We start from the raw sequence: 57671 nt of genomic DNA on the forward strand, positions 1-57671 counted from the left end.
ATTTTTCTATCCGTATTTTATCCGAATACGAAGAAGCACATTACGGGTACCTCGCAGTCGTTAACTCAACCCCATTTACTAGTGGCGTCACCGTGGATATTGGTGGGGGGAGTACGGAAATCACTTATTTTAAAGACCGTCAGCTTATTTATTTTTATAGTTTTCCATTTGGTGTGTTGTCTTTAAAAGAGCAGTTTATCCAAGAAGACACCCCCAAAAAAGGAGAAATGCGGGAGTTGCGGAGCTTTTTAAAAGAACAGTTTAATCAGTTAGACTGGTTAGCGGATAAACGCTTACCATTGATTGGTATTGGGGGAAGTGCAAGGAACATGGCACAAGTTCATCAAGAGCATATTGACTACCCTTTTTCCGGGGTACATCAATATATGATGTACAAAGACGATGTGGAGGAAGTTTATGACTTATTAAATTCTCAAGATTTTTCAGAGCTTCAAGGTTTAGAAGGGTTATCAAAAGACCGCGCGGACATTATTATTCCCGCCGTTGAAGTTTTTCGCTATTTGATGGAGTTGATTGATACAAAACAATTTGCGCTCAGTAGAAAAGGCTTACGAGATGGTGTTTTTTATGAAGAGATGACGAAAAACTTTGATTTGGCTGTCCTCCCCAATGTCATAGAAGAAAGCTTTCATGAGTTAGCGATCGATTACGATATTAATTTAACTCACGCCTTCCATGTTACAAATAGCTCCTTGCTCATTTCAAAAGCTTTAGAAGCAATAGATTTATTGTCATTGGAAGAACAAGATTATAAGCGTTTAAAACTGAGTAGTGCTCTTTATAATTTAGGTAGTTATATCGATTCTGAATCTAGTCATCAACATACGTTTTATTTATTAAGCAATCGTACGATAGATGGCTTACTGCACAAAGAACGGGTCATTATTGCATTGATGGCTTCGTTTAAAAATAGGGGGACTTTTAAACGCAATGTAGCACTTTATGAAAAGTGGTTTTCGAAAGATGAATTAGCAAAATATACATTGCTCGGAGCAATTATTAAAATGGCGTATAGTTTAAATGCCACTAAACGAGACATTGTTGAAGACATCAAGCTCGATCAACAAGAGGGTGTATTGGTCTTTACGGTGCAATGTCGCGAAGACTGGAAGCCTGAGCAATACCAAATAGAAAAGCAGAAAAAACATTTAGAAAAACAGCTGAAACAAACGGTGGAGTTTCGGTTTTATAAATAATCGATTGCTGAAAACAGCGTAAAAGGTGGTGTGGGCAGTGGATTCAGGGAAAAAGAAGAACGTTGAGCTAAGAAATCCGGCTTATTACAATAACCGTGAATTGAGCTGGCTCGCTTTTAATGAACGTGTACTACAAGAAGCACTTGATAAAAAAAATCCTTTATTGGAACGACTAAAGTTTTTAGCGATCTTCAGTTCGAATTTAGATGAGTTTTTTATGGTTCGTGTAGCTGGGTTGCAAGATCAAGTGAAAGTGGGATTTACAAAACCTGAAAACAAAGCAGGAATGACACCAAAGCAACAGTTAAATGAAATTGCTATAAAAACCCATCAACTTGTAGACTTACAGTATGAAACCTTGCGAAATACATTGTTACCTAAGCTTCAAAAAGAACATGTTGAGTTTGTGAAGATGAAGGATTTAGATGCTGAACAAGTAAAAGCAATGGAAGTGTATTTTGAAGACTATATTTTCCCAGTACTAACGCCTATGGCGATTGATGCGTATCGAACGTTTCCAATGCTGCTCAATAAAAGTATTAACTTAGCGGTAAAATTGGACGCGGAAAAAAAGCAAGACGAAGAAGGGCAGAAAATCGCTATTGTTCAAGTGCCTGCCGTATTAGAACGTTTTGTCCAAATTGAGCCGGAGAAAAATAGTCATAAATTAGTGTTACTAGAAGACGTAATTAGTTTCTTCATTCATAAGTTGTTTCATGGTTTTCAAGTTACTTCCGTATCGGTGTTCCGTATTACCCGTAACGCCGACATGACTATTCACGAAGAAGGCGCACGCGACTTACTGAAAGAAATTGAAGAAGAACTTCGTAAACGAAAGTGGGGAGCAGCAGTTCGTTTAGAAATTCAACAACCAGGATTTGATTTGGATATTTTGGATTATTTGACGGACGAATTAGAAGTCCATAAAAAAGATGTTTACGCAATTGAAGGGTTTTTAGATGTAACAGCTTTTTTTAATTTTTATAAAAAAATGGCCCCTGTTTGGGAGCATTTGGTCTTTGAAGGAAAAGTGTCTCAATTGCCCGCAAGTATGGAAACCGGCAAGCAAATTTTTCAAAAAGTTAGTGAACAAGATGTCTTTTTGCATCATCCATATGAATCGTTTGAGCCTGTTGTTCAATTTATAACAGAAGCTGCAGATGATCGGGATGTACTCGCGATCAAGCAAACCTTATACCGTGTTAGTGGAGATTCGCCGGTTATTAAAGCATTAAAAAGAGCGGCAGAAAACGGCAAGCAAGTCACCGTACTTGTTGAATTAAAAGCTCGTTTTGATGAAGAAAACAATGTCCACTGGGCGAAAGAATTAGAAAAAGCCGGGTGTCATGTTATTTACGGAATGACACATTTGAAAACACATAGTAAGATTACGCTCGTTGTCCGTAAAAAAGAAGATAAAATCGAGCGATTTGTTCACTTAGGGACCGGTAATTACAACGATCAAACCGCGAAAATTTATACCGATATGAGCTTGTTTACATCAAAAAGGCAATTCGGAATCGATGCCACTAATTTTTTTAATTATTTAAGCGGCTACACGGAAAAACCGGAATTCCATTACTTATCAGTAGCGCCTTTTACCATTCGGACCGATATTATTGAGTTAATCGATACGGAAATCCGATTTCAGAAAAAGAATGGCAACGGTCGGATTGTCGCAAAAATGAATTCCTTAACCGATAAAGTTATTATTATGAAGCTATACGAAGCATCAAATGCTGGAGTGAAAGTGGAGTTAATCGTTAGGGGAATTTGTTGTTTACGACCAGGCATCCCGGGAGTAAGTGAAAATATTCAAGTACGAAGTATTGTTGGGAGCCTCTTAGAACATAGCCGTGTCTATTTTTTCAATCAAAATGGCAAAGAAAAAATCTTTTTATCATCAGCAGACATGATGACGAGGAATTTGAATAATCGCATCGAAATTTTGTTTCCGATTATTGACGAAAAAATTAAAGACCAAGTCGAAACCATTTTAGAGTTAGGTCTTATGGATAATGTGAAAGCTCGTGAGCAAGATGCAAATGGTGTTTATAGCTATGTCCCACGTAAAGAAAATGAACCTGCTTTGGACAGTCAAATGGAGTTGTTTCGTCGCGCTTACCGAGTAGCGGAAGACGAAGAGTAGTGGCAACTAGACAGTTTTAAAGGTCACTGTAAAAAGAGCACCTTTTCGTGTATAGTATAAAGAGTTTGAAGCAGTAGATTATGATTAATTTCATGGAATAAGGTGATTAGCAAAATGAGTTATTTAATCAATCTCGAAGGCGGAGAAGGATCGGGAAAATCAACGGTTCTGAAAATGCTAGCAGATGCATTAATAGAAAAAGGATTCTCGGTTGTATGTACAAGAGAACCGGGTGGCATCGATATTGCCGAACAAATTCGTGAAGTCATTTTAAACCGGGAAAATACAGCAATGGATGCGCGAACAGAAGCATTGTTATATGCTGCGGCAAGAAGACAGCATTTGGTAGAGAAAATCATTCCTGCGCTCCAAGAAGGCAGCATTGTATTATGCGACCGCTATATTGATTCGAGTCTTGCTTATCAAGGGTATGCACGAGGACTTGGGATGGAAGAGATTTTTGCTATTAACAAATTCGCCATCGATGAGTACATGCCAGACTTGACGCTGTATTTTGATGTTAATCCTAAAGTCGGATTGGCACGGATTGAGAAGGACGCAAATCGTGAAGTAAACCGCTTAGATGTAGAATCGATGAAGTTTCATTATAAAGTAAGAGAGGGTTACCTTCTGTTATTAAGTCAAAGCCCAGAACGTATTCGCTTAGTAAATGCAGAAAATGAGCTTCCAATCGTTTTTGCAGATGCGTTGGAAACAGCCGTGCGTTTTATAGAGGAACGTCAAACAACAGTAGATCCTACATAAGTCTTTTCTCAGCATCTATTTTTTGATTAAATGACTGGAAAGATATGCAGTGCTTACCTTTGTTCATGTTATACTTATATAGAAGAAAGATAAAAAGGAGTGGGTGCTGATGAAACTCGTAGTAGCAGTTGTACAGGACCAAGACAGTAACCGATTATCCAATGCGTTAACAAAAAATGATTTCCGGGCTACAAAGCTTGCCAGTACAGGAGGGTTTTTACGGTCAGGGAACACCACCTTTTTAATCGGTGTTGAGGATGATCTCATCCCGAAATTAATGGATTTGATCCGTGAGAATTGTCGTTCACGTGAACAAATGGTCGCGCCAGTTTCACCAATGGGTGGTAACGCAGATTCATATATTCCTTATCCAGTGGAAGTTGAAGTAGGCGGAGCAACGATTTTTGTCTTGCCAATTGAACAATTCCATCATTTTTAATCAATAGGGACAAGTGAGTTTCCCGTGATAAGTACCGCGGGTATCGTCCAGTTAGTACTATAAACAATACCCGTGATCCAATCGGAACACGGGATTTTTTACAAAGTCTGAAGGTGAAGTTGATGCAAAAAACAACGGATGAATTTTTGGAGATGCAACCGGTAGTGATGAAGCGACTGCAAGGGGCTTATGGAAAAGAGCGTCTCGCGCATGCTTATCTATTTGAAGGTCCCGCAGGTTCAGGGAAAAAGGAGATTACTCATTTTTTCGTTAAGCTTTTACTATGCGAATCACCTATTGAAAATGTTCCATGTGAAACATGTCGGAGCTGTCAACTGTATAATTCCGGCAATCATACGAATGTTATTTTCATTGAACCGGATGGTCAAAACATTAAAATCGATCAAATTCGCGAATTAATTTTCAAGTTGAATAAAACCGGCTTGAATACAGGCCGTAAAATATACGTGATTGAACAAGCAGACCGAATGAATAATTCTTCTGCTAATGCGCTATTAAAGTTTTTAGAAGAACCGGAATTTAATGTTACGGCTATCTTGTTAACAGAACGCTTGAATGCGATAATGAGCACAATCCGTTCTCGTTGCCAATTGGTATCATTTCGTCCTTTATCTCGTCCAAAGTTAATGGAGAGGTTAATTGCGAACGGCATGACCGAATCCATGGCAGCAACAGTGAGTATGCTGACACAAAGTGAAGATGAAGCTGTTTCATTAAGTCAGGACGAACAATTTTCACAAGCAAGAAAAACAGTTTTGAAAATGGTAGAAGTGGCTAATGGCAATGTTCATGAAGCACTTTTAATGCTTCAAGCCGAATGGCTGCCATTATTTAAAGAAAAAGAAGATGCCGAAAGAGGTCTAGACATGTTATTATTTGCATATCGGGACATCGCTTCGGTAAAAGCAGGTCTAGAGACTGCACGAACATATCCAGACATGGAAGAAACTTGGAAGCAGATGGCTCTCCAACGCTCCTTTACGGTATTGTCCAAGCAGTTGCAGGCTATATTACAAGCCAAACAACAATTGCCGCGCAATATGAACCGGACGCTGTTGATGGAGCAGTTAATGCTGAATCTGCAGGAGGGGTAGCAATTGTATAATGTGATAGGTGTTCGCTTCAAGAAAGCGGGTAAAATATATTATTTCGATCCGGCTGAATTAGGAATCGAAAAAGACGATTACGTCATTGTGGAAACAGCAAGAGGCGTAGAATATGGGAAAGTAGTCGTGCCAACGAAAACAGTTGGAGAAAACGATGTCGTTTTACCTTTAAAACAAGTGGTGAGAATAGCAACTGAACGCGATCGCCAACAAGTAGAGGAAAATCGACTAGAAGCAAGTCGAGCTTTTGAAATGGGTACTGAAAAAATTGAAGAACATCAATTGGACATGAAGCTAGTTGATGTCGAATACACGTTTGATCGCAACAAAGTTATTTTTTACTTTACAGCAGAAGGTCGTGTGGATTTCCGGAACTTGGTCAAAGACTTGGCTTCCATTTTCCGTACCCGCATCGAACTTCGTCAAATTGGTGTTCGTGATGAAGCAAAAATGCTCGGTGGCATAGGGCCTTGTGGTCGTATGTTATGCTGTTCTACGTTTTTAGGTGATTTTGAACCGGTATCCATCAAAATGGCAAAAGATCAAAATTTATCGTTAAATCCTTCGAAAATCTCAGGCTTATGCGGACGATTAATGTGCTGCTTAAAATATGAGAACGATGAATATGAAACAGCAAAAAAAGAAATGCCAGATGTTGGAACAAGAGTGACGACGCCAGACGGAGATGGTCGTGTAGTTGGCATGAACATTTTAGAGCGAGTATTAAAAATTCGCTTATCTGAGCAAGAACAAACACTTGAATATACATTAGATGAGATAATGGGCCAAGGAACGAGAGCGTGAGGTGGTTTAAGTGAAGGAAAAAAACTTTTTAGATACAGTCATGGAATTTGAACAGCAACTCCAATCGATGCAAGAGCAATTCAGCGAGTTAAAAGCCGTGGTGGCTCGGACGATGGAGGAACATCATGCATTGCAGCTGGAAAATCATCATTTACGTTCACGATTGGATGAATTTCATAAAGCGGTTCCAGAAGTGGCAGCAGTAGATCCAGTAAAATTGAAAAAAGCTGTTATGGATATCGGTGAAGGCTACGATAATTTAGCGCGCTTATATCATGAAGGTTATCATGTCTGCAACGTCCATTTCGGCAGTTCTCGAAAAGGCGATGATTGTCTGTTTTGTTTGTCATTCCTGAATAAACAAAACTAAAAAGTAGAAATTAAGATCAATAAAGAGAAAGGCTTCCGACACTCCGTGTGGCGGCAGCCTTTTGTTATGCTAGGAGTTGAAAGAATGTTAGTGGGCGACGAAAGATTAGATTATTTATTAGCGGAAGATCTACGGATTATTCAAAGTCCATCGGTGTTTTCGTTTTCTTTAGACGCGGTGTTATTGGCGCGTTTTGTATATGTGCCGTTCAAACGAGGAACAATTGTGGATTTGTGCACGGGCAATGGAGCGATTCCCTTGTTTCTCAGTGCACGGACAGAATCTCGTATTATCGGAGTAGAGTTGCAAGAAAGGCTCGCTCATATGGCACGGCGTAGTATAGCTTTTAATGAGCTCGAAAAGCAAATAGAAATTATCGAAGGCGATGTTAAAAACATGCCGAAACAATTAGGGTTTGAAAAATATGATGTCGTAACGTGTAATCCGCCATACTTTCCAGCACATGAGATGAGCGACAAGAACATTAGTGAGCATATGGCGATTGCCCGTCACGAATTGCATTTAACATTGGACGAAGCCGTACAAGCAGCGAGTCAATTGCTCAAACAAGGAGGCAAAGCAGCATTTGTCCATCGTGCAGGTCGATTGATTGATTTGATGTCGGCGATGCGTGCAAACCGCTTAGAACCTAAACGGATTCGTCTCGTTTACCCGAAAGCTGGAAAAGAAGCGAATACCTTATTGATCGAAGGTATTAAAGACGGCAAGCCGGATCTGAAAATATTGCCCCCGCTGATTGTATACGGAGAAGATGGGGAATATACAGAAGAAGTGCGTGAGTTATTATATGGAGATAACTAATCATTATTTTTATGTTTTAGAATGTGCGGATCAGTCTTATTATGCCGGGTATACCAATGACCTCGTAAAGAGGTTATCCGCCCACAATGCAGGAAAAGGCGCAAAATATACACGTGCTAAAGGCCCGTCAAAACTAATTTACCATGAATGTTTTGAGACAAAGCAAGAAGCCATGAAAGCGGAATACGCCTTTAAACAATTAACTAAGCCACAAAAAATTCGTTACATTGCTGAAGAAAAGGAGAGCGACAAATGAAATCTCAAAAAAGTTTTCAGCACAAAGAAGCAACTTTGTATTTAGTAGCAACACCCATTGGCAATTTAGAAGACATGACCATACGTGCGTTGCGCATTTTAAAAGAAGTCGATATGATTGCAGCCGAAGATACACGTAACACCAAAAACCTTTGCAATTATTTTGAAATACAAACAAAGTTAGTTAGCTATCATGAGCATAATCAAGAAAGCGGCGGTTTTAAAATTTTATCGTATCTGGAACAAGGCAAGTCGGTTGCATTAGTTAGTGATGCCGGCATGCCATGCATCTCGGATCCTGGTGAAGATATTGTCAAACGAGCGGTAGCGGAAGGTTTTCCTGTCGTACCCATTCCAGGAGCTAACGCAGCACTGAGTGCGCTAATTGCTTCTGGAATCTCCCCACAACCTTTTATGTTTTATGGATTTTTATCGCGCAATAAAAAAGAACGACTAGCTGAGCTTGAACTATTAGGACAGAAAGAAGAAACACTCATTTTTTATGAAGCACCTCATCGATTAAAAGAAAGCTTAAAAAGCATTCAAAAAGCAGTGGGCGATGACCGGAAAATTGTGTTAGCACGTGAAGTAACTAAGAAATTTGAAGAATTTATAAGAGGGTCAGTAGGGGAAGCTGTCGAATGGGCTGACGAAAATGAAATTCGTGGAGAATTTTGCTTAGTGTTAGAAGGCAATGCAGACCCTGAACCGATAGATAACGTGAAGTGGTGGGAAACGTTATCTATTGAAGAGCATGTCGATCAATTGATAGAAACCAAAAAATTAACGTCGAAAGAAGCAATTAAAGAAGCAGCAATCGAACGTCAATTGTCGAAAAGAGAAGTATATCAAGCTTATCATACGTAAGAAAAGCGAAAGCACCCGTGTAGCTCTGTCGGGCGTAAGACAGGCTGGCGAAGTGGCGTGTTTTCAGCCACACAGCCAGAGTGGCTTACGATCCAAAGAGCTGGGTGCTGGAGTCTAGACAAAGAAAAGCGAAAGCACTCGTGTCGTTCTGTCGGACGTAAAATATTCATAAAAAAACCGGATGCACGGGCATCCGGTTTTTTATATTATCTTTTTAAGTTGTTTTGAATTTCTTTTACTAACATTTCTGCGCCTTCAGAGCTTAAGATCAGTTTACCGCCAACTAATTGCATGTTTTCGTCTGATACTTCACCTGTAACTGCACATGTCATGTTTGGTAAGTATTTCTTCAAAATGATCTTATCGTCGTCCACATAAATTTCCAATGCGTCTTTCTCAGCGATTCCTAAAGTACGGCGCAATTCGATTGGAATTACCACACGTCCTAACTCATCTACTTTACGAACAATTCCTGTTGATTTCATAATTATAGTCCTCCTTTAAGTTTATCGGATGTATTCGTCAAAATTCGACATTTTCCACTTCCTGTAATAAATCATACCAAGTACTGTCAATTAGGTCAATAAAAAACTATCGAAAATATAATAAAATTTAAGATTTAGTGTTAATTTCGCCAGATTTACTGTACAAGATGTCATAAATTCGACAAAATGTCGAATGGAATTGTAACGGGATAGCTATAAGTAGCAAGCTATAATACCTATTTAAGTGATTGGTTGGAATTGAAAGATTGTACAAAATTGGGGACTTGGTTAAAATAAGGACTATACAAAAAAACTGGAGGAATTTTTCGTGACTGCTAACAACAAGACATTTTATATAACTACACCAATTTATTACCCAAGCGGAAAATTCCATATTGGAACGGCATATACAACAGTCGCTTCTGATGCAATGGCCCGCTATAAGCGCCTACGTGGATTTGATGTCCGGTTTTTAACTGGAATGGACGAGCATGGCCAGAAAATAGAGGAAAAAGCAAACGAGGCAGGCAAAGCGCCGCAAGAGTTTGTGGATGAAATGGCTGCAGCTGCCAAACAAGTATGGTCGGTTATGGACATTACGTATGATGATTTTATCCGGACTACAGAAGAACGTCATAAAGAAGGAGTCGAGCGGATTTTTAAAACTTTCCTCGACAATGGTGATATTTATAAAGGGGAGTACGAAGGTTGGTACTGTACTCCTTGTGAATCATTTTTCACCGAAAACCAATTAGAAAATGGCAATTGTCCAGACTGTGGGCGCCCGGTTCAAAAAGTCAAAGAAGAGTCGTATTTCTTCAATATGAAAAAATACGCATCACGTCTTTTGGAATACTATGAAAATAATGTCGAATTTATTGAACCAGAATCACGTAAAAACGAAATGATTAATAATTTCATTAAACCTGGATTAGAAGATTTGTCGGTTTCACGAACTTCTTTTGACTGGGGAATTCCAGTTCCTGGAGATCCGAAGCACGTTATTTATGTGTGGGTGGATGCTTTGTCGAATTACATCACGTCTCTAGGTTACGGCTCAGAAGACGATAGTTTGTTTAATAAGTACTGGCCAGCGGATGTTCATGTAGTTGGTAAAGACATCGTCCGCTTCCATACAATCTATTGGCCGATTTTCTTGATGGCTTTGGATTTACCATTACCGAAAAAAGTCTTCGCTCATGGTTTTATTATGATGAAAGACGGCAAAATGTCGAAATCGAAAGGCAATGTCGTTTATCCAGAAATGCTGGTTGAGCGTTACGGTCTAGATGCAACTCGTTATTTCTTATTACGTGAATTACCATTTGGTTCAGACGGTGTTTTTTCACCCGAATCATTTATCGAGCGAACAAATTTTGATTTAGCAAACGATCTTGGGAATTTATTAAACCGTACAGTGTCTATGATCAATAAATACTGTGATGGTGTTGTGCCACAAATTAACGGCTTACAAACAGATTTTGATGCACCATTGCAGCAAGTAGCTGCACAAACGGTAAAAGCTCATGAACAGTACATGGAAAAAATGCAATTTAGTATTGTATTAAGTGAAGTTTGGACATTGATCTCTCGAACCAATAAATACATTGATGAAACACAGCCCTGGGTATTAGCAAAAGACGAAAATGCAAAAGAGCAATTGGATTCTGTTATGGCTCATTTAGCGGAAAGCTTACGAATGACAGCAGTAATGTTGCAGCCGTTCTTGCCGAATGCACCAAAACAAATTATTGAGCAACTTGGTTTAACAGAAGAATTTTTAGCGTGGGATACATTACAAGACTTCGCTAAAATTCCAGCTGGTACACAAGTTGTGTCGAAAGGTACGCCAATTTTCCCTCGCCTCGAAGTAGAGCCGGAAGTGGCATATATTCGTGATCAAATGCGTGGAACTGTAGCGCCAGTCGCAGAAGAACCAGAAGTGATGGAAGTTCCAGATGTACCGGAAATTGAAATTGAAGATTTTGCGAAAGTAGATTTGCGCGTAGCAACAGTTACAGATTGTGAAGCTGTTCCAAAGACTTCGAAGCTTTTAAAACTTCAGCTAGATATGGGGTATGAAAAGCGCCAAGTTGTTTCAGGGATTGCTGAACATTATAAACCTGCTGATTTAGTAGGTAAAAAAGTGGTCGTTGTTGCAAATTTAAAACCAGTGAAATTGCGTGGAGAGTTATCTGAAGGAATGATTTTAGCTGGTGAAAAAGATGGCTATTTAACATTAGCATCGGTCGCTGAGCAGCTACCAAATGGTTCGAAAATAAAATAAAAAATACTGGAAAAGAACTGTTTTGACCCACTTTCATTAGTGGGTCTTTTTTTGATTTTCTAGTGTAAATTGCCCAATATTACAAAGAAATAGGACGAAATGACGCGGAATTAACATGTTTTGTTACCTAATTGTAATGTTGCTGTGAAGAAAGATACAGGTAGAACCATTAGAATAAAGCTTAATGTGAGGAGAATGATTGATGTTTATCGATACCCATGTACATTTAAATGCAGATCAATACGATGAGGACTTAGTAGAAGTCATTGAGCGCGCACGAGAAAACCATGTGGAGAAAATGGTAGTCATCGGCTTCGACCGAAAAACGATCGAACGAGCCATAGAGTTGGCCGAAACCTACGAATTTATCTTCGCAGTAGTTGGTTGGCATCCAGTAGATGCCATCGACTGTACTGAAGAAGACTTAGCGTGGATTGAAGAGCTAGCTGCTCATCCTAAAGTAGTTGGAATCGGAGAAACCGGTTTGGATTACCATTGGGACAAATCGCCAAAAGAGGTACAACAAGAAATCTTCCGTAAGCAAATTCGGTTGGCTAAAAAAGTGAAACTGCCAATTATCATTCATAATCGGGAAGCAACGGCAGACGTATTAGAAATTCTTAAAGAAGAAAACGCACAAGAAGTAGGCGGCGTGATGCATTGCTTTAGTGGCAGTGTAGAGACAGCCCACCAAAGTATCGCAATGAACTTCTTGATTTCACTTGGTGGACCAGTAACATTTAAAAATGCAAAAAAGCCAAAAGAAGTGGCCGAAGCGATCTCACTCGATCATTTAATGATTGAAACAGATGCTCCATATTTAGCGCCGCATCCATATCGGGGTAAACGAAACGAACCGTCGTATGTTCCACTAGTAGCGAAAGAAATTGCACGACTAAAAGATATTTCCATCGAAATGGTTGCAAAAGCGACAACGGAGAACGCTGAGAGGTTTTATAAATTTTCTCAAAAAAAGTAAAATTAAGAAATTCATATTCGTTGACATGAAAAACACAGGCCCATATAATCACTCAAGTGAAAGAGGAGGAATTATTTTTGACAAATCAAACAAATAGTACCAATTCGACAAAGTCATTTAAAGGTAAATCGTTGGCGGTAACAATCGCAACTATCTTGTTGTTCGCAGCGGTTTTAACATTCGCTATATATGAAGGAACAAAAAATACAGTAACTGTAACAGCTAATGGAGAACAAGAGCAGGTAAGAACGCATGCAGAAACAGTCGGTGCTTTTTTAGAAGAACAAGACATCAAACCTGGAGAGCATGATTTTGTCAGCCACTCGTCAGAAACACCGATTAACGAAGATATGACATTGGAATGGGATGCTGCAGAACAATACGCAGTAACTGTTGATGGGGAAGCAACTTCAGCTTGGACCACAAAAAACACAGTGTCAGACATTTTAGCAACTGCGAATATCGAACTAACAAAACACGATAAAGTAACACCAGCATTAGACACACAAGTAGATGAAGATACAAAAATCTCAGTTGAAAAAGCATACGAAGTTACGATTCAAGACGGTCTGGAAGAAAAGAAAGTATGGTCTACTTCAACGACAGTCGCTGAGTTCTTAAAAGAAAACAAAATCACTTTAGGTAAACTAGATCGCGTTGAAAGTGACTTGGATGAATTGGTTTTACCGAATTCTGCAGTCAAAGTAGTTCGCGTTGAAAAAGTTACCGATGTAGTTGAGGATTCTGTGAAGTATGCAGTCGAAACCAAAAAAGATGACACGCTTCTTAAAGGCAGCGAAAAAATTGTTCAAAAAGGTCAAAATGGCTTAGTAGAAAAAACATATGAAATTGTAAAAGAAAATGGTAAAGAAGTAAAACGAGACCTTAAGAATGAAAAAGTAGTAAAAGAACCAACGAAACAAGTAACTGCAGTTGGTACAAAAACAGTTGTAGCTAGTGTTTCACGTGGTGCTAAAACAGCAACTGCTAAAACAGTTTCATCTGAAAAAGCAACACCAACTACAGCTACAGCTAAAGCAACACCAAAAGCAACGCCTGTTAAAGCAACACCAGCAGCCGCAGAACCAACTGGCGGAAAAGAATTTTATGTATCGGCAACAGCTTATACAGCAAGTTGCACAGGCTGTTCAGGAATTACTGCTACAGGCATTAACTTGAAAACGAACCCTGGTCTTAAAGTAATTGCAGTAGATCCTCGTGTGATTCCATTAGGCTCTAAAGTTTGGGTTGAAGGATATGGCAATGCGATTGCAGGCGATACTGGTGGAGCAATCAAAGGAAATAAAATTGATTTATTCATGGCAAACAGGTCAGATGCGTTATCATTTGGACGGAAACAAGTGAAAGTTAGAATTTTAAACTAATCTATTTTAATCCAACTCTGTAGGCTTTCCTGGGATATTTCCCGGGAAAGCTTTTTACATGTTTATCGGGAAACATGTAAAATAAACAAGAAGCTTGAAAAGAGGAATCTAATAAATGAAAATAACTGAAATTATTGTAGTTGAAGGAAAAGATGATACAGTGGCCATTAAACGCGCTGTCCATGCGGATACCATTGAAACAAATGGTTCAGCTATTACAGCAGAAACGCTCGCGCGAATCGCTCACGCCCAAGAAAAGCGAGGCGTCATAGTTTTTACTGATCCGGATTATCCTGGGCGCCGTATCCGTGCTATTATTGAAGAACATGTGCCCCAGGCAAAACATGCATTTTTGGCGAAGGAAAAAACAATCGCTAAAAACGGCAAAGGCTTAGGAATTGAACATGCCCGTGATGAAGACATTCGTGAAGCGTTATCCGCTGTTTATACACCGTTACAGCAAGACCGGGCGATTGAGATTACAATGGAAGATTTAATCGATGCTGGCCTTGTTGCTCATCCACAAGCGAAACAGCGCCGTATTGCAATCGGCAACGACTTGCAAATCGGTTACACAAATGGCAAACAACTTCAGAAGCGCCTTCATATGTTTGGGATTTCTAAAGACCAGTTTATCAAAGCAGTACAAGCGTTAACTCAGGAGGAAAATTAATGACTAAAGATATTGCAACACCTATTCGTACGCAACAAATCATGACGAAATACAATTTGAAAGTGAAGAAAAGCTTAGGACAAAACTTCTTAATTGATCCTAATATTTTACGCAAAATTGTCGGCCAAGCCAACTTAACCAAAAAATCTGCGGCGATTGAAATTGGGCCTGGAATTGGTGCGTTAACCGAGCATTTGGCAAGAGAAGCTGGAAAGGTGTTAGCCTTTGAAATCGATCAACGTTTATTGCCAGTATTAGCCGACACATTGTCACCATATGACAATATTTCCATTGTCCATTCTGATATTTTAAAAGCGGATGTCCAAGCAGCCATTGATAGCGAATTAGCAGGATACGATGATATTGTAGTTGTGGCCAACTTACCTTATTACGTAACAACCCCAATTATTTTAAAGTTGTTACTAGAAAAGTTACCGATTCGTGGCATGGTCGTTATGTTGCAAAAAGAGGTGGCTGAGCGCATTACAGCAAAACCAGGAACAAAAGCTTACGGATCGCTATCAATCGCTATACAGTACTATACACAAGCTGAAATGGCATTAACTGTTCCGAAGTCTGTATTCTTACCTCAACCGAATGTCGACTCTGCTGTTATCCGTATGACCAAACGAGAGGTACCGGAAGTCGAAGTAATCGACGAGGACTTTTTCTTTAGCGTTACGAGAGGATCGTTTGTTCAACGAAGAAAAACTATATTAAACAACCTTCAAGTAGCAATGCCTTCAGGAAAAGAGAAAAAAGAGTTGATCTTAAAAGCGCTAGAAGAAGCAGAAATTGATCCGACAAGACGTGGTGAAACTTTAACGATTAAAGAATTTGGTTTGTTATCGGATAAATTATACGCTTATTTCCAGTAATGCCGGCATTCTGTTACAAAATCGGCACAACTTGTTTCGAGTTAAAGAAATTTCGAATAAATAAATATTGACAGCAACAGAGTGTCGCTGATAAAATTATAAATTTGCTTGACTATTCCATCAAATTATGGTAGAATTTTATCCATAGTGAGGTGTAGACAAAATGCCCAAAACTTTGGCGGATATTAAAAAGTCGTTAGACCTACATTTAGGAAAGCGATTGCTTTTGAAGGCAAACGGAGGTCGCAAGAAAACGGTCGAACGTGCCGGAATCCTGCGCGAAACATATCACTCCGTGTTCGTGATTGAGTTAGATCAAGAAGAGCATGCATTTGAACGCGTGTCTTACAGCTACGCAGACATCTTAACTGAAGCAGTAGAAATTACTGTGTACGAAGGAACCGAAGACGCACTTGTTGTGAAATAATCGAACTACATTTATAAGATACTCCAAAACTTGCTCCTGCTCATCTAAGCGGAATGCGAGTTTTTTTGTTTCTGTCACCACTTTGCTTTCCATTAGCCCGCGGTATGTTAAAATAGTCTTCATCAGAATATAAAAGGAGGCAGTGGGATGCTCTACGTGAAAGCGCCTGCCAAGATTAATTTAACATTAGATGTTTTGCATAAACGTCCAGATAACTATCATGAAATCGAAATGATTATGACCACGGTGGATTTGTCGGATCGCATAGGATTGATGGGGACAGCAAAAGGCATACATATTCAGTCTGCAGATCGCTTTGTGCCAAATGATTCCCGCAACCTTGCTTATCAGGCCGCACAATTGATTAAAGACACTTTTAACATTAAGACTGGCGTTATCATCTCGCTAGATAAAAAAATTCCGGTTGCCGCAGGTTTGGCCGGAGGGAGTAGCGATGCTGCTGCTACATTAAAAGGGTTAAATAAACTTTGGCAATTAAACTTGTCGCTTGATGAACTAGCTGAACTAGGTGCTAAAATCGGCTCGGATGTTTCTTTTTGCGTTTACGGGGGCACAGCTCTTGCAAAAGGACGCGGAGAAATTATTCAACAATTGCCGACACCTCCAAACTGTTGGGTCATTCTAGCAAAACCAACGATTGGTGTTTCTACAGCTGATGTCTACGGGGCATTCGATGTAGCAACCGCAGAGCACCCAAATACACAAGCCATGATGCAAGCACTCGAAGACGGCGATTACGATGCGATGTGCGCTAACCTTGGCAACGCACTTGAAAGCGTTACGTTAAAATTGTATCCAGAAGTTGCGCATATTAAAGATCAAATGAAGAAATTTGGTGCGGATGCTGTATTGATGAGCGGCAGTGGACCGACAGTGTTTGGGTTGGTTTACCAAGAAGCGCGTATTCCGCGAATATATAATGGATTGCGTGGCTTTTGTTCGGAAGTCTACGCAGTACGGTTGATTGGTGAACGAGAGCCTCTTGCTTAAATACGGACATTTATGGTAAGTTTTCTATAAATCATTCGTGTTTAGGAGAGGGTAGTTTTGAAGTGGAAGCGCAGTGAACGGCTTGTCGATATGACGCATTTTTTGTTAGACCATCCACATAAATTGATTCCGCTGACTTATTTCTCGGAGTTGTATCAATCAGCCAAGTCATCCATCAGTGAAGATTTAGGGATTGTAAAAGAAACGTTTGAAGAAAAAGGAATCGGTTTATTGATGACGGTGCCAGGAGCAGCTGGCGGCGTTAAATATGTTCCGAAGCTTCAAGCTAGTGAGATTAAAACCGTAATAGCGGATTTAATGGAAGAATTGAGTCATTCGGATCGACTGTTGCCAGGTGGCTATTTGTATATGACCGACGTGCTTGGTAACCCAGAAATGATGAACCGGGTCGGTAAAGTATTCGCGACAGCATTTGCCAATGAGAAAATTGACGTCATCATGACAGTAGCGACAAAAGGTATTCCAATTGCCCATGCTATTGCCCGTCATTTAAATGTACCGGTCGTTATCGTTCGTCGCGACAGCAAAGTCACCGAAGGCTCTACCGTCAGCATAAATTATGTATCGGGGTCATCTAGACGGATCCAGACCATGGTATTATCAAAACGCAGTATGAAAAGTGGCCAGCGTGTCCTGATCACTGATGACTTTATGAAAGTCGGTGGAACGATGAATGGCATGAAAAACCTACTTGAAGAGTTTGAATGTACATTAGCGGGTGTCGCTGTTCTCGTTGAAGCTGAGCATTCAGATGAACGTCTTGTCGAGAAGTATTTGTCTCTCGTCAAATTACACGAAGTCAGTGAAAAAGAACGAACTATCGCTTTAGAAGAAGGAAATTACTTTGAAAACGGGGGAGTTTAAATGAATTACGTAGCGACAGACAAAGCGGCAGCTGCAATTGGCCCATATTCACAAGGTGTAGTGTCAGGAGGGCTTTTGTATAGCTCGGGTCAAATTCCATTAACAGCAACCGGTGAATTGGTCGATGGTTCGATTGGCGATCAAACGCATCAAGTATTTTCAAACCTAAAAGCAGTACTTGCAGAAGCGGGCTCATCTCTGAATGATGTCATCAAAACGACTGTTTTTATTAAGGACATGAATGACTTTGCTGCTTTAAACGAGATTTATGCTAGTTACTTTGGCGATCATAAACCAGCACGTTCGACAGTTGAAGTGGCGCGTTTGCCAAAAGACGTAAAAGTAGAAATTGAAGTTATTGCAAAAGTGAACAAGTAAAAATTAGCTAAGCTAAGTGAAAAAAGCAGGCCAACTCATGAAATGATGAGCTGGCCTGCTTTTTTCATTTAATATTTCATTTATTTTCTTTATTAAGTAAATTTTCTAATAAGTTTTATTATTTATGAAGGAGAATAGTTCTTTATAGCGAATACCCATAATTAGGGTTTAAAACAGCAGCTGAGAGGAGGGGGAACAAGAGAATGGAAGTAACAGATGTGAGACTAAGACGTGTACAAACCGATGGTCGAATGAGAGCAATCGCCTCCATCACGCTGGATGACGAATTTGTGATTCATGATATTCGGGTGATTGATGGAAACGATGGCTTGTTTGTAGCGATGCCGAGCAAAAGAACACCAGATGGAGAATTTAGAGATATTGCCCATCCGATTAATTCGAGCGCACGCATGAAGCTACAAGAAGCGGTCTTAACAGCATATGAGCAAAGTGAAAGCGAATCGGTCCTGGAAAATGCCGGGGTTTAATGGAGCTGAAGCAAGGAGCCTTCTATTGTAAAATAGGCTCTTTTTTTATTTGCCTTTTTTGTCATGGGATTGTCATGCCTTGGAACCTTGAAAAATCAAGGTTTTTCCGCTATAGTCAATAAGGAAAAGCTAATTTTTGGTTGACATGGCGAGGTTAACACTGAACCAATCAATTAATAGAATAAATATAAGGGTAGAACTGGTAAAAGAGTTTTGATCAAAAGAGGAGTGGAGGGATAACAGATGGCAAATACATATGCAGTAATTTTAGCGGCCGGCCAAGGGACGCGCATGAAGTCAAAATTGTACAAAGTACTTCACCCAGTCTGTGGCATGCCAATGGTTGAACATGTAACAAGCAACGTGGAGCAACTTGGTGTTGAAAAAATCGTAACCGTTGTCGGCCATGGAGCTGAAAAAGTTCAGCAACAGTTGGGTGAGAAAAGTGAGTACGCGTTACAAGCTGAGCAGCTCGGAACAGCTCATGCGGTACAGCAAACAGCTTCTTTGATTGAAGGTTTAGCAGGTACGACATTAGTGGTTTGTGGCGATACGCCATTAATTCGTCCAGAAACCATGCAAGCCTTGCTTGACCAACATACCGAAACAGGAGCCAAAGCAACCATTTTAACAGCAATTGCGGACAACCCAACAGGTTACGGCCGAATTCTTCGCAATAGCGAAGGCATTGTTGAAAAAATCGTTGAGCAAAAAGATGCTTCGTCAGAAGAACAACAAGTAAAAGAAATTAATACAGGAACTTATTGCTTTGACAACGAAGCGTTGTTTGAAGCGTTAAAATTAGTTTCCAATGATAACGTTCAAGGCGAATATTACTTGCCAGATGTTATTGAAATTCTACAAAAGCAAGGTGAGATCGTAGCCGCTTATGCAACAGATAGCTTTGATGAAACATTAGGAGTTAATGACCGTGTAGCATTAAGCCAAGCTGAGAACATTATGCGTAAGCGAATTGCCGAAAAACATATGAGAGCGGGCGTATCAATTATTGATCCTGCAACAGCTTATATTAGTGCACAAGCTGAAATCGGAGCGGATACCATCATTCATCCGAACGTAACGATTGCAGGCGATACAAAAATTGGGGAAGATTGTATTATTTCGTCAAACAGCCAAATTGTTAATAGTGTGATTGGTGACCGTACAACGATTCGCAGTTCAGAAGTTTACGATAGCAGCATTGGTACGGACACAGCTGTCGGACCATTTGCGCACGTTCGTCCACAATCAGCTTTAGGCAACGATGTGAAAATCGGTAACTTTGTTGAAGTGAAAAAAGCTGAAATCGGAAACGATAGCAAAATTTCTCATTTAAGCTATATTGGCGATGCAACAGTTGGCACAGGTGTTAATATTGGATGCGGGACCATTACTGTAAATTATGATGGCAAAAATAAATTCCAAACCGTTATTGAAGATGATACGTTCATCGGCTGTAATTCAAATCTAATTGCACCGGTTACTGTAGGCAAAGGATCATATGTTGCTGCAGGATCTACGATTTCCAAAAATGTACCTGAGGATTCATTGGCGATTGCTCGTTCGCGCCAAGAAAATAAAGAAGGCTATGCAAGTAAATTAAACAGGAAAAAATAGGAGGGTTCACACCTAATGGGCTATCAAAATGCAAACTCGAAATTGAAAATCTTTTCATTGAATTCGAACCAGGAGCTAGCGGAAGAAATTTCTGAACATGCAGGTATTCCACTTGGAAAAAGTTCAGTAACACATTTCAGCGATGGTGAAATCCAAATTAATATTGAAGAAAGTATTCGTGGCTACGATGTATTTATCGTGCAATCGACTTCTCAGCCGGTTAACGAAAACTTGATGGAACTATTAATTATGATTGACGCTGTTAAACGTGCTTCTGCTCGTACAGTCAACGTCGTAATGCCTTACTATGGTTATGCACGACAAGATCGTAAAGCCCGTTCACGTGAACCGATTACAGCGAAATTAGTAGCGAACTTATTGGAAACTGCAGGAGCGACTCGTGTCATCGTACTTGATTTGCATGCTCCTCAAATTCAAGGGTTCTTTGATATTTTGATTGACCACTTGGTAGCTGTACCATTGCTTTCTGATTATTTCCTGAATGAAAGTGGCGTTGACCTTGAAAATGTAATCATCGTTTCACCAGACCACGGCGGAGTTACACGCGCACGTAAGATGGCGGATCGTTTGAAAGCACCAATCGCCATTATTGATAAACGTCGTCCAAAACCAAACGTTGCTGAAGTCATGAATATTGTTGGTAACGTAGAAGGCAAAACGGCGATTATTATTGATGACATCATTGATACAGCAGGAACAATTTCGATTGCTGCGAGTGCATTAATCGAAAGCGGTGCGAAAGAAGTCTTTGCATGCTGTACACATCCAGTCCTATCGGGTCCAGCTGTACAACGTATTAATGATTCGGTTATCAAGGAATTGATCATCACCAATTCAATTGCATTGCCTGACGAAAAGAAATCTCCTAAGATTAAGCAGTTATCTGTAGCTCGTTTATTGGCAGAGACAATTGTTCGTGTTCACGAGCAAAAATCTGTCAGCACTCTGTTTGATTGATCATTTGTAACACCTTTCGATGCTCTATGTTTCATTAAGACGCGACACGGGTATGTATTATGTATGTACTTATCGTGAACATGTACTTTAATATAACTGGAGGCTGAAATCAATGGTAAAAATGACCGCGCAAAAAAGAGAAAGCAGCAATAAGAATTCTGCATTAACGGAACTTCGTTCACAAGGCAATGTGCCAGGCGTAGTTTATGGTTTTAAAACAGAAACAACACCAGTAACGGTAACTGAGATCGATTTGATCAAAACGTTACGTGAATCTGGACGTAATGGCGTCATCAAATTAGAAATTGACGGTACGACTAAAAACGTCGTATTGAGCGATTATCAAATGGATGCGTTAAAAGGCAGCTTTAAGCACGTCGACTTTTTAGCAATCAACATGTCTGATGAGCTAGAAGTATCTGCAGCTGTTCACTTAACTGGTGAATCAGCAGGCGAAAAAGAGGGTGGCTTTATCACTCAGCCAAACCGCGAAGTAAATATCCGCGTGAAGCCATCTGATATTCCGGATGCACTAGAAGTAGACATCACGGACCTAGCGATTGGCGAAACGATTACGGTTGGCGATATTCGTGGAACGGTTTCTTATGAAATTCTTGACGAAGACGACTTTATCCTTGTTTCTGCAACTGCTCCTCGTACACAAGATGAAATGGACGAACTTGATGCAGGCACAGATGAAAATGCAGAACCAGAAGTGGTTGGCAGCGAAGATTCTGAAGAAGACAAAGAAGCATAAATACAAATGGAAAATAGGGACTGTCGAGAGACAGTCCCTATTTTTACGTTCTACGAAGAGCCGCATATGCTTTTTTTATAAACTAATTATGATAAAATAAAACACAGCGATAAAGCAAAGGAAGATGGATATGAAACTGATTATCGGTCTGGGAAATCCGGGCAAAACATATGAAGATACACGTCATAATATCGGCTTTAAAGTAATCGATTACTTGGCGAGTCAATGGAATGCACCGCTAACACAGTCCAAATTTAAAGGTATGTATTCTGTGAGTCACCGACCAGAAGGCAAAGTGATGCTGTTAAAACCATTAACGTACATGAATTTGTCTGGCGAAAGTGTTGGGGCCTTAATGGATTACTATAATATTGAGTTAAAAGACATCATTGTCATTTACGATGATTTGGATTTGCCAACAGGGCAATTAAGATTACGCCAAAAAGGCAGTGCCGGTGGCCATAATGGCATTAAGTCGTTAATTCAACATCTAGGAAATCAGGAATTTAACCGTTTGCGCATTGGGATTAGTCGTCCGCCAGCTGGTATGAAAGTACCGGATTACGTATTACAGCGATTTTCGACAGAAGAAATTCCAGAAATGACCGCAGCGATTAAAAAAAGTGCGGCTGCTTGTGAAACTTGGCTGTCTAAACCCTATATAGAAGTTATGAATGAATTTAATGGCAGTTAACCGCTTTGACGCATTTGGCGTTCAGAGCTTTTTTCTGTTTTGTGTATTTTGTTGAGAGGAGGAAGTTGGATGAACCACATTTTACAGATATTTTCGGAGGATACACAGACACAACGATTTATAGAGGACTTAAAACAAGGAAATGATCACCAATTGATCTCTGGTTTATCTGGCAGCGCACGCCCAATTTTTTATCAAACCATCTGGTCGGAACTAGAAGAGCCTTTATTAATTGTGACACCTAACTTATTGCACGCTCAACGTATATATGATGACTTGGTGCGTTTGATGGGAGAAAAACAAGTCCATCTTTATCCCGCAGAAGAATTAATCGCAGCCGAAGTGTCTTTTTCTGGTCCTGAATTGAGGGCTCACCGCATTGATACGTTAGATCATATGAAAAGTGTTGGGAAAGGCATCTACATCACACCTGTTGCAGGAATGCGTAAGTTATTGCCGACAAAAGAACAATGGGATTATGCTACTTTACGAATTGCGGAAGGTGAAGAACTCGATACAGACGAATGGCTATTAAAATTGGTGGCAATGGGGTACTCTCGTACACCAATGGTAACTACGCCGGGAGAATTTGCGCTTCGTGGGGGCATTTTGGATATTTATCCACTGAATTTTGAACACCCAGTACGCATTGAGTTGTTCGATACAGAAGTAGATTCCCTGCGTCTATTTTCAGCAGAAGATCAACGTTCGCTTGAAAAAGTCCAGTCGCTTTGTATTTTACCAGCCAATGAATTGGTATTATCAGCCGATCAACGCATTCTGCTAGCAGAAAAGCTGGAAGCACAACTTGCTTCTAGTTTGAAAAAAATAAAAGCTGACGATACGAAAGCGTTAATGATGCAACACATCCAACATGACATTGACTTATTAAAACAAGGAGAAACTCCAGAGCAATTGGCGAAATATGCTTCTTTAATCGATACGCAATCCGCATTTTTAGGTGATTATTTCCCGGGGAATGGATTGGTCTTTTTTGATGAGCTCGGACGGATTCAAGAAATGACAGATACGTTGGAACGTGAGGAAGGCGATTGGATTGTTTCGCTACTTGAAGAAGGAAAGTTTGTTCACGATGTTTCGTTAACGTATACGTTCCGGGAAATGATGTCGAAACTAGAACAAAAAGTAACCTTTTTATCTTTATTTGTTCGGACGTTCCCGATGGTATCCATTAAAAAATCATTGGCTTTTTCATGCAAGCCAATGCAGTCGTTCCATGGACAAATGCACTTGCTAAAAGCAGAGATGGAGCGATGGACATTAGGAAAGTCGCAAATCTTTATCGTCGCAGGGGGAGAAGAACGCTTAGAAAAAGTACGTTCCGTATTAGCGGACTACGATATGGAAGCTGTAATTGCTACCTCTTCTACTGAGATTCAAGGTGGTCAAATTTATTTAGTGGATGGGGAATTATCGACGGGCTTTGAAATGCCTTTGCAACGATTGGCTGTTATAACAGACTCGGAATTGTTTAAGCAGCAGCCGAAGAAAAAAACACGTGCACAAAAACTAACGAATGCAGAGCGCATCAAGAGCTACTCGGAGATCAAGCCAGGTGATTATATTGTTCACATCCACCACGGAATTGGTCGCTTTGTAGGGATTGAAACGCTCGAAAGTGGAGGCGTGCATAAAGATTACTTGCACATCGTTTACAAAGCTGATGATAAATTATTTGTACCAGTCGATAAAATCGATTTGATTCAAAAATACATCGCTTCTGAAGAAAAAGAACCAAAACTGCATAAAATGGGCGGCGCAGAATGGAAGAAAACCCGCACAAAAGTTTCGGCTGCCGTTCAAGACATTGCTGATGACTTGATCAAGCTGTATGCAGAACGTGAAGCATTGAGAGGCTTTGCTTTTTCCGAAGAACAAGACATGCAACGCCAATTTGAAGCTGAGTTTCCATACGAAGAAACAACTGATCAATTGCGTTCCATTAATGAAGTGAAACGTGACATGGAAAATGAACGACCGATGGATCGTCTCATCTGTGGGGATGTCGGCTATGGGAAAACTGAAGTGGCCATTCGTGCAGCATTTAAAGCAGTGCTCGACGGCAAGCAAGTTGCGTTTCTTGTGCCAACCACAATTTTAGCGCAGCAACATTTTGAAACAATGAGTGAGCGATTTAAAGATTATCCGATTACGGTTGGGTTGATGAGTCGTTTCCGGTCGAAAAAACAGCAAACAGAAACGGTTAAAGGCTTAAAAAATGGATCAGTGGATATTGTTGTTGGTACACACCGGATTTTATCAAAAGACATGCATTATAAAGACTTAGGCTTATTAATCATTGATGAAGAACAACGTTTTGGTGTGACGCATAAAGAAAAGATCAAGCAAATGAAAACCAATGTAGATGTTTTAACCTTAACAGCAACGCCAATTCCGCGAACGCTCCATATGTCGATGATTGGTGTACGCGATTTGTCAGTGATTGAAACGCCACCAGCCAATCGCTTTCCTGTACAAAGTTATGTGATGGAACATAATGGTGCGCTTGTGCGCGAAGCAATCGAACGCGAAATGGCACGTGGTGGTCAAGTGTTTTATTTGTATAACCGTGTGGATGATATGACACGGAAAGTAGAAGAAATTCAACAATTGGTACCGGAAGCTCGCGTTGGGTATGCGCATGGGCAAATGAGTGAAACAGAACTCGAATCGGTCATTTTGAGTTTCCTAGATGGTGATTACGATGTTTTAGTAACAACGACGATTATCGAAACCGGCATTGATATTCCAAACGTTAATACATTGATTGTTTACAATGCCGATCGAATGGGCCTATCGCAGCTGTATCAATTGCGTGGGCGCGTTGGACGTTCGAGTCGAGTGGCGTATGCGTATTTTATGTATCAGCGGGATAAAGTGTTAACTGATGTAGCAGAAAAACGGTTGATGGCCATTAAAGAATTTACAGAGCTTGGTTCAGGGTTTAAAATCGCTATGCGCGACTTAACAATACGCGGGGCGGGGAATTTGCTCGGTTCCCAACAACACGGCTTTATTGATTCGGTTGGTTTTGATTTGTATTCGCAAATGCTGCAAGAAGCAATTGATGAACGTCAAACAGGCGTTAAAAAAGAAGTAGTGCCGGAAATTGAGATTTCACTCGATGTAGATGCTTATATTCCAGATGCTTATATAAGTGATGGCTACCAAAAGATTCAAATGTACAAACGGGTCAAAGGCATTGAAACAGAAGAAGAAATGCGTGAGTTGCAAGACGAATTGATCGATCGATTTGGGGATATGCCAACTGAAACGGATAGCTTATTGCGCATTGCACGCATAAAAGTGTGGGCGCGCGAAGTCGGGGTAGAATCGATCAAGCAAAATGGCAAAATTGTTGCGGTTCGTTTAAGTGAAGCAGGTACCTCGAGTATCAATGGAGGAAAAGTCGTCGAAGAATCTGCCGCATATGGTCGCGCAGTTGGATTTAGTATGTCGGGTCAGCAATTGGTTATGACCATTGATGAAACTAAAACCAAAAAACAGCACCCATTTGATGTTCTCGAAGGCATGATGAAACTCTTGCCACAATCGCTACGTGAAGAAAAAGCAATTTTGTAAATTAGTACAGTAAATTTTGGTAGAGTTATTCTGCAAAAAAGCTACGCTTTTCTAACTGAATAATATAGTAAAGAAATTACTCAGCGCCGGCGCGTACAAGGGCTAGGCGAAGCGATAAGACGGGTGCTTTTCCCGGCTTATTGCGAGAGCCATGCCCAAAGCGATTTATAGAAAAGCAACATAACGTTAATGTCAGAAAGAGAAGAGTGAAACCTTTGAACAATGAAGGCACAATGAAATCATTTATGAAAGGGGCGGTCTTGCTTACCATTGCAGGGTTTATCGTGAAGTTGCTCAGTGCCATTTACCGAGTGCCTTTTCAAAACCTTGTCGGAGACCAAGGCTTTTATATTTACCAGCAAGTGTATCCGTTTGTCGCCATTTTCGGCATATGGACTTCTTACGGCTTTGCCGTGGCAATCTCTAAACTATTAGCAGATAACCATCAATCGGCGCATCGAGCCATTTTACGCATTGCATTTAGTTATGTAGCCGCTATTTCCAGTGCCGTATTTACCCTATTGTTTTTTGGTGCAGAACTGCTCGCCGGCTGGATGGGCGATGCGAAACTAGATAGTTTGCTCAAAGTAGGTGCATTTGCCGTTGTGTTAATGGCACCGCTTGCCGTGTTAAAAGGCTATTTTCAATCGAGCAATAATATGGCACCTGTTGCCTATGCCCAAGTTGTTGAACAAGGTTTACGCGTAGCGGTTATATTAATTGGTACGTGGATTGTGATTTCACAGGAATTTTCTTTGTATGTGGCAGGTCAAATGGCGATGCTTGGTGCTGTTGCAGGTGGTTTTGGAGCCGTTTTTTTATTATTGCTGTATTTCCGTCGTCATTTTGGTTTTTTAAACCAGCACGCTACAGTCCGAACTTGGCCTGTGCTTAAAGAAATGACCGCTATCAGTTTAAGTGTCAGCATGAGTTCATTAATTTTGGTGCTTTTTCAATTAGTAGATTCGTTTACGGTATTTCGATTGTTAGAAGAAAGTGGCTTTGCTCGATTGACAGCGATGGAGCAAAAAGGAGTATACGATCGCGGTCAGCCATTGGTACAGTTCGGTATTTTAATCGCCACTTCACTTACCTTGGCAATTGTGCCGTTAGTCGCGCGAACTTCTCGGAACACGAGCGGGCGATCAGCCGACATGTATGCTCGTTTAGCTTTTCGAGTATCTTTTTTGTTTGCGTTCGCTGCAGCAGTTGGGCTCACTTTCGTTATGCCTTATGTCAATGAAACCTTATTTCAAACGCGCGAACAGTCATGGACCTTACTCATTTTTAGTTGGCAAATTGTTTGGATGTCTTTATTGCTCATCATGACAGCGATGCTTCATGGACTTGGTAAGGTGAGAGTACCGGCTGTTTTATTAATAGCAGGATTAATGGTGAAAGTCATTTGCAACTTACTGCTAATACCTGCTTGGGGAATAGCGGGAGCGGCTGTAGCTGGAAATATCGGCTTAGCGTTAATTGTTTTTGGTTTACTTTTGTATTTTAAAAAAGTATGGCCATTGCAATTTGCGTCTAGATCCTATTACAGCTGGCTGTTCGGAGCTGGGGTGGCCATGTCTGCCGTAGTGTTAGGGTGGTCACTTTTGGCGGATGGCTATGTATTTGCAAGTTTATCAAGCCGCTTTAGCGCAGCACTTACGACAATGACGGCCATTCCACTGGGTGCTTTCGTCTTTATGGCCATTATTGGTAAAAGTCGAATCATTACGGAAAAAGAATGGTACATCATTCCACTTGGTCGTAAGTTGGCTAAGTTACAATTAGCAATAAACTCAAAGAAAAAAGGTGAAAAGCAATGAATACGATTCACATAATCGGTCTTGGAGCCGGAGATTTAGATCAGTTGCCACTTGGTGTATATAAAAAACTAAAAGCCACAGCAAATTTATATGTGCGGACTGAGGACCATCCGGTATTAACAGAATTAGCAGAAGAAGGCGTAGTGTTTACAAGTTTTGACGAGGTGTACGAAAAGCACGATAGCTTTAGCCCAGTATATGCAGAAATTGCCGAAACGTTAATTGGGCTATCCGGTGACCAGTCGGTTATTTACGCCGTTCCGGGTCACCCGTTAGTAGCAGAACAAACGGTGCAAAACTTGATCGAAGCCGAAAAACAAGGACGCTGCCAGTTATCGATCGAAGGCGGGCATAGCTTTTTGGATTCTTTGTTTGGCGCACTTCGCATCGATCCGATTGAAGGCTTTCAATTAATGGACGGCACGGAAATGACCAGTGATCAAGTAAACATGACGCAGCATTTATTAATTGCGCAAGTATACGATAGCTTTAGCGCGTCTGAAGTCAAGTTAACGCTTATGGAAAAATATCCAGACGACTATCCGGTGACCATCGTGACAGCGGCGGGCTCAGCAGACGAAGTATTACGTACCGTACCTCTTCATGAATTAGATCGTTCGACAGAAGTGAATAACTTAACAACGGTTTACGTACCACCAGCAGCAGAACAAACCAAGCGTTTAAAAGAATGGCAAACGTTCCGTAGCATTATTGCGAAGCTAAGAAGCCCTGAAGGTTGCCCGTGGGACCGCGAGCAGACCCATGAATCGTTAAGTCCGCATTTGATCGAAGAAGTACATGAGTTGCTGCAAGCGATTCAAGAAGAAGACGATAAAGCAATTGTCGATGAACTCGGCGATGTGTTGTTGCAAGTGTTTTTGCATGCTCAAATTGGACAAGACAATGGCTATTTCCAAATAGAAGATGTACTTGAAGCCATCAGTGCGAAAATGATTCGTCGTCATCCTCACGTTTTTGGTGACGTGTCGGCTGAAGATTCCGAGCAAGTAATCGCCAATTGGCAGGAAATTAAAGCGAAGGAAAAACCGGCACAAGATTCGTTATTAGAAGGACAAGAGCGTTTTAGTTCTTCATTGACGACATCGTTTAATTATCAAAAAAAAGCAGCAAAAGTAGGCTTTACATGGCCGGATGCTGCATCTGCTTGGGATAAATTCCATGAAGAATTGCAGGAGTTTCAACAAGAAATAGCGAATGGTTCCAAAGCTCGCCAATTAGACGAATTGGGCGATTTGCTGTTTACGTTAGTGAACCTTGCCCGATTCTTTGATTTGTCGCCTGAAGAAGCGATGATGCAAGCGAACCGTAAATTTCAAAGTCGTTTCCGTTATGTCGAACAGCAAGTGAAAAAAGGAACCGGTGATTTTGGTGATTATTCACTAGAGCAGCTCGATGCATTTTGGAACCAAGCCAAATCATTGGCAAGAAAGGAAGACTAACATGAGATTAGATAAATTTCTAAAAGTATCTCGCTTGATCAAGCGTCGTACATTAGCGAAGCAAGTAGCAGATCAAGGGCGTATTACGGTAAATGGCAACAAAGCGAAAGCAAGCTCGGTTATTAAAGAAAATGATGAGCTGCAAATTCGTTTTGGGCAAAAAGTCGTTACGGTTCGGGTTGATATGTTAAAAGAAGTCGCGAAAAAAGAAGATACCGTGAACATGTACACGATTTTGAATGAAGAAAAGCTAGAAAAAGTAGAACCTGAATTTATTGATGACGAAGCGTAAAAACCTGCCTTATGTAAGTTTTTTCAGTGTGTAAAATAAATTGATACTCTTCTATGTTTCGTGAAAGTCTGATACTTTTACGATTAAAAAAAGTAAATCATCTACGCATTTGGAGAAGCTTATCGCTCGACTCCTGTGGGAATAGTGGATTTGAGAGACCCCGCAGAGAGCGTCAGCGAGCGAGGAGGCTCGATGCCCACCCCACGGAAAGCGAGCGATAAGCTTCGGAAAATGTGGTTATAAAATACTTTTTCTAGAATATGAAAAACCTGCCGTGTGCAGGTTTTTTTAGATTATAATGACAATAAGTAAAATCTGATAAAGGGGTTTACTGAGAGGAATTGATGAGATTGCCAAAAAAATCATTAAACAAGAAGATTGGATTAGCATTTGCCACATTATTATTGACGTTAACGCTAGTGCCTGAGTCAAGTAATGCTGCAAATTCTTTTAAAGACGTAACTAGCTTTAAAGAAGAAGTCGATTTTCTATCAGGATTAGGCATTATCAAAGGGTTTCCAGATGGTAGTTTTAAGCCAGCAGCTGCGATTACCCGATTAGACGCTGTGCGTATGATTTTGCGTGAATTAAATGATAAAGATACGGTCGGCACAGATCCTGGATTTACAGACTTAACCCCTGATACACCGGGATATGATGAGGTAGCCAAAGCGGTGAAACTTGGTTTTATTGCAGGAAAAGAAACAAAAGAAGGCGTAAAATATTTTGATCCTAAAGGTCAACTAACACGTGCAGAAATGGCTAAGATCTTAACATTAGCTTATCAATTAAAAGCTGATCAAAATATCGCTTTTACCGATGTTAGTTCTTCTTTTTGGGCTAATGCTTATATTAGTCGTTTGGCAACAGCAGGTGTGACAAATGGATATCCTGGTGGAACATTTAAACCAAATGAATCTTTGCAACGTCAGCATTTCGCAGCATTTATGGCGCGTCTTTTAGCTCCTGAAAAATTCCCGCTTGCGGCAAAAAAAGCGAAGTCGCCTGTGACTTACGTAACGACTGATCAATTAAACATGCGTTTAAAACCAAATGCGAGTAGTTCTCTTGTGGGCTCTATCCCTAAAGGTGAAAAAGTTGAATACATTAGCAAAGAAGGTACTTGGTATAAAGTGAAATATGGCAACAAGACGGGGTGGGTCAATTCAGCTTACTTAAGCGATCAAGCAGCTAACCCCCAAATTGCTTATCCAGCACCGTCTACAAAGACGCCAGGAACTTATGCATCGGGCGTGTTAATCGTCAACAAAAAATACGGTCTGCCATCTAGCTACAACCCAGGTGTTAACAAACTGGCGCAAAAAGCAGTAGATGCTATGGTCGTTGCGGCGAAAAAGCAAGGCGTTCAGTTGACGGCTTTTAGTACGTTTCGGTCGTATAATCGTCAAAAAGAACTTTATAATAATTACGTCCGCAAGCATGGCACAGCAGAAGCCAATCGCTTTAGCGCGAAACCGGGTTATAGTGAGCATCAAACGGGCTTAGCGTTCGACTTGGGTGGTAGCAATCAATCACAGTGGCTGAAAGAATCGTTTGCTGCAACAAAAGAAGGGAAATGGCTTGCAGCGAATGCTCATCAGTACGGATTTATTCTGCGGTACCCTAAAGGCAAAGAAAAAATTACCGGTTATATGTATGAACCTTGGCATTACCGTTATATAGGATCTGAATTGGCGTCTAAAGTGAAAAGTAGTGGCAAGACTTTAGAAGAATATGTGAATGTTACTGGGAAATAAACAGCAAAAGCCTTAGGAATCAAAAATTCCTAAGGCTTTTTTCTGTTTTATTTATCACCCATCAATGCAACAAGCACTGCTTTTTGAGCATGTAAACGATTTTCCGATTGCTGGAAAATAACCGATTGTGGTCCTTCTAAAATAGCGGTAGTCACTTCTTCCTCGCGATGAGCAGGCAGACAATGCATAAAGATAAAGTCAGGATTGGCATGCTTAACGAGTTCTTCGTTTACTTGAAACCCTTGGAAATGTTCTAGGCGTTCAATGGTTTCTTGTTCTTGCCCCATGCTCGCCCAAACGTCCGTATAAACAGCATCACTACCAGTAACCGCTTTTTCTGGGCTATCTGTAATTTCGATTGTTGAGCCGGTATAATGTGCGATTTCTTTTGCTAAAGCAACCATTTCTGGTGTAGGTGCATAAGCAGCAGGGGAAGCAATGCTAATATCCATTCCAACTTTTGCGGCGCCAATCATTAACGAGTTGGCCATATTATTGCCGTCTCCGATATAGGCCATTTTCTTACCTTTTAAGGTGCCAAAGTGCTCAAGCATCGTCATTAAATCAGCCATGACTTGGCATGGATGATAATCGTCGGTTAAGCCATTGATTACCGGAATGGAACTAAAATCCGCTAGTTCTTGAACGGTCGATTGGTGATATGTACGAATCATCAACCCGTCCAAATAACCGGATAAAACGCGTCCTGTATCAGCAATGGTTTCACCGCGCCCAAGTTGTGTATCTTGCGAGCTTAAGAACATGGCGTGGCCTCCAAGTTGAAGCATCCCAGCTTCAAATGAAACGCGCGTACGGGTAGAGGATTTTTCGAAAATCATGCCGAGTACTTTTCCTTTTAACAGTGGTAAATGCTTGTTTTCTGGTTTTTTTAATTCAATAGCCAAATTCAGCAAATCCATCAGTTCTGTCGTGCTGTAATCTTTTAGCGATAAAAAATCTTCTTGAACAATTGATGGGGCAAATGGGATCGCCATTGTCATTTTGCAAGCACTCCTTTCGGGAATAGGGTAGATGTTAAGCTGCCGTTAAACGCAGCCATTGTTTCAGGGCGTGTCCACACATGAAGACGGTGGATAGCGGCCTGTTTAGCATGGGTACTGTCCGGGTCAGGAGAAAAATCGATATACGCTTTTTTATTGTCAGTTTGTAACCAATCATCAAAAGACAAAGAGCTTTCTGTAACGACCTCTTGTCCAAGTGTTTTCCATAACGCGCTGTCGACTTGATCGATCGAGGACGTTGCGACAAATAACGTGCCGTCTTCAGCCAAGTTAGCCAATTGAACAGAAGCACCGCTGAGCGCTTTCGCTAACGCTATATCGAAATCTGAACTAGATCCAATCACTTCACCTGTAGACATCATTTCGGGTGATAGAACAGGAGACAAGCCAGGCAGTTTAATATGTGAGAAAACAGGTGCTTTCACCGTATATTCAGGTTGTCCGTTGAAACTCTCTTCAATACCCAGTTCTTCGAACGGTATGCCTAACAACAAAGCAGTGGCATGTTGAACTAGTGGCACATCCGTTATTTTTGAGCTGATAGGAGCAGTACGTGATGCTCGTGGGTTAATCTCCATCACGAATAATTGGTTGTTTTCATATACAAACTGGATATTAAATAAGCCGGTATAGTCCATGTTTGTGGCGATGTGTTTCGCGGTTTCCGTCAGTTCTTGCAAAGCGTATGCTGACAATGAAACCGGTGGTGTAACGGAGATGCTGTCCCCAGAATGAACACCGGTTCCTTCGACGTGTTCAAAAATCGCTGATACCCAAACATTGTCGCCGTCGGTTAAAATATCCGCTTCAACTTCTTTTCCGGTAACAAAATGATCGACCAATACAGGGAATGTCATAGTTGTTTGTTGCAACCAGTCCGTTAATTCTTGCTCATTTGCTAACACAATCATGCCGCGCCCGCCAATAACGTAAGAGGGGCGTAATAACACCGGGAATCCGAGTGAGCGAGCTGCCGGTATAACTTCAGCAGCATTCTGCGCTGTTTTACCCGGTATGGTCGGTAAGCCGATTGATTCCAAAAATGCATAAAAACGATCGCGGTCTTCCATTTGATCTAGTAAATCCACTGTCGAGCCGAGAACGGTAATCCCTGCGCTTTCTAAAGCTGCCGCTACATTCAGTGAAGTTTGTCCGCCAAACTGGAGAATCACTTGATTGATGCCTTCAAAGTCCAACACATTTAAAATATCTTCTGGTGTAATTGGCTCAAAATACAATGCATCTGCTACTTCGTAATCTGTGCTCACAGTTTCTGGATTGTTATTGATCATAATCGCTTCGTACCCAAGTTTTTGAGCAGCCATCACACTGTGAACGCAGCAATAGTCAAACTCGATGCCTTGGCCAATGCGAATTGGACCTGATCCAATCACTGCTACTTTCTTCTTATGATAAGGACGGCTAACATCTGAAGCGCCATGCCAACTCGAATAAAAATAATTGGTATTTGACGAAAACTCAGCAGCGCACGTATCGATCATGCGATAAGCAGGAGTTACTTGCCAAAGTCTGCGTTGTCCCCAAACTTCAGAACACGAAACGTTCCATAAATCAGCTAGTTGTTGATCGCTAAAACCTAAAGTCTTGGCTTGTAGCAAGCGAGCGTGTGTCATATCGTTCCAATTGGTTTGCTGAAGCTTCTGCCATTCGTCAACGATGTTGTTCATCACCCATAAGAAGTAAGGGGTAATGCCGGTGAGGCCATGTAAAAAATCAATCGTTTTGCCACGAACTAATAATTCAAAAAGGACAAACAGGCGACGATCATCAGCTTCGATAGCCAACTCGCATAAGTATTCTGTTGAAAACTTGCTAAGAGCAGGTGAGAGAAAGCCGTCAATTGGTAACTCCAATGAACGAATCGCTTTTTGCAATGCCGCTTCCATGCTGCGTTCAATGGCCATCACTTCACCAGTAGCTTTCATTTGTGTGCCGAGCTTTCGTTCGATTTGTGGGAATTGATCAAACGGCCATCGCGGAATTTTCACCGCTACATAATCGAGAGCCGGTTCAAAACTAGCAAATGTTGTCCCTGTCACTGGGTTTTTTAATTCAGCTAATTGGTAACCCAGTGCCAACTTCGCTGCAATTTTAGCAATCGGATATCCGGTCGCTTTTGAAGCCAGAGCGGATGAACGACTGACACGCGGGTTAACTTCGATTAAATAATAAGCGGAAGTTTCAGGATGCAGCGCAAACTGCACATTGCATGCGCCAATAATGCCAAGCGCTTTAATAATATGAATCGAAGAACTACGCAACATATGGAAATCTTGATCGTTTAATGTTTGACTAGGGGCTACGACAATCGAGTCGCCTGTATGCACTCCGACGGGATCGAAGTTTTCCATATTGCAAATTGTGATACACGTTCCGTCTGCGTCACGCATAACTTCATATTCGATTTCTTTATAGCCAGCAATACTAATTTCGACTAAACATTGCTTGATAGGACTGGCACTCAATCCTTGTTTTACTAAGTCGATATAAGTCTTTTCATCTTGAGCAATCCCGCCCCCAAAGCCACCAAGCGTATAAGCTGGGCGCACGATGAGTGGATAGCCCGCAGAATCTGCAAATTCCAAAGCTCCTTCAATCGAATAAATAATGTCACTATCCGGAACCGGCTCGCCTAGTTGGTTCATCAAAGAGCGGAATTGTTCGCGGTCTTCCGCTTGTTTAATGGCTTTCATGTCGGTCCCCAGTAACGTAACACCATATTTCGTTAAAATACTCGAATCAGATAAAGCCATTGCTAAGTTTAAGGCAGTTTGTCCGCCAACTGTTGCGAGCAAGCCATCCGGTCGTTCTTTTTCGATAATGGCAGTGACACTATCTAACGTTAGCGGCTCGAAGTAGACTTTATCGGAAATAGACTGATCGGTCATAATCGTTGCAGGATTATTGTTGATTAAGATGACTTCCACGCCTTCTTCTTTTAATGCGACACAAGCTTGAGTGCCCGAATAATCGAATTCAGCGGCTTGACCAATGACGATGGCACCAGAGCCAATGACCAATACTTTTTTTATGTGTTCGTGCTTAGGCATGGACTTTCACTCCTTCTGGTTGCTTGGCGACATTTAGAAATTGTTCGAATAAGTCAAGGTGGTCAGTTGGACCCGGTGCTGCTTCGGGGTGGAATTGGACCGTAGTCACGGGTAAAGAATCGTGAACAAGGCCTTCAATACTGCCGTCGTTGACATTTTTATAAAGAACCGAAAAAGGTGTAGGTATAAGGCTGTCGCTTTCAACAACATAGCTATGATTTTGCGAACTCATGCTGACGCGCTTTGTTTGTACGTTCATCACAGGGTGATTGGCTCCACGGTGACCATAGGCAAGCTTCGTTGTTTTCGCACCAAATGCGGAAGCCAGTACTTGGTGGCCAAGGCAAATGCCGAAACTCGGATAGCGCTCTGCCCAGTCCCGGTATGTCGGAAATAGCTGTTGAAGAGCGGCAGGGTCTCCGGGACCATTTGAAAATAACAGACCATCAAGCCCGAGATGATCCAGCTGTTCTGTTGGCGTCGCATAAGGAATAATCGTTACTTTGCAATCGAGTTGCAGCAACTGTTTTAAAATAGAGGATTTATAATGAAAATCAATTAACCCAATATGTGTCGTACCGTTTCCAATTGTTTGAAGCTCTTGTGTTGTTTGAGTAGCAGGGAAAAAATGCGTTTGCACCGGCTCCCAAGCGAGTTCGGGAAAGGAAGTGTGGATTAGTTGTGATTGCATTGTGCCGGAATCACGAATGTTTTGGATCACAGAACGCGTATCAACACCGCTTAAAATCGGAATGCTATGATTGGCAGCAAACTCAGCGAATGAAATTGCCCCATTGCCAAGCGGTCCTTCATATAAGTTTGTGACAATAATACCAGCCGCTTGAATCAGATCAGACTGTGCATAAAGCGACTGGATGCCGTATTGACCAATAAGGGGATAAGAAAACACAATGATTTGTCCTTTATATGACGGATCTGTTAAAACTTCTTCATAACCGGTCATTCCTGTAAAAAAGACGATTTCTCCTTGAATCGCAGTAGCTTTACCGTGCCATTGCCCGTTAAATGCTTTGCCGTTTGCTAATGTTACTGTACCTGACATGTCTTCACCCCTATTTTATTCATTGAAAGTGTATATTTATAAAATTAATCTAATGTTCTTTGTTAAGATTCCCTTTAATGTTAAGTGAAAAGATAATGATAAGTATTATATGTCTGTATAAAAATTAAGTCAACTGTATTTTTATAATAAAACAAAAACCAGTCGTAAGTCCTTATCGAAGAAAGAAGTGAAAAAAGGGAAAATTATTGAAAACGCTTATGTTTTTAAAGCTTTTCATGTATAATAATGACAAAGTTAGTATGAAGGGAGAGCGGGTCATGAGTTTGAAGAGAGATAACAAAGCTGAAAAGCGCGAAGTCACCTCAATTCGCAATGACTATGTCCGTTCGGTTGAAATCGAAGAAAAGCGTAAATCTGCTCATAAAGTTCGATTAATGAGAAGATTGGCAGTATTTGGGTTTGTGGTTTTAATGGCGACTATTTGGATTGGGTCGACTATTTATGCACAAACACAAACCATTTCTGAAAAAGCGCAGCTTCGTGAAGAAGCGTTGCTAGAGCTTGAACAAGTTGAAAAGCAACAAAATCAGCTAGAAGAACAAATCTTGCTATTGAATGACGAAGAATATTTGGCTAAATTAGCGCGTAAAGATTACTTTCTCTCAGAAGAAGGAGAAATTATTTTTACTACCCCACATGACGAAAAAAAAGATGAAGAAAAGGCATCAGAAAAAGAGTAGTCAGTTGACACTCTTTTTTTGATGGTTATAATAAAAAGTGGGACAAGTCCCGCAAAATGACAGCGTGACCCGATATTACTTTGGAGTCATCTTAAATTTTAAGGAGGAGCATTTTTTTTATGTCGATTGAAGTAGGCAGCAAGTTAGAAGGTAAAGTCACAGGTATTACAAACTTTGGAGCATTTGTTCAGCTTCCAACTGGTGCAACAGGCCTCGTGCATATAAGTGAAGTAGCCGACAACTATGTAAAAGATATTAACGATCATCTTAAAGTTGGCGAAATGGTAGAAGTGAAAGTCATGAATGTAGAAGCAGACGGGAAGATTGGGCTTTCGATTCGTAAAGCGAAGCCACAACCAGCTGGCGGCACAGAACGACCACAACGACCACGCCCGAGCAACAATCGTTCATTTGACCGCGCTCCAAAAGAGAACTTTGAAACAAAAATGGCGAAGTTCTTGAAAGACAGCGAAGAAAATATGACGACCTTAAAGCGCGCGACTGAATCAAAACGTGGCGGCAGAGGGGCAAAAAGAGGCTAACTTGCTAGCTGTTTTAATAGTATAGGGAAATGCTTCAATACAGCTTGAAATTTATGCGGAAACGCTTCTCAGTTTGAGAAGCGTTTTTTTTGATATTATTTTTGAAATAAAAAAAGCAGCGTCCTAGAAGGACACTGCTTTTTTGGAACTATGATGGCGGCAGAGGGGATCGAACCCCCGACCTCACGGGTATGAACCGTACGCTCTAGCCAGCTGAGCTACGCCGCCTTGTTTAAACGAACATTTAATAGCATACTATTGATAGATGCGCCTGTCAATTACAATTTTAAAATATTTTTTAGATAAATTTCAAAGGCAGAGATAAGCAGGTGAGGTGAAGATAGTGAAGGATTTTCAAGCGTTACTCATGCAACACATGAACAAGCATCAATTACTACAAACTGGAGATAAAGTACTCATCGGGTGTTCAGGTGGAATTGACTCGATGGTCTTACTTTATTTTTTGAATTCAATAAAGGCAGACCTAGGCATTTCGGTTGCTGCTGTTCATGTAGATCATATGTTAAGAGGAGAAGAATCCGATAAAGATCGCTTGTTTACTGAAAAAATAGCGAAACAATGGGGGATTGAATGCTTTAGTCGAGCAATTCCTATTCCAGCGATTTTAGAAAAAAAAGGTGGCAACAAGCAACAAGTATGCCGTACTGAACGCTATAGTTACTTTCTCGAAGTTATGAAACAAACTGGTGCTACTAAGTTTGCGACCGCCCACCACGCGGACGATCAACTTGAAACCATCTTGATGTCAGGAGTCAGAGGCAGTTTACAGGATGGCTCATTTGGCATGTTAGCAAGCCGTCCGTTTGGAAACGGTCGGTTGATCCGTCCGCTGTTGGCAGTGGTAAAAGAGCAAATTAGCGCATATGCAAAATCGCTAAACATTCCATATCGAGAAGATTCGAGCAACGCTGAAGCGACCTATACACGAAATCGCTTGCGACAAAACGTTTTGCCGCTTTTAAAAGAAGAAAATAGCAAGGTTTCTCAACATTTTGTAGAACTTGCTGAAGACATGCAACAAGATCAACAGTTTTTACAAGAATTAGCCCAACAGAAATTGCAGCAACTGATTCGAATAGAAAATGACCAAATTGTTTTATCTGCCAAAAGTTTCAGAGTTGAAGCGCATGCTTTACAAAAAAGAATGGTTCTACTACTATTAAACTATCTATATAATCCGAAGCAAGTTCCGTTAACGAGACAGCTGGTCGAACAAATGCGGGAAATGATGCAAAGTTCATCGGGCACTGTTTTTTTACATTTGCCGCAACATTATATAGCGATCCGACAATATGACACGGTTTTGCTCGGTCGTCAATCGCGAGAACCAGTGACTGACCCTGAGCCCATCAACATTACTGCTGACTGGACGCCTGTTTATGGTGGTCGCCGGTACAAAGTGGTGCCAACTGTTCAACAGGAACAAAGTGAAAATCTCGCGACTTGGTATTTTCAAGCACCGAAAAACGCTAATTTCTTTTTGCGAAGCAGAAAACCGGGAGACCGGATTCTACTTACGGGGATGAATCATCCGAAAAAGCTATCGCGTTTAATGATTGATGAAAAAATTCCTGTGCCTATGAGAGAAAGTTGGCCTGTCATCACAACTGACAAAAACGAACTTTTATTAGTGCCAGGCTTACGCTCATCGGCTCTCGTTAGCCGTCAAAAGCGTGATGGAGACAATTGGGTACTAATTGAACAACTTTTATACAATGAAAACAAGGAATACTAGGAGGTCCACCATGTTACAGAATGACATTAAAGAAATATTGATTAGCGAAGAACAATTGCAAGACAAAGCACGTGAACTAGGAGCAACGTTGACAGAGGATTATAAAGGCAAATATCCACTAGCAATCGGTGTACTAAAGGGTGCAATGCCGTTCATGGGAGATTTGATGAAACGCATTGATGGTTTTATCGAAATGGATTTCATGGATGTATCGAGTTACGGCAACGCCACTGTTTCTTCTGGAGAAGTTAAAATTGTAAAAGATTTAAATGCGAGTGTTGAAGGGCGCGATCTACTAATCATTGAAGATATCATTGATAGTGGGATGACACTTAGCTATTTAGTGGACCTATTCAAATATCGCAAAGCAAATTCAATTAAAATTGTTACATTGCTGGATAAACCATCGGGACGTAAAGTAGACTTGAAAGCTGATTATGTTGGTTTTGAAGTACCTGATGCATTTGTTGTTGGGTACGGCTTGGATTACGCAGAAAAATACCGGAACTTACCGTATATCGGAATTCTGAAGCCTGCAATTTATAGCGAAGAAGCAGAATAGACAACGATCGTTCACAGTCTATCGATTAAACAGCGAGAATAAGGCCTTTTCGTTGTATGCTGAAATGTTCCTATGGTAGTATTTAGTATAGTTTTAGGGAAACTTTATGAGGGGGCGCGGGATGAATCGGATATTTCGATACACCATATTTTATTTACTGATTTTCCTAGTTATTATCGGGATTCTGGGTACCTTTAACAATAGTAACCAGCCGACTGAAAATATAGGATATAACGAATTTTTAGCAGCATTGGAAAATGGAGAGATTGAGGAAGTTACAATCCAACCAGATGCAATGGTTTATGAAGTGACAGGGAAAATGACTGGATATGACGAAGGTCAATCTTTTGTGACGAATATTCCATTAGAGAACGAAGCATTAACTGCAGAAATTGATGCAGTTGCAAAAGCACAAGATGGTGTCGAGATTGAATATTTGAAAGCTCCACAAACAAGTGGTTGGGTTTCATTTTTCACAGGTATCATTCCATTTATCATCATTTTCATTCTTTTCTTCTTCTTACTTAATCAATCGCAAGGCGGCGGAGGCGGTCGTGTGATGAACTTCGGTAAGAGTAAAGCGAAGTTATATGATGATCAAAAACAAAAAGTTCGCTTTAACGATGTAGCTGGAGCAGATGAAGAAAAACAAGAACTTGTTGAAGTTGTTGATTTCTTGAAAGATCCGCGCAGATTTGCAGACATTGGCGCTCGTATTCCAAAAGGGATTTTGCTTGTTGGACCTCCGGGTACTGGTAAAACTTTACTAGCTCGTGCTGTTGCTGGAGAAGCAGGTGTTCCTTTCTTCTCTATTAGTGGTTCGGATTTTGTAGAGATGTTTGTTGGTGTCGGGGCTTCTCGAGTTCGTGATTTGTTTGAAAACGCGAAGAAAAATGCACCTTGTATCATTTTTATCGATGAAATCGACGCAGTCGGACGCCAACGTGGCGCTGGTCTCGGTGGTGGACACGATGAGCGTGAGCAAACACTAAACCAACTATTGGTTGAAATGGATGGCTTTGGTGCAAACGAAGGTGTTATTATTATTGCCGCAACTAACCGTCCAGATATTCTGGATCCGGCTTTACTTCGTCCAGGGCGTTTTGACCGTCAGATTACTGTAGGTCGTCCGGATGTTAAAGGCCGCGAAGAAGTTCTTAAAGTTCATGCGCGCAATAAACCGCTTGACGAAAATGTTGATTTAAAAGCAATCGCTCAGCGTACACCTGGATTCTCAGGTGCTGATTTAGAGAACTTATTGAACGAAGCAGCACTTGTTGCGGCTCGTCGCAATAAACTTAAAATCGATATGTCTGATCTTGATGAAGCATCTGACCGCGTTATTGCAGGTCCTGCTAAGAAAAACCGCGTCATCTCGAAAAAAGAGCGCAATATCGTGGCTTTCCACGAAGCTGGCCATACGGTTATCGGGTTAACGCTTGATGATGCTGAAACAGTTCACAAAGTAACGATCGTTCCTCGCGGACAAGCTGGCGGCTATGCAGTCATGCTACCAAAAGAAGACCGTTACTTTATGACAAAACCTGAATTGCTTGATAAGATTTCTGGTTTGCTAGGTGGACGTGTAGCAGAAGATATCATGTTCGGCGAAGTATCAACTGGCGCTCATAACGATTTCCAACGTGCTACGGCAATTGCCCGTAGCATGGTAACGGAATACGGCATGAGTGACAAAATCGGACCGGTTCAATTTGGGACAGCCCAAGGCGGTAACGTATTCTTAGGACGTGACTTTAATTCTGAACAAAATTATTCAGATGCTATTGCCTTTGAAATTGATCAGGAAATGCAACGTATTATTAAAGAGCAATATATTCGCACGAAAGAAATTCTGACTGAGAAGAAAGAACTTCTTGAATTGATCGCGACGACATTGCTTGAAGTGGAAACATTAGATGCAGCACAAATTCTGCATTTGAAAGACCATGGTACGCTTCCTGAACGCGATTACGAAACATTAAACGGTGATTTCGGAGACGAAAGTAAACCGGATTTGAAAAAAGATAGCGATACTTCAGAAGCGATAGGTGCACCAGCTGACCCTTCAGCGGGAGACTTGCCTTCAGAAGACGGACAAACGGGCTCTGTAGGAGAGTCGATTGACGAAAAACGTAAATAATAAAAGTGACGAGCTGGTTGCCCATTCCCTTTCTATAGGGAAGGCAATCAGCTTTTTGCTTTCTTAAAATTGTGGTATGATGTGTTGGAAATTCGTCGATAAGTGAGGCTAAATCATGATTTTAGTAATGGATGCTGGAAATACAAGCATTGTCCTAGGGGTATACGATCAAGACCAATTGATGCACCATTGGCGGATGGAAACCCTTCGCCGCAAAACGGAAGATGAATATGGCATGCAGATTAAAGCATTTCTCCAAGATGTGGGTTTAAGTTTTTCTTCAGTTACGGGTATTATTATGTCGTCCGTTGTCCCGCCAATCGTCTCTACTTTAGAGCGGATGTGCCAAAAGTATTTTCAAGTAAAACCGTTAATTGTCGGACCTGGTGTTAAGACAGGATTGAACATTAAGTATGATAATCCACGTGAAGTTGGAACTGACCGAATCGTAAATGCAGTCGCGGCAATCCATGAATATGGGGGTCCGTTGATTATTGTTGATTTTGGAACTGCCAATACTTTCTGTTATATTAATGAAAAGCAACAGTACATGGGAGGCGCTATTGCTCCTGGTATTAATATTTCGACAGAAGCACTGTATGCGCGTGCTGCTAAACTCCCGCGGATTGAAATCACTACACCCGAGCACGTAGTGGGCAAAAATACCATTTCTGCGATGCAAGCGGGTATTGTGTATGGTTATGTTGGTCAGGTAGAAGGAATTGTCTCGCGCATAAAAAAAGACGGCAAAGAAAAACCGGTCGTAATTGCGACTGGCGGTATGGCTTCTTTGATTGCTGGTGAAACAACGATTATTGATTACGTAGATCCTTATTTAACATTAAAAGGACTTTATTTAATTTACAAACGCAACCAAGCGTAAAGAAAGGAACGATAGATGTGTCAGATTATTTAGTTCGCGGCCTCGGTTTTAATGGGAGTGTCCGTGCATTTGCAGTAGACAGCACGAAAACAGTAGGAGAAGCACAACGTCGCCATATGATGTGGCCAACAGCTTCCGCCGCATTAGGGCGAGCAATGACAGGTGGCGTGATGCTCGGCGCAATGCTAAAAGGCGATGATAAAGTAACGATCAAGTTTGAAGGAGGCGGACCTATTGGCGCATTGCTAGTAGATAGCAACGCTAAAGGTGGAGTTCGTGGCTATGTTTCGAATCCGCAAACTCATTTTGATTTAAACGCGCAAGGTAAATTAGATGTTAGCCGGGCGGTGGGTACTGATGGCATGATGTCCGTTGTGAAAGATTTGGGCATGCGTGATAATTTCACAGGTCAAACACCGATTGTTTCAGGTGAAATTGCTGAAGACTTTACTTATTATTTTGCTACTTCAGAACAAGTGCCTTCATCAGTTGGGTTAGGTGTTTTGGTAGATACAGACAACTCGATTTTGGCAGCAGGTGGATTTATCATTCAATTGATGCCAAATACAGACGACGAAACCATTACGGAAATTGAAGAGCATCTCTCTGGAATTGAACCTGTTTCTCATATGATTCAGCGTGGATTATCGCCAGAAGAAATACTCGAAGCAGTACTTGGAAAAGAGAATGTCCAAATTCTTGATAAAATGCCGGTGAATTTTGAATGCAATTGTTCCAAAGATCGTTTTGCGACAGCTATTCTTGGACTTGGAGAAAAAGAAATTCAAGACATGATCGATGAAGATGGAATGGCGGAAGCGCAATGCCATTTCTGCTTGGAAACGTATCATTATTCTAAAGAGGAACTCGAGACGTTTATCAATGAGCTCCAGTTATAATAATCGGCGACCTGCGCCACCGGCAGGTGCAGTCAAGCCTAAACGACATTTAAAAACCAAACCGGTGTTAATGATCATCGGTGTATTATTGTTATTTAATATTTTGTGGTTTATTGCTTGGTTAATTCCGAATGAAACAGGCAAAGCGGAAAAAGTCGCTTCTGTCAGTGGGGAAGCAATCACACGAGAAGAGTGGTTAGCTTCTATGGAAGAGCAGCATGGTCGTGAAGCGTTACTCGAATTAGTCAATGAAAAAGTAATGGCCACTGCGGCTCAAGATTATGGCATTGAAGTTAGTGACAAAGAAATTGATTTGGAGTTAGCGCTAGTACGTTCTTCGCGAGATGGTACGGAAGCCGCGCTATATACAGTGGACGATGCACGTCAACGTGAGAAAATAAAAGCCCAATTAATTTTAGAAAAAGTGCTAACGAAAGACGTTGTTATTGAAAAAGAAGAGATTAAAGCGTTTTATGACGATAACGAGTCGCTTTATGATGTGAAAGATTCGTATCGTACGCGCATTATCGTATTAAATTCATCAGCCGAAGCAGAAGAGACGATCAAAGAACTTGAAAAAGGCTCTTCATTCGAAGCGACTGCTCGGGAACGATCAATTGACAGCGCAACAGGTAACCTTGGTGGAGATATTGGCTATATTTCCAATGGCGAACCTGGCGTAGATGCTAATATTGCGAAAGCTGTTTCAAAAGTAGAAGTGGGCGGATGGTCTTCGCCACTCCCATTGGAAAACGGCAAAACGGCTATTATTTCTGTTACAGAAAAAGTGAATGGTCAAACATTTTCTTATGAAGATGTAGAAGGGCATATCAACCGTGAGCTAGCACTAGAACAATTGCCACAAGCCGTAACCCCTGAAGCATTTTGGCAGGAATTTGATGCTGAATGGTTTTATGGAGAATAACTATTTTTAGACGTTTCATTACGAAACGTCTATTTTTTATGAATTCATGCAATTTGACAAAAGCCTTACCGTATTGATAACATTAGCTTCATTAAAGTCGACAAAATTACTAGGGATTAGGAGTGTTGAAAAATGGCGCGTGTAGGAAATTCAATTACTGATTTGATTGGACAAACACCTATTGTAAAGTTGAATCGGTTAACAGGTCCTGAAGATGCAGACGTTTATTTGAAATTAGAATACTTCAACCCAGGCAGCAGCGTAAAAGATAGAATTGCACTTGCAATGATTGAAGCGGCTGAACAGTCCGGAGATCTAAAAGAAGGCGACACAATTATCGAACCAACAAGCGGAAACACAGGAATCGGTTTAGCGATGATCGCAGCTGCAAAAGGCTATAAATCTGTTTTGGTTATGCCGGAGACGATGAGCATGGAGCGTCGCAACTTGTTGCGTGCTTATGGCGCTGAATTGATTTTAACGCCAGGTCCAGACGGTATGAATGGACCAAACGGTGCGATTAAAACGGCTGAGAAAAATGCAGCTGAAAACGGTTGGTTTATGCCTCAACAATTTAATAACGAAGCAAACCCTGAAGTTCATCGGTTAACGACGGGCCCAGAAATCGTTGAAACAATGGGCGAACAACTAGATGCATTTGTTTCAGGAATTGGTACTGGCGGAACGATCACAGGTGCTGGTCAAGTATTAAAAGAAAAGTATCCAGAAATTCGCATCGTTGCAGTAGAACCTGCTGATTCAGCTGTGTTATCAGGTTGCAAGCCAGGACCTCACAAAATCCAAGGAATCGGAGCTGGATTTGTTCCGGCAGTACTCGATACCAAAGTATACGATGAAATTATTCAAGTAACGAACGATCAATCATACGATACGGCGCGTCAAGCAGCTCGCGAAGAAGGCATTCTTGGAGGGGTATCTTCAGGAGCGGCCATTTACGCTGCACTTCAAGTTGCGAAACGTTTAGGTAAAGGCAAAAAAGTGCTAGCGATTATTCCGTCCAACGGAGAACGCTACTTAAGCACACCGCTCTACCAATTTGATGAATCGAACTAAACGGTTGAAAAGAGCGGACATAGCGTCCGCTCTTTTTCTATGGAAACAAACCGTTTAAATAAGGTAAGATGAAGGCGCGCCTAATGATACATATTCGAATGTTGGACGGTGAATTCTGTGGAAATCAATGTTAAAGATAAAACGCTCGTTATGGGTATATTAAATGTTACGCCCGATTCTTTTTCTGACGGTGGAAAGTATAGTGGGGTACAACAAGCGCTAACGCATGCTAAGCAAATGATCGCGGATGGTGTGGACATAATCGACGTAGGTGGTGAGTCGACGCGACCAGGTCATGTGCAAATTTCAGACGAAGAAGAAATTGGACGGATTATTCCTGTAATCCAAGAGTTGCGTCAAAAGTTCGACGTAATAATTTCTGTCGATACCTATAAATCACGTGTAGCAGAAGCGGCAATTGCTGCAGGTGCCCATATTATTAATGATATTTGGGGAGCTAAATACGATCCCGAAATTGTAAAAGTGGCGGCAAAGTGGAATGTGCCAATCGTCTTGATGCATAATCGTAACGATACAGCTTATTCGAATTTTCATGAAAATCTAGTAGAAGATCTTAAAGAAAGTATTGAAATCGCTCTTTCTGCTGGTGTTCCAAAAGAAAATATTTGGCTCGATCCAGGTGTGGGATTTGTTAAATCGGTTGAGCAAAACTTGCAAGCAATCCAGTCAATTGGGCGAATAGCAGAATTGGGATACCCGGTGCTTCTTGGTACTTCTAGAAAATCATTCATTGGTAAGATTTTAAATACTACTGTAGAAGAGCGGTTGGAAGGTTCACTCGCAACTGTTTGCTATGGCATTAACCAAGGTTGCAGCATTGTCCGGGTTCATGATGTAAAAGAAACAGTGCGCACAGTGCGGATGATGGATGCGCTAACAGGCAAATGCTCATATAAGGAGGAGAAATAATGGATTTTATTCATGTAAATGATATGGAGTTTTATGGTTATCATGGGGTGTTTCCGGAAGAAACGAAATTGGGTCAACGATTTCGTTTAACGGTTTCGTTAGCTGTGGATTTGCAGCAAGCTGGAGAAACTGACGCGCTAGAGCATACAGTACATTACGGAGAAGTTTATGAAGCGTGTCGTTCAATTGTCGAGGGAGAGCCAAAGAAATTGGTGGAAGCCGTAGCGGAAAGTGTCGCCAATCGAATTCTAGCCGACTTTCCTTTAGTGAAAGGCATCCGTGTCCAGCTAATCAAACCAGATCCTCCGATTCCTGGTCATTATAAATCGGTAGCGATTGAATTGACGCGAGGGAAGTTTGCATGAACCAAAGTTATTTATCACTCGGTTCTAATATGGGAGATCGCTTTGAGATGTTGCGACAAGCAGTATCGCAACTTTCGAAATCTCCTTCTATTACCGTTACGCGCATTTCTTCTCTCTACGAAACAGATCCTGTAGGATTTACAGAGCAAGAACCTTTTCTAAATATGGTTGTTCAGCTCGAAACGGAATTGGATGCATTCAAGTTGTTGGATGTGTGTCAGGAGATTGAACATAATTTAAATCGCAAGCGCCTTGTTAGATGGGGACCGAGAACGATAGACCTTGATATTTTATTGTATAACCGAGATAACATAGAAAGTGAAAGGCTTATTGTTCCGCACCCGCGCATGGAGGAACGCGCATTCGTTATGGTGCCGTTACTTGAACTTGCACCAGAATTTAAAATAGTGCACAGCTTTAAAGCAGACGGCGTTCGTTTATGGAAATCATATAAGGACGTTGAAGCATTTTTACTAGAAGAGTAACTAGGGCATAAGAGAAATTCGATCTTTATTAATGAGTGGAACTTGAAGCTGTCACAAATTCGTGGCAGCTTTTTTATGTAGTATGGTAAGAAATTGTGTACAATAGAGAAATACATGAATGAGATTTAATGTGAAACAGATAAAGGAGTGTAGGGCATGTCAGAAGAATTAAACGATCAATTAGTAGTAAGGCGTCAAAAAATGCAGAATTTCCGAGATAACGGAATGGATCCATTTGGTGGCCGTTTCGAGCGGACTCACTTATCTGAAGAAATAATTGAGCAATATGGCAAGTTTTCTAAAGAAGAACTTGAAGAAGCATCACATGAAGTAGTAATTGCTGGACGGGTTATGACTAAGCGCGGAAAAGGAAAAGCCGGCTTTGCGCATATTCAAGATTTAAAAGGTCAAATCCAAATTTACGTACGTAAAGATGCAATTGGTGATGAAGCTTACGAGTTTTATAACACAGTTGACTTAGGGGATATTCTTGGGATTAAAGGTGTCGTATTTAAAACAAACGTAGGCGAACTTTCCATTAAAGTAAAAGAAGTGGAGTTCCTTACAAAAGCGTTACGCCCATTACCGGAAAAATTCCATGGCTTAAAAGATGTAGAGCAACGTTACCGTCAGCGTTATTTAGATTTACTGACAAGTGAAGAAAGCAAAGAGACCTTTATTCTGCGTAGTCGTATTATCCAATCAATGCGTCGTTACTTAGATAATGAAGGATTCTTGGAAGTTGAAACTCCGATGCTTCATTCAATTGCTGGGGGAGCGGCTGCAAAACCGTTTATTACACACCACAACGCATTAGATATGGAATTGTATATCCGCATTGCGATTGAGCTTCACTTGAAACGCTTAATTGTAGGTGGATTAGAAAAGGTTTATGAAATTGGACGCGTCTTCCGCAACGAAGGAATCTCAACTCGTCATAACCCTGAGTTCACGATGTTAGAATTATATGAAGCTTACGCAGATTATAACGACATCATGGCCCTTACAGAAAACTTAGTGGCTCATATTGCACAAGAAGTTCTCGGGACTACCACAGTTCAATATGGAGAAGATCAAATTAACTTGGCTGTAGGCTGGAAGCGACTGCACATGGCTGATGCTGTTAAAGAATATACAGGCGTAGACTTCTGGAAGCATATGACTAAAGAAGAAGCTCAAGCTTTAGCGAAAGAACACAATATTGAAATCAAATCTACAATGGAAGTCGGCCATATCTTAAATGAGTTCTTTGAGCAAAAAGTGGAAGAACAATTAGTTCAACCAACTTTTATTTATGGACATCCAGTTGAAATTTCACCTCTAGCTAAGAAAAACCCAGAAGATGAACGTTTTACAGATCGCTTTGAATTGTTTATAGTGCGCCGTGAACATGCTAATGCATTTACAGAGTTAAACGATCCAATCGATCAACGTCAGCGTTTCGAAGCTCAATTGGTTGAAAAAGCTGAAGGTAACGATGAAGCTCATGAAATGGACGAAGATTTCATTGAAGCTCTAGAATATGGATTGCCACCAACAGGTGGATTAGGAATTGGAATTGATCGATTAATTATGTTGTTAACAAATTCTTCATCTATTAGAGATGTTTTATTGTTCCCACAAATGCGTCCGAAAGAGTAGAAAAGTTAAGAGGGGTACCGATTTAAAGGTCTTAGACCTTTAAATCGGTCTTTTTTTAAAAAAACACTTGTATCAAAATTTGAATGATGCTATACTATTTCTTGTCGCGTTTTTCATAATAAAAGATGCGAAGAAATAAAAAAGAAAAAGTTATTGACTTCTTAAAAAGAAGTTGGTAATATTGAAAAGTCGCCGTGACATGAAGCGGCAAATAACTTGAACCTTGAAAACTGAACAGCAAAACGTCAACAAACAGCAACGGCCGCGCAAAACGGCCCGCGCAAAACTTACTGATCAGCAGTATGCAGATCAAAGCGAATCGTGCGTCTTCGGACGGCGATACGCCAGCAGTATTGAGCAATCAACACTACTCTATAATGGAGAGTTTGATCCTGGCTCAGGACGAACGCTGGCGGCGTGCCTAATACATGCAAGTCGAGCGGAACCAGAGGAGCTTGCTCCTTCTGGTTTAGCGGCGGACGGGTGAGTAACACGTGGGCAACCTGCCCTGCAGATCGGGATAACTCCGGGAAACCGGTGCTAATACCGAATAGTTTGCGGCCTCTCCTGAGGCTGCACGGAAAGACGGTTTCGGCTGTCACTGCAGGATGGGCCCGCGGCGCATTAGCTAGTTGGTGGGGTAATGGCCTACCAAGGCGACGATGCGTAGCCGACCTGAGAGGGTGATCGGCCACACTGGGACTGAGACACGGCCCAGACTCCTACGGGAGGCAGCAGTAGGGAATCTTCCGCAATGGACGAAAGTCTGACGGAGCAACGCCGCGTGAGTGACGAAGGTTTTCGGATCGTAAAACTCTGTTGTGAGGGAAGAACAAGTACCAATTAACTACTGGTACCTTGACGGTACCTCACCAGAAAGCCACGGCTAACTACGTGCCAGCAGCCGCGGTAATACGTAGGTGGCAAGCGTTGTCCGGAATTATTGGGCGTAAAGCGCGCGCAGGCGGTCCTTTAAGTCTGATGTGAAAGCCCACGGCTCAACCGTGGAGGGTCATTGGAAACTGGAGGACTTGAGTGCAGAAGAGGAAAGTGGAATTCCATGTGTAGCGGTGAAATGCGTAGAGATGTGGAGGAACACCAGTGGCGAAGGCGACTTTCTGGTCTGTAACTGACGCTGAGGCGCGAAAGCGTGGGGAGCAAACAGGATTAGATACCCTGGTAGTCCACGCCGTAAACGATGAGTGCTAAGTGTTAGGGGGTTTCCGCCCCTTAGTGCTGCAGCTAACGCATTAAGCACTCCGCCTGGGGAGTACGGCCGCAAGGCTGAAACTCAAAGGAATTGACGGGGGCCCGCACAAGCGGTGGAGCATGTGGTTTAATTCGAAGCAACGCGAAGAACCTTACCAGGTCTTGACATCCCATTGCCCGGTGTAGAGATACACTTTTCCCTTCGGGGACAGTGGTGACAGGTGGTGCATGGTTGTCGTCAGCTCGTGTCGTGAGATGTTGGGTTAAGTCCCGCAACGAGCGCAACCCTTGATCTTAGTTGCCAGCATTCAGTTGGGCACTCTAAGGTGACTGCCGGTGACAAACCGGAGGAAGGTGGGGATGACGTCAAATCATCATGCCCCTTATGACCTGGGCTACACACGTGCTACAATGGACGGTACAAAGGGTTGCCAACCCGCGAGGGGGAGCCAATCCCATAAAACCGTTCTCAGTTCGGATTGTAGGCTGCAACTCGCCTGCATGAAGCCGGAATCGCTAGTAATCGTGGATCAGCATGCCACGGTGAATACGTTCCCGGGCCTTGTACACACCGCCCGTCACACCACGAGAGTTTGTAACACCCGAAGTCGGTGAGGTAACCCTTGTGGAGCCAGCCGCCGAAGGTGGGACAGATGATTGGGGTGAAGTCGTAACAAGGTAGCCGTATCGGAAGGTGCGGCTGGATCACCTCCTTTCTAAGGATAAATTCGGAACCGGGCGCCTAGCGCTCCGGGGTTGACGTTTTGCGTTCAGTTTTGAAGGTTCATCTTCAATGGCAACATTGAATCGATCTTCTATCAGTAAGACAATTATACTCAAGAGGGCCTATAGCTCAGCTGGTTAGAGCGCACGCCTGATAAGCGTGAGGTCGATGGTTCGAGTCCATTTAGGCCCACCATTCTTCTTGGGGCCTTAGCTCAGCTGGGAGAGCGCCTGCCTTGCACGCAGGAGGTCAGCGGTTCGATCCCGCTAGGCTCCACCAATCATTTTGTACGCAGAAATGATGAACTTGTTCTTTGAAAACTGGATAAAACGACATTGAAACAAATGCAAGAAATTCAAGTACGCGTGACATTTTGTCACAACTTTTTAATTAACCATTGGTTAAGTTAGAAAGGGCGCACGGTGGATGCCTTGGCACTAGGAGCCGAAGAAGGACGGCACTAACACCGATATGCTTCGGGGAGCTGTAAGTGAGCTGTGATCCGGAGATTTCCGAATGGGGGAACCCACTACTTTTAATCGAGTAGTATCCATGTGTGAATCTATAGCACATGAGAAGGCAGACCCAGGGAACTGAAACATCTAAGTACCTGGAGGAAGAGAAAGCAAATGCGATTCCCTGAGTAGCGGCGAGCGAAACGGGATCAGCCCAAACCAAGAGGCTTGCCTCTTGGGGTTGTAGGACACTCTATACGGAGTTACAAAAGGTAGGATTAGGCGAAGCGACCTGGAACGGTCCGCCGCAGTGGGTAACAGCCCCGTAGCCGAAAACCTTGCCCCTCCAGAGTGGATCCTGAGTACGGCGGAACACGTGAAATTCCGTCGGAATCTGGGAGGACCATCTCCCAAGGCTAAATACTTCCTAGTGACCGATAGTGAACCAGTACCGTGAGGGAAAGGTGAAAAGCACCCCGGAAGGGGAGTGAAATAGATCCTGAAACCGTGTGCCTACAAGTAGTCAAAGCCCGTTAATGGGTGATGGCGTGCCTTTTGTAGAATGAACCGGCGAGTTACGATTGCATGCAAGGTTAAGCTGAGAAGGCGGAGCCGCAGCGAAAGCGAGTCTGAATAGGGCGACAGAGTATGCAGTTGTAGACCCGAAACCAGGTGATCTACCCATGTCCAGGGTGAAGGTAAGGTAACACTTACTGGAGGCCCGAACCCACGCACGTTGAAAAGTGCGGGGATGAGGTGTGGGTAGCGGAGAAATTCCAATCGAACCTGGAGATAGCTGGTTCTCTCCGAAATAGCTTTAGGGCTAGCCTCAAGATCGAGAATCCTGGAGGTAGAGCACTGTTTGGACTAGGGGCCCATCCCGGGTTACCGAATTCAGACAAACTCCGAATGCCAGTGATTTATGCTTGGGAGTCAGACTGCGAGTGATAAGATCCGTAGTCAAGAGGGAAACAGCCCAGACCACCAGCTAAGGTCCCCAAATATCCGTTAAGTGGAAAAGGATGTGGCGTTGCTTAGACAACCAGGATGTTGGCTTAGAAGCAGCCATCATTTAAAGAGTGCGTAATAGCTCACTGGTCGAGTGACACTGCGCCGAAAATGTACCGGGGCTAAACGGATTACCGAAGCTGTGGATGGATCTCGTAAGAGATCCGTGGTAGGAGAGCGTTCTAAGGGCGTTGAAGTCAGACCGGAAGGACTGGTGGAGCGCTTAGAAGTGAGAATGCCGGTATGAGTAACGAAAGACGGGTGAGAATCCCGTCCACCGAATGCCTAAGGTTTCCTGAGGAAGGCTCGTCCGCTCAGGGTTAGTCGGGACCTAAGTCGAGGCCGATAGGCGTAGACGATGGACAACAGGTTGATATTCCTGTACCACCTCCCCGCCGTTTGAGCAATGGGGGGACGCAGAAGGATAAGGTGAGCGTGCCGTTGGTTGTGCACGTCCAAGCAGTGAGGCGTGGAATGAGGCAAATCCCATTCCTGATACGTTGAGCTGTGATGGCAAGAGACTGAGTCTCAGAGTCCCTGATTTCACACTGCCAAGAAAAGCCTCTAGCGAGGCGGGAGGTGCCCGTACCGCAAACCGACACAGGTAGGCGAGAAGAGAATTCTAAGGTGAGCGAGTGAACTCTCGTTAAGGAACTCGGCAAAATGACCCCGTAACTTCGGGAGAAGGGGTGCTCTGGTAGGGTGTATAGCCCGAGAGAGCCGCAGTGAATAGGCCCAGGCGACTGTTTAGCAAAAACACAGGTCTCTGCAAAACCGTAAGGTGACGTATAGGGGCTGACGCCTGCCCGGTGCTGGAAGGTTAAGAGGAGTGCTTAGCGCAAGCGAAGGTGCGAATTGAAGCCCCAGTAAACGGCGGCCGTAACTATAACGGTCCTAAGGTAGCGAAATTCCTTGTCGGGTAAGTTCCGACCCGCACGAAAGGCGTAACGATCTGGGCACTGTCTCAACGAGAGACTCGGTGAAATTATAGTACCTGTGAAGATGCAGGTTACCCGCGACAGGACGGAAAGACCCCGTGGAGCTTTACTGTAGCCTGATATTGAATTTTGGTGCAACTTGTACAGGATAGGTAGGAGCCTTAGAGCCCGGAGCGCCAGCTTCGGAGGAGGCGTCGGTGGGATACTACCCTGGTTGTATTGAAATTCTAACCCACAAGCCTGATCGGCTTGGGAGACAGTGTCAGGCGGGCAGTTTGACTGGGGCGGTCGCCTCCTAAAGAGTAACGGAGGCGCCCAAAGGTTCCCTCAGAATGGTTGGAAATCATTCGCAGAGTGTAAAGGCAGAAGGGAGCTTGACTGCGAGACGTACATGTCGAGCAGGGTCGAAAGACGGGCTTAGTGATCCGGTGGTTCCGCATGGAAGGGCCATCGCTCAACGGATAAAAGCTACCCCGGGGATAACAGGCTTATCTCCCCCAAGAGTCCACATCGACGGGGAGGTTTGGCACCTCGATGTCGGCTCATCGCATCCTGGGGCTGTAGTCGGTCCCAAGGGTTGGGCTGTTCGCCCATTAAAGCGGTACGCGAGCTGGGTTCAGAACGTCGTGAGACAGTTCGGTCCCTATCCGTCGCGGGCGCAGGAAATTTGAGAGGAGCTGTCCTTAGTACGAGAGGACCGGGATGGACACACCGCTGGTGTACCAGTTGTTCTGCCAAGGGCATCGCTGGGTAGCTATGTGTGGCCGGGATAAGTGCTGAAAGCATCTAAGCACGAAGCCCCCCTCAAGATGAGATTTCCCATTGCGCAAGCAAGTAAGATCCCTCAAAGACGATGAGGTAGATAGGTTCGAGGTGGAAGCGTGGCGACATGTGCAGCTGACGAATACTAATCGATCGAGGACTTAACCAAAACCATGTACACGAAGACTTGCCCGTTCCAATGTCGTTTATCCAGTTTTGAAAGAATAAGAAAAAAGTTTTTGAAAAAAAGCTTGAAAAAACCAGTGGTATACTGGTATAATAAATCTTGTCTTTCAAAACCAAATAGTCCAGTGATGATGGCAAAGAGGCCACACCCGTTCCCATCCCGAACACGGCAGTTAAGCTCTTTTGCGCCGATGGTAGTTGGGGGTTTCCCCCTGTGAGAGTAGGACGTCGCTGGGCAATACATATCGGAGGATTAGCTCAGCTGGGAGAGCATCTGCCTTACAAGCAGAGGGTCGGCGGTTCGATCCCGTCATCCTCCACCATTTTTTCGCCGGAGTAGCTCAGTTGGTAGAGCAACTGACTTGTAATCAGTAGGTCGAGGGTTCGACTCCTTTCTCCGGCACCACTTTCTCGAGCCATTAGCTCAGCTGGTAGAGCATCTGACTTTTAATCAGAGGGTCGAAGGTTCGAATCCTTCATGGCTCACCATTTTAATATTGATATTGCCACGCGGGTGTGGCGGAACTGGCAGACGCACTAGACTTAGGATCTAGCGCCTTCGGGCGTGGGGGTTCGACTCCCTTCACCCGCACCATTTTTGCGGAAGTAGTTCAGTGGTAGAACGCCACCTTGCCAAGGTGGAGGTCGCGAGTTCGAACCTCGTCTTCCGCTCCATAATGTTTTACAGAATCTCGACCCCTAGCCGGGGTGGCGGAACTGGCAGACGCACAGGACTTAAAATCCTGCGGTAGGTGACTACCGTACCGGTTCGATTCCGGTCCTCGGCACCATTTACAACAATAGCATAAAGCGCCCGTAGCTCAATTGGATAGAGTACTTGACTACGAATCAAGCGGTTAGAGGTTCGAGTCCTCTCGGGCGCGCCATATTTTTTTACAAACTCAGCATCTAAGTTCGGGAAGTAGCTCAGCTTGGTAGAGCACTTGGTTTGGGACCAAGGGGTCGCAGGTTCGAATCCTGTCTTCCCGACCAAACAATGGGGCCTTAGCTCAGCTGGGAGAGCGCCTGCCTTGCACGCAGGAGGTCAGCGGTTCGATCCCGCTAGGCTCCACCATAATTTTCTTGATATACTGAACCTTGAAAACTGAACAGCAAAACGTCAACAAACAGCAACGGCCGCGCAAAACGGCCCGCGCAAAACTTACTGATCAGCAGTATGCAGATCAAAGCGAATCGTGCGTCTTCGGACGGCGATACGCCAGCAGTATTGAGCAATCAACACTACTCTATAATGGAGAGTTTGATCCTGGCTCAGGACGAACGCTGGCGGCGTGCCTAATACATGCAAGTCGAGCGGAACCAGAGGAGCTTGCTCCTTCTGGTTTAGCGGCGGACGGGTGAGTAACACGTGGGCAACCTGCCCTGCAGATCGGGATAACTCCGGGAAACCGGTGCTAATACCGAATAGTTTGCGGCCTCTCCTGAGGCTGCACGGAAAGACGGTTTCGGCTGTCACTGCAGGATGGGCCCGCGGCGCATTAGCTAGTTGGTGGGGTAATGGCCTACCAAGGCGACGATGCGTAGCCGACCTGAGAGGGTGATCGGCCACACTGGGACTGAGACACGGCCCAGACTCCTACGGGAGGCAGCAGTAGGGAATCTTCCGCAATGGACGAAAGTCTGACGGAGCAACGCCGCGTGAGTGACGAAGGTTTTCGGATCGTAAAACTCTGTTGTGAGGGAAGAACAAGTACCAACTAACTACTGGTACCTTGACGGTACCTCACCAGAAAGCCACGGCTAACTACGTGCCAGCAGCCGCGGTAATACGTAGGTGGCAAGCGTTGTCCGGAATTATTGGGCGTAAAGCGCGCGCAGGCGGTCCTTTAAGTCTGATGTGAAAGCCCACGGCTCAACCGTGGAGGGTCATTGGAAACTGGAGGACTTGAGTGCAGAAGAGGAAAGTGGAATTCCATGTGTAGCGGTGAAATGCGTAGAGATGTGGAGGAACACCAGTGGCGAAGGCGACTTTCTGGTCTGTAACTGACGCTGAGGCGCGAAAGCGTGGGGAGCAAACAGGATTAGATACCCTGGTAGTCCACGCCGTAAACGATGAGTGCTAAGTGTTAGGGGGTTTCCGCCCCTTAGTGCTGCAGCTAACGCATTAAGCACTCCGCCTGGGGAGTACGGCCGCAAGGCTGAAACTCAAAGGAATTGACGGGGGCCCGCACAAGCGGTGGAGCATGTGGTTTAATTCGAAGCAACGCGAAGAACCTTACCAGGTCTTGACATCCCATTGCCCGGTGTAGAGATACACTTTTCCCTTCGGGGACAGTGGTGACAGGTGGTGCATGGTTGTCGTCAGCTCGTGTCGTGAGATGTTGGGTTAAGTCCCGCAACGAGCGCAACCCTTGATCTTAGTTGCCAGCATTTAGTTGGGCACTCTAAGGTGACTGCCGGTGACAAACCGGAGGAAGGTGGGGATGACGTCAAATCATCATGCCCCTTATGACCTGGGCTACACACGTGCTACAATGGACGGTACAAAGGGTTGCCAACCCGCGAGGGGGAGCCAATCCCATAAAACCGTTCTCAGTTCGGATTGTAGGCTGCAACTCGCCTGCATGAAGCCGGAATCGCTAGTAATCGTGGATCAGCATGCCACGGTGAATACGTTCCCGGGCCTTGTACACACCGCCC

General features: G+C 42.6%; 46 protein-coding genes, 12 tRNA genes and 4 rRNA genes (2 of these 62 cut by a window edge). 57 read left to right on the forward strand and 5 right to left on the reverse strand.

The features are described 5' to 3' along the window. From ppx to rsmI, 10 genes are all read left to right on the forward strand, one after another. Window positions 1-1217 carry the 3' portion of an exopolyphosphatase gene (gene ppx, locus BCM40_RS00245; RefSeq protein WP_083394446.1) on the forward strand. Its footprint begins 310 nt before the window's first position, so the window shows 1217 of its 1527 coding nt (coding positions 311-1527); its start codon lies off the left edge, out of view; the stop codon is at window positions 1215-1217. A 37-nt stretch (window positions 1218-1254) separates the two neighbouring features. After that, entirely contained in the window at window positions 1255-3366 is a 2112-nt protein-coding gene (locus BCM40_RS00250) for an RNA degradosome polyphosphate kinase (RefSeq protein WP_065527627.1), read from the forward strand. A gap of 114 nt (window positions 3367-3480) precedes the next feature. Next, the gene (tmk, locus tag BCM40_RS00255) at window positions 3481-4131 is read left to right on the forward strand and encodes a dTMP kinase (RefSeq protein ID WP_065527626.1); all 651 of its coding nucleotides are present in this window, start codon (window positions 3481-3483) and stop codon (window positions 4129-4131) included. A 109-nt stretch (window positions 4132-4240) separates the two neighbouring features. Then, window positions 4241-4570, forward strand: a complete 330-nt coding sequence (locus BCM40_RS00260; protein ID WP_008498586.1) for a cyclic-di-AMP receptor — start codon at window positions 4241-4243, stop codon at window positions 4568-4570. A gap of 122 nt (window positions 4571-4692) precedes the next feature. After that, on the forward strand, window positions 4693-5685 hold the full coding sequence (holB, locus tag BCM40_RS00265; RefSeq protein WP_065527625.1) for a DNA polymerase III subunit delta': 993 nt from the start codon (window positions 4693-4695) through the stop codon (window positions 5683-5685). A 3-nt stretch (window positions 5686-5688) separates the two neighbouring features. Then, entirely contained in the window at window positions 5689-6501 is an 813-nt protein-coding gene (locus BCM40_RS00270; protein WP_008433088.1) for a PSP1 domain-containing protein, read from the forward strand. A gap of 10 nt (window positions 6502-6511) precedes the next feature. Further along, complete coding sequence (gene yabA, locus BCM40_RS00275; RefSeq protein ID WP_008433090.1) at window positions 6512-6871, forward strand: DNA replication initiation control protein YabA; 360 nt, start codon at window positions 6512-6514, stop codon at window positions 6869-6871. 84 nt (window positions 6872-6955) lie between these two features. Further along, on the forward strand, window positions 6956-7693 hold the full coding sequence (locus BCM40_RS00280) for a tRNA1(Val) (adenine(37)-N6)-methyltransferase (protein WP_156851242.1): 738 nt from the start codon (window positions 6956-6958) through the stop codon (window positions 7691-7693). After that, window positions 7680-7949, forward strand: coding sequence for a GIY-YIG nuclease family protein (locus tag BCM40_RS00285; protein ID WP_065527623.1), 270 nt, complete (start codon window positions 7680-7682; stop codon window positions 7947-7949). Before BCM40_RS00280 ends, BCM40_RS00285 begins: the two co-directional genes overlap by 14 nt. After that, the gene (rsmI, locus tag BCM40_RS00290; RefSeq protein WP_065527622.1) at window positions 7946-8815 is read left to right on the forward strand and encodes a 16S rRNA (cytidine(1402)-2'-O)-methyltransferase; all 870 of its coding nucleotides are present in this window, start codon (window positions 7946-7948) and stop codon (window positions 8813-8815) included. The genes BCM40_RS00285 and rsmI overlap by 4 nt, the downstream gene beginning before the upstream one ends. Before the next feature lie 206 nt (window positions 8816-9021). Here rsmI and BCM40_RS00295 read toward each other — a convergent pair whose 3' ends face one another. Further along, on the reverse strand, window positions 9022-9300 hold the full coding sequence (locus tag BCM40_RS00295) for a transition state genes transcriptional regulator AbrB (protein WP_065527621.1): 279 nt from the start codon (window positions 9298-9300) through the stop codon (window positions 9022-9024). Between the two features lie 328 nt (window positions 9301-9628). Here BCM40_RS00295 and metG point away from each other — a divergent pair, with 328 nt between their 5' ends. The 19 genes from metG to BCM40_RS00390 all read left to right on the forward strand — a co-directional run bounded on the left by metG (window position 9629) and on the right by BCM40_RS00390 (window position 31669). After that, window positions 9629-11587 (forward strand): methionine--tRNA ligase, encoded by a 1959-nt coding sequence (gene metG, locus BCM40_RS00300; RefSeq protein WP_065527620.1) that lies wholly within the window; start codon window positions 9629-9631, stop codon window positions 11585-11587. Between the two features lie 202 nt (window positions 11588-11789). Continuing rightward, window positions 11790-12566, forward strand: coding sequence for a TatD family hydrolase (locus BCM40_RS00305; protein ID WP_065527619.1), 777 nt, complete (start codon window positions 11790-11792; stop codon window positions 12564-12566). Between the two features lie 77 nt (window positions 12567-12643). Continuing rightward, window positions 12644-13951 (forward strand): resuscitation-promoting factor, encoded by a 1308-nt coding sequence (locus BCM40_RS00310; RefSeq protein ID WP_065527618.1) that lies wholly within the window; start codon window positions 12644-12646, stop codon window positions 13949-13951. Between the two features lie 115 nt (window positions 13952-14066). Further along, on the forward strand, window positions 14067-14624 hold the full coding sequence (rnmV, locus tag BCM40_RS00315; RefSeq protein WP_065527617.1) for a ribonuclease M5: 558 nt from the start codon (window positions 14067-14069) through the stop codon (window positions 14622-14624). Then, window positions 14624-15502 (forward strand): 16S rRNA (adenine(1518)-N(6)/adenine(1519)-N(6))-dimethyltransferase RsmA, encoded by an 879-nt coding sequence (gene rsmA, locus BCM40_RS00320; protein WP_065527616.1) that lies wholly within the window; start codon window positions 14624-14626, stop codon window positions 15500-15502. The genes rnmV and rsmA overlap by 1 nt, the downstream gene beginning before the upstream one ends. A 163-nt stretch (window positions 15503-15665) precedes the next feature. Beyond that, window positions 15666-15929, forward strand: coding sequence for a biofilm formation stimulator Veg (gene veg / locus BCM40_RS00325; protein ID WP_006830753.1), 264 nt, complete (start codon window positions 15666-15668; stop codon window positions 15927-15929). Window positions 15930-16076: 147 nt separating this feature from the next. Further along, entirely contained in the window at window positions 16077-16940 is an 864-nt protein-coding gene (gene ispE / locus BCM40_RS00330) for a 4-(cytidine 5'-diphospho)-2-C-methyl-D-erythritol kinase (RefSeq protein WP_065527615.1), read from the forward strand. A gap of 57 nt (window positions 16941-16997) precedes the next feature. Then, on the forward strand, window positions 16998-17825 hold the full coding sequence (gene purR / locus BCM40_RS00335) for a pur operon repressor (RefSeq protein ID WP_065527614.1): 828 nt from the start codon (window positions 16998-17000) through the stop codon (window positions 17823-17825). After that, window positions 17826-18203 (forward strand): RidA family protein, encoded by a 378-nt coding sequence (locus BCM40_RS00340; RefSeq protein ID WP_065527613.1) that lies wholly within the window; start codon window positions 17826-17828, stop codon window positions 18201-18203. Window positions 18204-18406: 203 nt separating this feature from the next. Then, window positions 18407-18691, forward strand: a complete 285-nt coding sequence (gene spoVG, locus BCM40_RS00345) for a septation regulator SpoVG (protein WP_065527612.1) — start codon at window positions 18407-18409, stop codon at window positions 18689-18691. Between the two features lie 243 nt (window positions 18692-18934). Further along, window positions 18935-20308 (forward strand): bifunctional UDP-N-acetylglucosamine diphosphorylase/glucosamine-1-phosphate N-acetyltransferase GlmU, encoded by a 1374-nt coding sequence (gene glmU, locus BCM40_RS00350; protein ID WP_065527611.1) that lies wholly within the window; start codon window positions 18935-18937, stop codon window positions 20306-20308. Window positions 20309-20323: 15 nt separating this feature from the next. Continuing rightward, the gene (locus BCM40_RS00355) at window positions 20324-21286 is read left to right on the forward strand and encodes a ribose-phosphate diphosphokinase (RefSeq protein WP_065527610.1); all 963 of its coding nucleotides are present in this window, start codon (window positions 20324-20326) and stop codon (window positions 21284-21286) included. A gap of 112 nt (window positions 21287-21398) precedes the next feature. Beyond that, window positions 21399-22043, forward strand: a complete 645-nt coding sequence (locus tag BCM40_RS00360) for a 50S ribosomal protein L25/general stress protein Ctc (protein WP_008433116.1) — start codon at window positions 21399-21401, stop codon at window positions 22041-22043. Between the two features lie 130 nt (window positions 22044-22173). Next, window positions 22174-22737: an aminoacyl-tRNA hydrolase gene (pth, locus tag BCM40_RS00365; protein ID WP_065527609.1), complete on the forward strand. Its 564-nt coding sequence runs from the start codon at window positions 22174-22176 to the stop codon at window positions 22735-22737. A gap of 69 nt (window positions 22738-22806) precedes the next feature. Then, window positions 22807-26340 (forward strand): transcription-repair coupling factor, encoded by a 3534-nt coding sequence (mfd, locus tag BCM40_RS00370; protein ID WP_065527608.1) that lies wholly within the window; start codon window positions 22807-22809, stop codon window positions 26338-26340. A gap of 206 nt (window positions 26341-26546) precedes the next feature. Next, window positions 26547-28160, forward strand: a complete 1614-nt coding sequence (locus BCM40_RS00375; protein ID WP_475272112.1) for a putative polysaccharide biosynthesis protein — start codon at window positions 26547-26549, stop codon at window positions 28158-28160. Continuing rightward, window positions 28157-29620 carry a bifunctional methyltransferase/pyrophosphohydrolase YabN gene (yabN, locus tag BCM40_RS00380; RefSeq protein WP_065527607.1) on the forward strand — a complete coding sequence of 488 codons (1464 nt, stop codon included), beginning with the start codon at window positions 28157-28159 and terminating at the stop codon, window positions 29618-29620. The genes BCM40_RS00375 and yabN overlap by 4 nt, the downstream gene beginning before the upstream one ends. 1 nt (window position 29621) lies before the next feature. Next, entirely contained in the window at window positions 29622-29912 is a 291-nt protein-coding gene (locus BCM40_RS00385) for an RNA-binding S4 domain-containing protein (RefSeq protein WP_065527606.1), read from the forward strand. 344 nt (window positions 29913-30256) lie between these two features. Beyond that, window positions 30257-31669 (forward strand): D-alanyl-D-alanine carboxypeptidase family protein, encoded by a 1413-nt coding sequence (locus tag BCM40_RS00390; RefSeq protein ID WP_065527605.1) that lies wholly within the window; start codon window positions 30257-30259, stop codon window positions 31667-31669. A 47-nt stretch (window positions 31670-31716) separates the two neighbouring features. On the opposite strand, the gene argF is transcribed toward BCM40_RS00390, so the two are convergent. From argF to BCM40_RS00405, 3 genes are read right to left on the reverse strand one after another with little or no spacing between them, the layout of a single operon-like run. Continuing rightward, entirely contained in the window at window positions 31717-32670 is a 954-nt protein-coding gene (argF, locus tag BCM40_RS00395) for an ornithine carbamoyltransferase (protein WP_065527604.1), read from the reverse strand. Next, window positions 32667-35762 (reverse strand): carbamoyl-phosphate synthase (glutamine-hydrolyzing) large subunit, encoded by a 3096-nt coding sequence (locus BCM40_RS00400; protein WP_065527603.1) that lies wholly within the window; start codon window positions 35760-35762, stop codon window positions 32667-32669. The genes argF and BCM40_RS00400 overlap by 4 nt, the downstream gene beginning before the upstream one ends. Next, window positions 35755-36825 (reverse strand): carbamoyl phosphate synthase small subunit, encoded by a 1071-nt coding sequence (locus BCM40_RS00405; protein ID WP_065527602.1) that lies wholly within the window; start codon window positions 36823-36825, stop codon window positions 35755-35757. Before BCM40_RS00405 ends, BCM40_RS00400 begins: the two co-directional genes overlap by 8 nt. A gap of 278 nt (window positions 36826-37103) precedes the next feature. Here BCM40_RS00405 and BCM40_RS00410 point away from each other — a divergent pair, with 278 nt between their 5' ends. Continuing rightward, entirely contained in the window at window positions 37104-37526 is a 423-nt protein-coding gene (locus BCM40_RS00410) for an FtsB family cell division protein (RefSeq protein WP_065527601.1), read from the forward strand. A gap of 119 nt (window positions 37527-37645) precedes the next feature. Next, a complete protein-coding gene (locus tag BCM40_RS00415) occupies window positions 37646-38068 on the forward strand; it encodes a S1 domain-containing RNA-binding protein (protein ID WP_008433134.1) in 423 nt (140 codons plus the stop codon). 154 nt (window positions 38069-38222) lie between these two features. On the opposite strand, the gene BCM40_RS00420 is transcribed toward BCM40_RS00415, so the two are convergent. Further along, window positions 38223-38296: transfer RNA gene (locus tag BCM40_RS00420), tRNA-Met, on the reverse strand. A 115-nt stretch (window positions 38297-38411) separates the two neighbouring features. Here BCM40_RS00420 and tilS point away from each other — a divergent pair. From tilS to BCM40_RS00550, 26 genes are all read left to right on the forward strand, one after another. Beyond that, a complete protein-coding gene (gene tilS / locus BCM40_RS00425) occupies window positions 38412-39824 on the forward strand; it encodes a tRNA lysidine(34) synthetase TilS (RefSeq protein WP_065527600.1) in 1413 nt (470 codons plus the stop codon). Window positions 39825-39834: 10 nt separating this feature from the next. Continuing rightward, window positions 39835-40386, forward strand: coding sequence for a hypoxanthine phosphoribosyltransferase (hpt, locus tag BCM40_RS00430; protein ID WP_065527599.1), 552 nt, complete (start codon window positions 39835-39837; stop codon window positions 40384-40386). A gap of 121 nt (window positions 40387-40507) precedes the next feature. Continuing rightward, window positions 40508-42526 (forward strand): ATP-dependent zinc metalloprotease FtsH, encoded by a 2019-nt coding sequence (gene ftsH / locus BCM40_RS00435; RefSeq protein ID WP_065527598.1) that lies wholly within the window; start codon window positions 40508-40510, stop codon window positions 42524-42526. A 115-nt stretch (window positions 42527-42641) separates the two neighbouring features. Then, window positions 42642-43409: a type III pantothenate kinase gene (locus tag BCM40_RS00440; RefSeq protein ID WP_065527597.1), complete on the forward strand. Its 768-nt coding sequence runs from the start codon at window positions 42642-42644 to the stop codon at window positions 43407-43409. A 17-nt stretch (window positions 43410-43426) separates the two neighbouring features. Continuing rightward, a complete protein-coding gene (gene hslO / locus BCM40_RS00445) occupies window positions 43427-44308 on the forward strand; it encodes an Hsp33 family molecular chaperone HslO (protein WP_065527596.1) in 882 nt (293 codons plus the stop codon). After that, window positions 44292-45233 carry a peptidyl-prolyl cis-trans isomerase gene (locus tag BCM40_RS00450; protein WP_065527595.1) on the forward strand — a complete coding sequence of 314 codons (942 nt, stop codon included), beginning with the start codon at window positions 44292-44294 and terminating at the stop codon, window positions 45231-45233. The genes hslO and BCM40_RS00450 overlap by 17 nt, the downstream gene beginning before the upstream one ends. A gap of 132 nt (window positions 45234-45365) precedes the next feature. Continuing rightward, complete coding sequence (gene cysK / locus BCM40_RS00455; RefSeq protein WP_065527594.1) at window positions 45366-46307, forward strand: cysteine synthase A; 942 nt, start codon at window positions 45366-45368, stop codon at window positions 46305-46307. Window positions 46308-46424: 117 nt separating this feature from the next. Beyond that, window positions 46425-47237 (forward strand): dihydropteroate synthase, encoded by an 813-nt coding sequence (gene folP, locus BCM40_RS00460; protein ID WP_065527593.1) that lies wholly within the window; start codon window positions 46425-46427, stop codon window positions 47235-47237. Beyond that, window positions 47237-47602, forward strand: a complete 366-nt coding sequence (gene folB, locus BCM40_RS00465) for a dihydroneopterin aldolase (protein WP_065527592.1) — start codon at window positions 47237-47239, stop codon at window positions 47600-47602. Before folP ends, folB begins: the two co-directional genes overlap by 1 nt. Then, window positions 47599-48087, forward strand: coding sequence for a 2-amino-4-hydroxy-6-hydroxymethyldihydropteridine diphosphokinase (folK, locus tag BCM40_RS00470; protein WP_065527591.1), 489 nt, complete (start codon window positions 47599-47601; stop codon window positions 48085-48087). The genes folB and folK overlap by 4 nt, the downstream gene beginning before the upstream one ends. A 156-nt stretch (window positions 48088-48243) precedes the next feature. Then, a complete protein-coding gene (lysS, locus tag BCM40_RS00475) occupies window positions 48244-49728 on the forward strand; it encodes a lysine--tRNA ligase (protein WP_065527590.1) in 1485 nt (494 codons plus the stop codon). A gap of 374 nt (window positions 49729-50102) precedes the next feature. Further along, a 16S ribosomal RNA gene (locus tag BCM40_RS00480) occupies window positions 50103-51653 on the forward strand. Window positions 51654-51779: 126 nt separating this feature from the next. Continuing rightward, window positions 51780-51856, forward strand: a tRNA-Ile gene (locus BCM40_RS00485). Window positions 51857-51864: 8 nt separating this feature from the next. Then, window positions 51865-51940, forward strand: a tRNA-Ala gene (locus BCM40_RS00490). Window positions 51941-52060: 120 nt separating this feature from the next. Then, window positions 52061-54993, forward strand: a 23S ribosomal RNA gene (locus BCM40_RS00495). Window positions 54994-55131: 138 nt separating this feature from the next. Next, window positions 55132-55247, forward strand: a 5S ribosomal RNA gene (gene rrf / locus BCM40_RS00500). Between the two features lie 10 nt (window positions 55248-55257). Next, a tRNA-Val gene (locus BCM40_RS00505) sits at window positions 55258-55333 on the forward strand. 7 nt (window positions 55334-55340) lie between these two features. Then, window positions 55341-55416 (forward strand) — tRNA-Thr (locus BCM40_RS00510). A 7-nt stretch (window positions 55417-55423) separates the two neighbouring features. After that, window positions 55424-55499, forward strand: a tRNA-Lys gene (locus BCM40_RS00515). A gap of 21 nt (window positions 55500-55520) precedes the next feature. Continuing rightward, a tRNA-Leu gene (locus BCM40_RS00520) sits at window positions 55521-55605 on the forward strand. A 5-nt stretch (window positions 55606-55610) separates the two neighbouring features. Beyond that, window positions 55611-55685 (forward strand) — tRNA-Gly (locus tag BCM40_RS00525). Between the two features lie 27 nt (window positions 55686-55712). Further along, window positions 55713-55801, forward strand: a tRNA-Leu gene (locus tag BCM40_RS00530). A gap of 19 nt (window positions 55802-55820) precedes the next feature. Further along, window positions 55821-55897: transfer RNA gene (locus BCM40_RS00535), tRNA-Arg, on the forward strand. A gap of 29 nt (window positions 55898-55926) precedes the next feature. After that, window positions 55927-56003: transfer RNA gene (locus BCM40_RS00540), tRNA-Pro, on the forward strand. Between the two features lie 6 nt (window positions 56004-56009). After that, a tRNA-Ala gene (locus tag BCM40_RS00545) sits at window positions 56010-56085 on the forward strand. A gap of 174 nt (window positions 56086-56259) precedes the next feature. After that, window positions 56260-57671, forward strand: a 16S ribosomal RNA gene (locus BCM40_RS00550); it runs 139 nt beyond the window's last position. The 16S, 23S and 5S rRNA genes sit together here with 11 tRNA genes alongside, the layout of an rRNA operon.

This window comes from Planococcus donghaensis (assembly GCF_001687665.2).
Lineage (GTDB): Bacteria > Bacillota > Bacilli > Bacillales_A > Planococcaceae > Planococcus > Planococcus donghaensis.

What these genes read in the sequence shown, in the direction of transcription:
- hpt (WP_065527599.1), top strand. Translation starts at nt 39,835, where the DNA reads ATGTTACAGAATGACATTAAAGAAATATTGATTAGCGAAGAACAATTG.
- pth (WP_065527609.1), top strand. Translation starts at nt 22,174, where the DNA reads ATGAAACTGATTATCGGTCTGGGAAATCCGGGCAAAACATATGAAGAT.
- BCM40_RS00415 (WP_008433134.1), top strand. Translation starts at nt 37,646, where the DNA reads ATGTCGATTGAAGTAGGCAGCAAGTTAGAAGGTAAAGTCACAGGTATT.
- glmU (WP_065527611.1), top strand. Translation starts at nt 18,935, where the DNA reads ATGGCAAATACATATGCAGTAATTTTAGCGGCCGGCCAAGGGACGCGC.
- tmk (WP_065527626.1), top strand. Translation starts at nt 3,481, where the DNA reads ATGAGTTATTTAATCAATCTCGAAGGCGGAGAAGGATCGGGAAAATCA.
- lysS (WP_065527590.1), top strand. Translation starts at nt 48,244, where the DNA reads ATGTCAGAAGAATTAAACGATCAATTAGTAGTAAGGCGTCAAAAAATG.
- rnmV (WP_065527617.1), top strand. Translation starts at nt 14,067, where the DNA reads ATGAAAATAACTGAAATTATTGTAGTTGAAGGAAAAGATGATACAGTG.
- rsmI (WP_065527622.1), top strand. Translation starts at nt 7,946, where the DNA reads ATGAAATCTCAAAAAAGTTTTCAGCACAAAGAAGCAACTTTGTATTTA.
- BCM40_RS00385 (WP_065527606.1), top strand. Translation starts at nt 29,622, where the DNA reads ATGAGATTAGATAAATTTCTAAAAGTATCTCGCTTGATCAAGCGTCGT.
- BCM40_RS00450 (WP_065527595.1), top strand. Translation starts at nt 44,292, where the DNA reads ATGAGCTCCAGTTATAATAATCGGCGACCTGCGCCACCGGCAGGTGCA.
- BCM40_RS00305 (WP_065527619.1), top strand. Translation starts at nt 11,790, where the DNA reads ATGTTTATCGATACCCATGTACATTTAAATGCAGATCAATACGATGAG.
- BCM40_RS00260 (WP_008498586.1), top strand. Translation starts at nt 4,241, where the DNA reads ATGAAACTCGTAGTAGCAGTTGTACAGGACCAAGACAGTAACCGATTA.
- BCM40_RS00280 (WP_156851242.1), top strand. Translation starts at nt 6,956, where the DNA reads ATGTTAGTGGGCGACGAAAGATTAGATTATTTATTAGCGGAAGATCTA.
- ispE (WP_065527615.1), top strand. Translation starts at nt 16,077, where the DNA reads ATGCTCTACGTGAAAGCGCCTGCCAAGATTAATTTAACATTAGATGTT.
- rsmA (WP_065527616.1), top strand. Translation starts at nt 14,624, where the DNA reads ATGACTAAAGATATTGCAACACCTATTCGTACGCAACAAATCATGACG.
- BCM40_RS00355 (WP_065527610.1), top strand. Translation starts at nt 20,324, where the DNA reads ATGGGCTATCAAAATGCAAACTCGAAATTGAAAATCTTTTCATTGAAT.
- ftsH (WP_065527598.1), top strand. Translation starts at nt 40,508, where the DNA reads ATGAATCGGATATTTCGATACACCATATTTTATTTACTGATTTTCCTA.
- cysK (WP_065527594.1), top strand. Translation starts at nt 45,366, where the DNA reads ATGGCGCGTGTAGGAAATTCAATTACTGATTTGATTGGACAAACACCT.
- folB (WP_065527592.1), top strand. Translation starts at nt 47,237, where the DNA reads ATGGATTTTATTCATGTAAATGATATGGAGTTTTATGGTTATCATGGG.
- spoVG (WP_065527612.1), top strand. Translation starts at nt 18,407, where the DNA reads ATGGAAGTAACAGATGTGAGACTAAGACGTGTACAAACCGATGGTCGA.
- BCM40_RS00390 (WP_065527605.1), top strand. Translation starts at nt 30,257, where the DNA reads ATGAGATTGCCAAAAAAATCATTAAACAAGAAGATTGGATTAGCATTT.
- mfd (WP_065527608.1), top strand. Translation starts at nt 22,807, where the DNA reads ATGAACCACATTTTACAGATATTTTCGGAGGATACACAGACACAACGA.
- holB (WP_065527625.1), top strand. Translation starts at nt 4,693, where the DNA reads ATGCAAAAAACAACGGATGAATTTTTGGAGATGCAACCGGTAGTGATG.
- veg (WP_006830753.1), top strand. Translation starts at nt 15,666, where the DNA reads ATGCCCAAAACTTTGGCGGATATTAAAAAGTCGTTAGACCTACATTTA.
- argF (WP_065527604.1), bottom strand. Translation starts at nt 32,670, where the DNA reads ATGACAATGGCGATCCCATTTGCCCCATCAATTGTTCAAGAAGATTTT.
- BCM40_RS00410 (WP_065527601.1), top strand. Translation starts at nt 37,104, where the DNA reads ATGAGTTTGAAGAGAGATAACAAAGCTGAAAAGCGCGAAGTCACCTCA.
- BCM40_RS00360 (WP_008433116.1), top strand. Translation starts at nt 21,399, where the DNA reads ATGGTAAAAATGACCGCGCAAAAAAGAGAAAGCAGCAATAAGAATTCT.
- BCM40_RS00340 (WP_065527613.1), top strand. Translation starts at nt 17,826, where the DNA reads ATGAATTACGTAGCGACAGACAAAGCGGCAGCTGCAATTGGCCCATAT.
- BCM40_RS00440 (WP_065527597.1), top strand. Translation starts at nt 42,642, where the DNA reads ATGATTTTAGTAATGGATGCTGGAAATACAAGCATTGTCCTAGGGGTA.
- folK (WP_065527591.1), top strand. Translation starts at nt 47,599, where the DNA reads ATGAACCAAAGTTATTTATCACTCGGTTCTAATATGGGAGATCGCTTT.
- BCM40_RS00405 (WP_065527602.1), bottom strand. Translation starts at nt 36,825, where the DNA reads ATGTCAGGTACAGTAACATTAGCAAACGGCAAAGCATTTAACGGGCAA.
- yabN (WP_065527607.1), top strand. Translation starts at nt 28,157, where the DNA reads ATGAATACGATTCACATAATCGGTCTTGGAGCCGGAGATTTAGATCAG.
- BCM40_RS00400 (WP_065527603.1), bottom strand. Translation starts at nt 35,762, where the DNA reads ATGCCTAAGCACGAACACATAAAAAAAGTATTGGTCATTGGCTCTGGT.
- BCM40_RS00285 (WP_065527623.1), top strand. Translation starts at nt 7,680, where the DNA reads ATGGAGATAACTAATCATTATTTTTATGTTTTAGAATGTGCGGATCAG.
- BCM40_RS00295 (WP_065527621.1), bottom strand. Translation starts at nt 9,300, where the DNA reads ATGAAATCAACAGGAATTGTTCGTAAAGTAGATGAGTTAGGACGTGTG.